53 protein-coding genes and 6 tRNA genes (1 of these 59 running past the window's edge) are annotated in these 57,671 nt (G+C 51.7%); 15 read left to right on the top strand and 44 right to left on the bottom strand.

Going from position 1 to position 57,671, the window contains the following annotated elements; all coding sequences use genetic code 11:
* The 3 genes from LG384_RS00295 to pldB form a co-directional block, all read right to left on the bottom strand.
* Nucleotides 1-260, bottom strand: the 5' portion of a protein-coding gene (locus tag LG384_RS00295) for a carboxylate/amino acid/amine transporter (RefSeq protein WP_225760307.1). 640 nt of this gene lie to the left of the window's left edge; the window shows 260 of its 900 coding nt (coding positions 1-260); the start codon lies at nt 258-260; the stop codon falls past the left edge of the window.
* 75 nt (nt 261-335) lie between these two features.
* Entirely contained in the window at nt 336-1,136 is an 801-nt protein-coding gene (yigL, locus tag LG384_RS00290) for a sugar/pyridoxal phosphate phosphatase YigL (RefSeq protein ID WP_045449133.1), read from the bottom strand.
* A 15-nt stretch (nt 1,137-1,151) separates the two neighbouring features.
* A complete protein-coding gene (gene pldB / locus LG384_RS00285) occupies nt 1,152-2,168 on the bottom strand; it encodes a lysophospholipase L2 (protein ID WP_045449131.1) in 1,017 nt (338 codons plus the stop codon).
* A 110-nt stretch (nt 2,169-2,278) separates the two neighbouring features.
* Here pldB and rhtB point away from each other — a divergent pair, with 110 nt between their 5' ends.
* Nucleotides 2,279-2,899 (top strand): homoserine/homoserine lactone efflux protein, encoded by a 621-nt coding sequence (gene rhtB, locus LG384_RS00280; protein ID WP_045449129.1) that lies wholly within the window; start codon nt 2,279-2,281, stop codon nt 2,897-2,899.
* 163 nt (nt 2,900-3,062) lie between these two features.
* Nucleotides 3,063-3,947 (top strand): Rpn family recombination-promoting nuclease/putative transposase, encoded by an 885-nt coding sequence (locus LG384_RS00275; RefSeq protein WP_045449128.1) that lies wholly within the window; start codon nt 3,063-3,065, stop codon nt 3,945-3,947.
* A gap of 39 nt (nt 3,948-3,986) precedes the next feature.
* Here LG384_RS00275 and rhtC read toward each other — a convergent pair whose 3' ends face one another.
* From rhtC to pldA, 3 genes are all read right to left on the bottom strand, one after another.
* Entirely contained in the window at nt 3,987-4,607 is a 621-nt protein-coding gene (gene rhtC / locus LG384_RS00270) for a threonine export protein RhtC (RefSeq protein ID WP_045449125.1), read from the bottom strand.
* Nucleotides 4,608-4,670: 63 nt separating this feature from the next.
* Entirely contained in the window at nt 4,671-6,500 is a 1,830-nt protein-coding gene (gene recQ / locus LG384_RS00265) for an ATP-dependent DNA helicase RecQ (RefSeq protein WP_048223290.1), read from the bottom strand.
* 90 nt (nt 6,501-6,590) lie between these two features.
* Nucleotides 6,591-7,460, bottom strand: coding sequence for a phospholipase A (gene pldA, locus LG384_RS00260; protein WP_045449120.1), 870 nt, complete (start codon nt 7,458-7,460; stop codon nt 6,591-6,593).
* Between the two features lie 163 nt (nt 7,461-7,623).
* Between pldA and yigI the strand changes: the two genes are divergently transcribed.
* Together yigI and rarD are read left to right on the top strand one after the other, a co-directional pair.
* A complete protein-coding gene (yigI, locus tag LG384_RS00255; RefSeq protein ID WP_005133301.1) occupies nt 7,624-8,091 on the top strand; it encodes an acyl-CoA thioesterase YigI in 468 nt (155 codons plus the stop codon).
* Between the two features lie 51 nt (nt 8,092-8,142).
* Complete coding sequence (gene rarD, locus LG384_RS00250; RefSeq protein WP_045449117.1) at nt 8,143-9,039, top strand: EamA family transporter RarD; 897 nt, start codon at nt 8,143-8,145, stop codon at nt 9,037-9,039.
* 83 nt (nt 9,040-9,122) lie between these two features.
* On the opposite strand, the gene corA is transcribed toward rarD, so the two are convergent.
* The 8 genes from corA to LG384_RS00210 form a co-directional block, all read right to left on the bottom strand.
* Nucleotides 9,123-10,073 carry a magnesium/cobalt transporter CorA gene (corA, locus tag LG384_RS00245; RefSeq protein WP_045449116.1) on the bottom strand — a complete coding sequence of 317 codons (951 nt, stop codon included), beginning with the start codon at nt 10,071-10,073 and terminating at the stop codon, nt 9,123-9,125.
* Nucleotides 10,074-10,227: 154 nt separating this feature from the next.
* Entirely contained in the window at nt 10,228-10,284 is a 57-nt protein-coding gene (ysgD, locus tag LG384_RS00240; protein WP_212723238.1) for a YsgD/CorL family protein, read from the bottom strand.
* Nucleotides 10,285-10,497: 213 nt separating this feature from the next.
* Nucleotides 10,498-12,660 (bottom strand): DNA helicase II, encoded by a 2,163-nt coding sequence (gene uvrD, locus LG384_RS00235; RefSeq protein WP_225760306.1) that lies wholly within the window; start codon nt 12,658-12,660, stop codon nt 10,498-10,500.
* A gap of 88 nt (nt 12,661-12,748) precedes the next feature.
* Nucleotides 12,749-13,465 carry a 5-amino-6-(5-phospho-D-ribitylamino)uracil phosphatase YigB gene (gene yigB / locus LG384_RS00230; protein ID WP_045449112.1) on the bottom strand — a complete coding sequence of 239 codons (717 nt, stop codon included), beginning with the start codon at nt 13,463-13,465 and terminating at the stop codon, nt 12,749-12,751.
* A complete protein-coding gene (gene xerC / locus LG384_RS00225) occupies nt 13,465-14,367 on the bottom strand; it encodes a tyrosine recombinase XerC (RefSeq protein WP_048223287.1) in 903 nt (300 codons plus the stop codon). Before xerC ends, yigB begins: the two co-directional genes overlap by 1 nt.
* Nucleotides 14,364-15,071: a DUF484 domain-containing protein gene (locus tag LG384_RS00220; RefSeq protein ID WP_045449108.1), complete on the bottom strand. Its 708-nt coding sequence runs from the start codon at nt 15,069-15,071 to the stop codon at nt 14,364-14,366. Before LG384_RS00220 ends, xerC begins: the two co-directional genes overlap by 4 nt.
* Nucleotides 15,068-15,892: a diaminopimelate epimerase gene (dapF, locus tag LG384_RS00215; RefSeq protein ID WP_225760305.1), complete on the bottom strand. Its 825-nt coding sequence runs from the start codon at nt 15,890-15,892 to the stop codon at nt 15,068-15,070. The genes LG384_RS00220 and dapF overlap by 4 nt, the downstream gene beginning before the upstream one ends.
* 36 nt (nt 15,893-15,928) lie before the next feature.
* Nucleotides 15,929-16,132, bottom strand: coding sequence for a lipoprotein (locus tag LG384_RS00210; protein WP_045449105.1), 204 nt, complete (start codon nt 16,130-16,132; stop codon nt 15,929-15,931).
* 137 nt (nt 16,133-16,269) lie between these two features.
* Here LG384_RS00210 and cyaY point away from each other — a divergent pair, with 137 nt between their 5' ends.
* Entirely contained in the window at nt 16,270-16,590 is a 321-nt protein-coding gene (cyaY, locus tag LG384_RS00205) for an iron donor protein CyaY (protein WP_045449855.1), read from the top strand.
* Between the two features lie 95 nt (nt 16,591-16,685).
* On the opposite strand, the gene cyaA is transcribed toward cyaY, so the two are convergent.
* Entirely contained in the window at nt 16,686-19,232 is a 2,547-nt protein-coding gene (gene cyaA, locus LG384_RS00200; protein ID WP_045449103.1) for a class I adenylate cyclase, read from the bottom strand.
* A gap of 395 nt (nt 19,233-19,627) precedes the next feature.
* On the opposite strand from cyaA, the gene hemC reads away from it, so the two are divergent.
* From hemC to hemY, 4 genes are read left to right on the top strand one after another with little or no spacing between them, the layout of a single operon-like run.
* Nucleotides 19,628-20,569 carry a hydroxymethylbilane synthase gene (gene hemC, locus LG384_RS00195; RefSeq protein ID WP_045449853.1) on the top strand — a complete coding sequence of 314 codons (942 nt, stop codon included), beginning with the start codon at nt 19,628-19,630 and terminating at the stop codon, nt 20,567-20,569.
* Nucleotides 20,566-21,306, top strand: coding sequence for a uroporphyrinogen-III synthase (hemD, locus tag LG384_RS00190; RefSeq protein ID WP_045449101.1), 741 nt, complete (start codon nt 20,566-20,568; stop codon nt 21,304-21,306). The genes hemC and hemD overlap by 4 nt, the downstream gene beginning before the upstream one ends.
* Nucleotides 21,307-21,327: 21 nt before the next feature.
* Nucleotides 21,328-22,509, top strand: coding sequence for a uroporphyrinogen-III C-methyltransferase (gene hemX / locus LG384_RS00185; protein WP_045449100.1), 1,182 nt, complete (start codon nt 21,328-21,330; stop codon nt 22,507-22,509).
* A gap of 2 nt (nt 22,510-22,511) precedes the next feature.
* Nucleotides 22,512-23,708 carry a protoheme IX biogenesis protein HemY gene (hemY, locus tag LG384_RS00180; protein ID WP_048223280.1) on the top strand — a complete coding sequence of 399 codons (1,197 nt, stop codon included), beginning with the start codon at nt 22,512-22,514 and terminating at the stop codon, nt 23,706-23,708.
* Nucleotides 23,709-24,249: 541 nt separating this feature from the next.
* Here the strand turns inward: hemY and LG384_RS00175 are convergent.
* The 18 genes from LG384_RS00175 to trxA all read right to left on the bottom strand — a co-directional run bounded on the left by LG384_RS00175 (nt 24,250) and on the right by trxA (nt 39,443).
* A tRNA-Pro gene (locus tag LG384_RS00175) sits at nt 24,250-24,326 on the bottom strand.
* A gap of 41 nt (nt 24,327-24,367) precedes the next feature.
* Nucleotides 24,368-24,454 (bottom strand) — tRNA-Leu (locus LG384_RS00170).
* A 20-nt stretch (nt 24,455-24,474) separates the two neighbouring features.
* A tRNA-His gene (locus LG384_RS00165) sits at nt 24,475-24,550 on the bottom strand.
* 56 nt (nt 24,551-24,606) lie between these two features.
* Nucleotides 24,607-24,683, bottom strand: a tRNA-Arg gene (locus LG384_RS00160).
* A 102-nt stretch (nt 24,684-24,785) separates the two neighbouring features.
* A complete protein-coding gene (locus LG384_RS00155; protein ID WP_045449093.1) occupies nt 24,786-26,171 on the bottom strand; it encodes an amino acid permease in 1,386 nt (461 codons plus the stop codon).
* 278 nt (nt 26,172-26,449) lie between these two features.
* On the bottom strand, nt 26,450-27,190 hold the full coding sequence (gene wecG, locus LG384_RS00150; RefSeq protein ID WP_045449092.1) for a lipopolysaccharide N-acetylmannosaminouronosyltransferase: 741 nt from the start codon (nt 27,188-27,190) through the stop codon (nt 26,450-26,452).
* The gene (gene wzyE, locus LG384_RS00145) at nt 27,190-28,545 is read right to left on the bottom strand and encodes an ECA oligosaccharide polymerase (RefSeq protein ID WP_045449090.1); all 1,356 of its coding nucleotides are present in this window, start codon (nt 28,543-28,545) and stop codon (nt 27,190-27,192) included. Before wzyE ends, wecG begins: the two co-directional genes overlap by 1 nt.
* A complete protein-coding gene (locus LG384_RS00140; protein WP_045449088.1) occupies nt 28,542-29,621 on the bottom strand; it encodes a TDP-N-acetylfucosamine:lipid II N-acetylfucosaminyltransferase in 1,080 nt (359 codons plus the stop codon). Before LG384_RS00140 ends, wzyE begins: the two co-directional genes overlap by 4 nt.
* Nucleotides 29,618-30,868, bottom strand: a complete 1,251-nt coding sequence (gene wzxE, locus LG384_RS00135; RefSeq protein WP_200013140.1) for a lipid III flippase WzxE — start codon at nt 30,866-30,868, stop codon at nt 29,618-29,620. The genes LG384_RS00140 and wzxE overlap by 4 nt, the downstream gene beginning before the upstream one ends.
* A gap of 1 nt (nt 30,869) precedes the next feature.
* The gene (gene rffA, locus LG384_RS00130; protein WP_045449084.1) at nt 30,870-32,000 is read right to left on the bottom strand and encodes a dTDP-4-amino-4,6-dideoxygalactose transaminase; all 1,131 of its coding nucleotides are present in this window, start codon (nt 31,998-32,000) and stop codon (nt 30,870-30,872) included.
* Nucleotides 32,001-32,004: 4 nt separating this feature from the next.
* Nucleotides 32,005-32,682 carry a dTDP-4-amino-4,6-dideoxy-D-galactose acyltransferase gene (rffC, locus tag LG384_RS00125; RefSeq protein ID WP_045449082.1) on the bottom strand — a complete coding sequence of 226 codons (678 nt, stop codon included), beginning with the start codon at nt 32,680-32,682 and terminating at the stop codon, nt 32,005-32,007.
* Complete coding sequence (gene wecC, locus LG384_RS00120) at nt 32,679-33,941, bottom strand: UDP-N-acetyl-D-mannosamine dehydrogenase (protein ID WP_045449072.1); 1,263 nt, start codon at nt 33,939-33,941, stop codon at nt 32,679-32,681. Before wecC ends, rffC begins: the two co-directional genes overlap by 4 nt.
* Nucleotides 33,938-35,068 (bottom strand): non-hydrolyzing UDP-N-acetylglucosamine 2-epimerase, encoded by a 1,131-nt coding sequence (gene wecB / locus LG384_RS00115; RefSeq protein WP_045449070.1) that lies wholly within the window; start codon nt 35,066-35,068, stop codon nt 33,938-33,940. Before wecB ends, wecC begins: the two co-directional genes overlap by 4 nt.
* Nucleotides 35,069-35,123: 55 nt before the next feature.
* Nucleotides 35,124-36,170, bottom strand: coding sequence for an ECA polysaccharide chain length modulation protein (gene wzzE / locus LG384_RS00110; RefSeq protein ID WP_045449067.1), 1,047 nt, complete (start codon nt 36,168-36,170; stop codon nt 35,124-35,126).
* A 12-nt stretch (nt 36,171-36,182) separates the two neighbouring features.
* The gene (wecA, locus tag LG384_RS00105) at nt 36,183-37,313 is read right to left on the bottom strand and encodes a UDP-N-acetylglucosamine--undecaprenyl-phosphate N-acetylglucosaminephosphotransferase (protein ID WP_233617306.1); all 1,131 of its coding nucleotides are present in this window, start codon (nt 37,311-37,313) and stop codon (nt 36,183-36,185) included.
* Nucleotides 37,314-37,516: 203 nt separating this feature from the next.
* A complete protein-coding gene (gene rho / locus LG384_RS00100) occupies nt 37,517-38,776 on the bottom strand; it encodes a transcription termination factor Rho (RefSeq protein WP_002437993.1) in 1,260 nt (419 codons plus the stop codon).
* 78 nt (nt 38,777-38,854) lie between these two features.
* Nucleotides 38,855-38,983 carry a rho operon leader peptide gene (locus LG384_RS00095; protein ID WP_071829085.1) on the bottom strand — a complete coding sequence of 43 codons (129 nt, stop codon included), beginning with the start codon at nt 38,981-38,983 and terminating at the stop codon, nt 38,855-38,857.
* Nucleotides 38,984-39,113: 130 nt separating this feature from the next.
* Entirely contained in the window at nt 39,114-39,443 is a 330-nt protein-coding gene (gene trxA, locus LG384_RS00090) for a thioredoxin TrxA (protein ID WP_001280776.1), read from the bottom strand.
* A 239-nt stretch (nt 39,444-39,682) separates the two neighbouring features.
* Here trxA and rhlB point away from each other — a divergent pair, with 239 nt between their 5' ends.
* Both rhlB and gppA read left to right on the top strand, forming a co-directional pair.
* Nucleotides 39,683-40,951, top strand: coding sequence for an ATP-dependent RNA helicase RhlB (gene rhlB, locus LG384_RS00085; RefSeq protein WP_045449063.1), 1,269 nt, complete (start codon nt 39,683-39,685; stop codon nt 40,949-40,951).
* Between the two features lie 7 nt (nt 40,952-40,958).
* Nucleotides 40,959-42,443, top strand: a complete 1,485-nt coding sequence (gppA, locus tag LG384_RS00080) for a guanosine-5'-triphosphate,3'-diphosphate diphosphatase (RefSeq protein WP_225760304.1) — start codon at nt 40,959-40,961, stop codon at nt 42,441-42,443.
* Nucleotides 42,444-42,518: 75 nt separating this feature from the next.
* Here the strand turns inward: gppA and rep are convergent, their stop codons facing one another.
* The gene (rep, locus tag LG384_RS00075; protein WP_225760303.1) at nt 42,519-44,540 is read right to left on the bottom strand and encodes a DNA helicase Rep; all 2,022 of its coding nucleotides are present in this window, start codon (nt 44,538-44,540) and stop codon (nt 42,519-42,521) included.
* Between the two features lie 84 nt (nt 44,541-44,624).
* On the opposite strand from rep, the gene ppiC reads away from it, so the two are divergent.
* Nucleotides 44,625-44,906 (top strand): peptidylprolyl isomerase PpiC, encoded by a 282-nt coding sequence (ppiC, locus tag LG384_RS00070; RefSeq protein ID WP_015960967.1) that lies wholly within the window; start codon nt 44,625-44,627, stop codon nt 44,904-44,906.
* Nucleotides 44,907-45,005: 99 nt separating this feature from the next.
* On the opposite strand, the gene ilvC is transcribed toward ppiC, so the two are convergent.
* The gene (gene ilvC / locus LG384_RS00065) at nt 45,006-46,481 is read right to left on the bottom strand and encodes a ketol-acid reductoisomerase (RefSeq protein ID WP_225760302.1); all 1,476 of its coding nucleotides are present in this window, start codon (nt 46,479-46,481) and stop codon (nt 45,006-45,008) included.
* A 151-nt stretch (nt 46,482-46,632) separates the two neighbouring features.
* On the opposite strand from ilvC, the gene ilvY reads away from it, so the two are divergent.
* Nucleotides 46,633-47,523 carry an HTH-type transcriptional activator IlvY gene (ilvY, locus tag LG384_RS00060; protein ID WP_225760301.1) on the top strand — a complete coding sequence of 297 codons (891 nt, stop codon included), beginning with the start codon at nt 46,633-46,635 and terminating at the stop codon, nt 47,521-47,523.
* Nucleotides 47,524-47,574: 51 nt separating this feature from the next.
* Here the strand turns inward: ilvY and ilvA are convergent, their stop codons facing one another.
* From ilvA to ilvL, 6 genes are all read right to left on the bottom strand, one after another.
* Nucleotides 47,575-49,119 (bottom strand): threonine ammonia-lyase, biosynthetic, encoded by a 1,545-nt coding sequence (gene ilvA, locus LG384_RS00055; RefSeq protein WP_045449849.1) that lies wholly within the window; start codon nt 49,117-49,119, stop codon nt 47,575-47,577.
* A 5-nt stretch (nt 49,120-49,124) separates the two neighbouring features.
* Nucleotides 49,125-50,975 carry a dihydroxy-acid dehydratase gene (gene ilvD, locus LG384_RS00050; protein ID WP_045449050.1) on the bottom strand — a complete coding sequence of 617 codons (1,851 nt, stop codon included), beginning with the start codon at nt 50,973-50,975 and terminating at the stop codon, nt 49,125-49,127.
* A 60-nt stretch (nt 50,976-51,035) separates the two neighbouring features.
* Entirely contained in the window at nt 51,036-51,965 is a 930-nt protein-coding gene (locus tag LG384_RS00045) for a branched-chain amino acid transaminase (protein ID WP_045449049.1), read from the bottom strand.
* 17 nt (nt 51,966-51,982) lie between these two features.
* Nucleotides 51,983-52,246, bottom strand: coding sequence for an acetolactate synthase 2 small subunit (gene ilvM / locus LG384_RS00040; protein ID WP_045449048.1), 264 nt, complete (start codon nt 52,244-52,246; stop codon nt 51,983-51,985).
* Entirely contained in the window at nt 52,243-53,889 is a 1,647-nt protein-coding gene (gene ilvG / locus LG384_RS00035) for an acetolactate synthase 2 catalytic subunit (protein WP_200013126.1), read from the bottom strand. Before ilvG ends, ilvM begins: the two co-directional genes overlap by 4 nt.
* A gap of 139 nt (nt 53,890-54,028) precedes the next feature.
* Nucleotides 54,029-54,127, bottom strand: coding sequence for an ilv operon leader peptide (ilvL, locus tag LG384_RS00030; protein ID WP_001311244.1), 99 nt, complete (start codon nt 54,125-54,127; stop codon nt 54,029-54,031).
* 353 nt (nt 54,128-54,480) lie between these two features.
* On the opposite strand from ilvL, the gene LG384_RS00025 reads away from it, so the two are divergent.
* Nucleotides 54,481-56,004: a YifB family Mg chelatase-like AAA ATPase gene (locus LG384_RS00025; protein WP_225760300.1), complete on the top strand. Its 1,524-nt coding sequence runs from the start codon at nt 54,481-54,483 to the stop codon at nt 56,002-56,004.
* A 25-nt stretch (nt 56,005-56,029) separates the two neighbouring features.
* Here LG384_RS00025 and maoP read toward each other — a convergent pair whose 3' ends face one another.
* Entirely contained in the window at nt 56,030-56,368 is a 339-nt protein-coding gene (maoP, locus tag LG384_RS00020; RefSeq protein WP_003018025.1) for a macrodomain Ori organization protein MaoP, read from the bottom strand.
* 88 nt (nt 56,369-56,456) lie between these two features.
* Between maoP and hdfR the strand changes: the two genes are divergently transcribed.
* Nucleotides 56,457-57,320 carry an HTH-type transcriptional regulator HdfR gene (gene hdfR, locus LG384_RS00015; protein WP_370637026.1) on the top strand — a complete coding sequence of 288 codons (864 nt, stop codon included), beginning with the start codon at nt 56,457-56,459 and terminating at the stop codon, nt 57,318-57,320.
* A 102-nt stretch (nt 57,321-57,422) separates the two neighbouring features.
* Here the strand turns inward: hdfR and LG384_RS00010 are convergent.
* Nucleotides 57,423-57,498: transfer RNA gene (locus tag LG384_RS00010), tRNA-Trp, on the bottom strand.
* 53 nt (nt 57,499-57,551) lie between these two features.
* Nucleotides 57,552-57,628: transfer RNA gene (locus LG384_RS00005), tRNA-Asp, on the bottom strand.
* Between the last annotated feature and the right edge of the window lie 43 nt (nt 57,629-57,671).

The raw sequence follows: 57,671 nt of genomic DNA, 5'->3' as shown, positions 1-57,671 counted from the left end.
AACTCTGAAACCGTCAGATAGAGATAGGCACGGAAACTCAGCATATACATGATGCCAAGCTGCATGGCTCCCACCAACATGTACAGACCGATTGTTTTTCCGCCGTGCCCACGGGTACGCAGAAACGGCAGGAATACCAGCGCCGCAAGCCCAACACGAACCAGTACCGCAAAATAGCTATCGACATGACCAGCAAGGTACTCGCCAAACAGGCTAAAAGAAAAGGCCCACAGAATCGTGGTAATGATGAGTAACGCCACAATGGATGTCTCTGAACAAAAGGTACACCCATTGTAGCGAAGAGTTTAGTTGACAACTGGTCAACTAAAGAACAATTACTTTAAAAAGAGATCGCGCAGATAGTGCGGCACGGCATCGTCGGCATTGAGACCAATCACATCCAGTTCCGGATGCAGATCTTTCAGGCGCTGATGCGCATTCCCCATAATGCAGCCTTTTCCTGCCATGGAGAGCATCTCTGCATCATTCATTCCGTCGCCGAAGGCAATGCAGTCCTGAAGGCTGTAACCCATCGCTTTCGCTACCGCTTCCAGTGCATGGCCTTTCGAGACGCCGCCAGCCATCACTTCCAGGCAAGTGAGAGTGGAGAAACTGACGTTCACGCGATCGCCCCAGCGGGCATTAATCGCCTGCTCCAGCGGTAGCAGCCTTTCGTGTGAGTCGGTGGTGAAAAACACTTTGCTGATGCCTTCCGGCTCCAGTAGCGCAGGTTCAAACAGCGAGTAGTTAAATACCGCTTCTTTGAAAAAACGCATTTCATCCGGGCGATGGCGGTTCATAAACCACTCATCATCGCGATAAACGTTAGTCACGATGTCCGGATTTGCATTCACCACACCAAACAGGTCACTGGCAATGTCACGATCCAGGTTATGCGAGAACACCAGCTTTCCATCAGGATCATGCACACGCGCGCCGTTGGAGGTGATCATGTAGGATTTAATCCCCAGGTTATCGCGAATTTGCCCCACATCAACATGATGCCGACCGGTTGCGAACACAAAGTTGACACCACGAGCAGTCAGCAATTTCAGTGTCTCTTTGGCATAAGGGGACAGGGTATGGTCGGGGGAAAGCAATGTACCATCTAAATCAGACGCAACAACCTGATACATAAGAAAATTAAACCTCTAAGCAAAGCGATTTCCGCTGGATGAGTTATGCCTGTTGAAAAATTCAACAATGGCGTTGAGCGCGACTGAGCGCATTGCGTCCTTTTCAAAAAGGATCTCATGGTACGCACCTTTTATGACAAGCGGCTGACCTCCTTCTACAGGATGGTCCGCTGCGGCGCGGAGTTCACAAAAACGATCGTGCATGCGGTTATCCACCACACGTTCTTCTTCAGCCTGAATTAGCAGCATTGGGGTAGCGTCATCTCCAGCTCCGGCCAGGACCTGCTCACCAGCCAGAATGCCTTCACGCACCCAGTGATAAGTGGGACCGCCGACACGCAGTTGCGGATCATCAGCATAGAAGCGCAAATTACGCCGATAGCGCTGTCGGCTATGGGTTAGCGAATTCATCCCAAACGGCAGTGCCCGCCAGCGACCGGTTCCCATAGCATAGCCTTCGCGAATGCGCGGGTGCCCCTCGGCCCAGTCAAGAATATGGCGCACCATCCAGTCAGGAAAACGCATCACAATACCAAACATTGGGGCGCAGAGCGCGATGGCATCACACTGATTAGGATGGCGCTGCAGGAACAGCGTTGCAATCGCACCGCCCATGGAATGCGCTAGTATGTAACGTTTTCTCCACGGACCTGGCTGTACTTCCTGCTGCCAGAAGGCGGCTAAATCGTCAACATAGTCATTAAAGTTATCCACATGACCACGATGCGGGTCCGATAACATCCGCCCGGAACGCCCTTGCCCGCGGTGATCGATAATGAGTATGTCAAAACCAGAATAAAACAGGTCATACGCCAGTTCAGCGTACTTCACGTAGCTTTCAATGCGCCCAGGACAGATAACGATCACACGATCGTTTTTTTCTGCACGAAAGCGGACGAAACGAACAGGGACATCATCTACGCCTGTAAACTCCGCTTCCTCCCGCTGATGCCAGAAATCTGTCAGTGGCCCCATGGAAAAAGCGGCAAACGCGTTTTCTCTTGTTTCCCAGTCTTTTTGCTGCTGAAACATCAGGTATCCAGCCTCGCTGACCAAGTAAAATCGTTTTTTTCGCCGTGTCTGACACAACGCAGCGACAGTAGCGTATTGTGGCATAAAAATAGACAATCCGGGAGTTTCTCATGACCTTTGAATGGTGGTTCGCCTACCTGCTGACCTCTATTATTTTGAGCTTGTCTCCGGGCTCAGGTGCAATCAATACCATGACTACCGCCATCAGCCACGGCTATCGGGGAGCAAGTGCATCGATTGCTGGTTTGCAAACCGGGCTGGGTATCCATATCGTGCTGGTTGGCGTTGGACTGGGAACGTTATTCTCACGTTCGGTTATCGCATTTGAGGTGTTGAAATGGGCGGGAGCGGCTTATCTGATTTGGCTGGGAATTCAACAATGGCGCGCTGCGGGCGCTATCGACCTGAACACCATGGCGAATTCACAATCACGCAGTCGCCTGTTCAAACGGGCCGTTTTTGTCAATCTGACTAACCCGAAGAGTATTGTGTTTCTCGCCGCACTGTTCCCCCAGTTCATTATGCCGCAGGAGCCTCAGTTAATGCAGTATGTCGTGCTTGGCATCACGACCATTGTGGTCGATGTGATAGTGATGATCGGTTACGCGACACTGGCCACGCGCATTGCAGGCTGGATTAAAGGGCCAAAGCAAATGAAGGCGCTAAACAAAGTGTTTGGGTCACTGTTTATGCTGATAGGCGCCCTGTTGGCATCAGCTCGGCATGCGTAGCAAATGGAACAGTGCTCGCACTGAAATACTGACAGTCAGAACATCTGTACATGGCTTTTCGGGCCTCGCCGCAAAGGGATAAAAGTCTTTTATTCTGCGCTATCAGGGGGTTAATTGCTCATGCCAGAATTCAGCCACATTCACCTTTCACGGATGATGGACGATGGCGGAAGCAACGACACCACACGATGCTGTATTTAAGACCTTCCTCTCCCGCGTGGAAACCGCGCGGGACTTCATCGAACTTCATCTTCCTCCCTCATTACTCAAAATTTGCAAACTGGAAACGCTGCAACTTGAATCAGGTAGCTTTGTGGAGGACGATCTGCGTCCCTATTTCAGTGACATCCTCTATTCACTGGAAACCACCAGCGGCCATGGCTACGTACATGTGCTTATTGAGCATCAAAGCTCACCGGATAAATATATGTCGTTTCGACTGATGCGCTATGCAATCGCAGCCATGCAACGTCATCTGGAGGCAGGAAACGATACTCTACCGCTGGTTATTCCTGTTCTCTTTTACCATGGGAAGCAAACGCCCTGGCAAGGTTCAATGAACTGGCTGGATCACTTTGAGGATCCGGGTACCGCCCGTCAGCTTTACAGCACGCCATTTCCACTGGTGGATGTGACGATAATCCCCGATGATGAAATCATGCAGCATCGCAGTATGGCAGCACTGACATTAGTGCAAAAACATATTCGCCAGCGTGACATGGCGCAGTTGCTGGATAAACTTACCCGCCTGTTTATGCTGGAGAAGATGAGCGGACAACAAATAATCGTGCTGATAAACTACATGGTGCAAGCAGGGAATACACAAGATGTTCAGACATTACTGTATAAGCTGGCACAGCGCGTGCCGCAGCATGGAGACAAACTGATGACAATGGCGGATCAGCTAAAGCAAATTGGTCGCGAAGAGGGCAAACGTATTGCCATACTGGACATTGCAAAAGCAATGCTTAAGCGAGGTCTGGATATTGATGCAATTATGGAAATGACCGGCCTTTCGAAGGATGAATTACAGAAACTTGCGCAATAAACAGCTCTCCGCCTGGGTCTACCCAGGCGGGTAACCGAATTAACGCGAAATAATCAAATGGATACCAAAACCAGCGAACAACGCGCCAGCAAATCCATCAATCCACTTCGCCAGACGCTGATAGCCACGACGCATTTTCGGTAGCGCAAACAGGCTGGCGACCACGGTAAACCAGGCCAGCGTTTCTACGATTATCAGGGCAAAAATGCCCCAGCGCGCGCCGGTACCTACGCTATCACCTACAAACAGCGAGAATACAGAGCCAAAATAGATAATGGCTTTAGGATTCGCCAGGTTGGTCAGCAGGCCTTTGATAAAGCTGCGTCCACTCTGTGCCAGCTCAACCTGCGGTGCGGGAGCAGCGACATCCTGTTTTTTAAACGCGCCACGCAGCATCTGGTAGCCCATCCAGCACAGATACAGACCGCCACCCACCATAATAATAGTGTGCAGCCAGGCCATTTTTTCGATGATCAGATGCAGACCGAGCAGCGCCACACCTGCCCAGACCATGACACCACAGGTGATGCCCAGCACGCCCATCATCGCTTCTTTACGCGAACGGCTGACGGCCGTTTGAGAAACAAAGAAAAAATCGGGGCCAGGGCTCATCAGCGCAACGATGTGTACCAACGCAACGGTAAAAAATAGCGTTAACATAAAATTGACTCGCGGGGGAATAGTTCAGTGAGTCACCATCCTGGCACTTTTTTGCCTGGCTGACTACTCTTCGTCGTCACCATCAACGTGCGCACGAATAAGCGCCATAAACTCTTTGCCGAATCGCTCAAGTTTACGCATCCCTACGCCATTGACGCTCAGCATTTCGCTCGGTGAAACTGGCATCTGTTCCGCCATTTCAATCAGCGTGGCATCGTTGAAGACCACATACGGTGGAATATTCTCTTCATCTGCAATGGCTTTGCGCAGCTTACGCAATTTGGCAAACAGCTTGCGATCGTAGTTGCCGCCAAAGGATTTCTGCATCGCACGCGGTTTTAGCGCCACAATACGCGGCACGGCAAGCTGTAGCGGGACATCGCCGCGCAGTACCGGACGCGCCGCTTCGGTTAACTGTAACGCGGAGTGATGGGCAATATTCTGCGTGACCAGGCCAAGATGGATCAACTGGCGGATCACGCTCACCCAGTGCTCGTGGCTCTGCTCACGTCCAATACCGTAGACTGGCAGTTTGTCATGAGCCAGCTCACGAATACGCTGGTTATTTGCTCCGCGCAGCACTTCGACGACATAGCCCATCCCAAAACGTTGGTTAACGCGATATATCGTCGACAGCGCTTTACGCGCATCCATTAAACCATCGTACTGTTTCGGCGGATCGAGACAAATATCGCAGTTGCCGCACGGCTCCTGACGCCCTTCACCAAAATAATTCAGCAGGACCAGACGACGGCAGGTTTGCGCCTCGGCAAACGCCCCCATCGCATTCAGCTTATGTCGCTCAATATCAAGCAATTGCCCGGCGGGTTTCTCTTCAAGGCAGCGGCGTAACCACGCCATATCGGCTGGATCATAAAACAGCATCGCTTCTGCAGGCAGGCCGTCACGCCCGGCGCGCCCCGTTTCCTGGTAATACGACTCGATGTTACGTGGGATATCAAAGTGCACCACAAAGCGTACGTTAGGTTTATTAATTCCCATACCAAACGCCACGGTTGCCACGACGATTTGCAGGTCATCGCGCTGGAATTTCTCCTGCACCTCAGCACGAATGCTGTTTTCCAGCCCGGCATGATAGGCCCCTGCGCTGATCCCACGACTTTGCAGACGTGCGGCGGTATCTTCTACTTTCGCACGGCTATTACAGTAAATAATACCGGACTTGCCGCGCTGTTCTTGCACGTAACGCATCAGTTGATCGAGAGGCTTAAACTTCTCCATCAGCATGTAGCGAATGTTCGGTCGGTCAAAGCTGCTGATCTGAATTAACGGATCGTTCAGCCCCAGCAGACGAACAATATCCAGTCGGGTTGTTTCATCAGCGGTTGCCGTCAGTGCGACAAACGGCAGAGCAGGAAAACGTTGACGCAGCTGGCCCAGTGCGGCGTATTCCGGACGAAAATCATGCCCCCACTGAGAAATACAGTGCGCTTCATCAACAGCCAACAGCACCGGATTCCAGTGCGCCAGATGTTCAAGAAAGTTATCCAGCATCAGACGTTCGGGCGCAATGTACAGCAAGCGGATTTGCCCGCTGCGGCAACCGGCCATCACCTCAAGCTGCTGCTCGCGACTCTGGGTGGAGTTCAGACACGCAGCCGCTACGCCATTTGCCAGCAGTTGATCGACCTGATCTTTCATCAGGGAAATCAGCGGTGAAACGACAACGGTTAGCCCGTTCAGCAATAATGCGGGAATTTGATAGCAGAGGGATTTACCGCCACCGGTCGGCATGACGACCAGGCAGTCGCGGCCAGAGAGCACGGTGTCGATGATTTCTTCCTGACCAGGGCGAAACTGTTGGTAGCCAAAGGTTTCCTGTAAAACCTGTTTAGCGCCCATTTCCAGATTCAACACTTCCGCCTGCGCCACATTAACCCCATTAGCTATAAATAAAAACAGGCGCTATTTTCAGCGCCTGAGAGAGAAACTGCAATGTTTAAAACACAATCATTGCGCAGATCAGAAAATGTCATTGAGCATCACGCCCACACCCACGCGCGTCTGATTAAAGTTGTAGTCGATCAACGATTCGCCATAGCCACTGTAGACCTGGGTATAAAGACGAACATGCTTCGTGATGGGGTAACTTAAACCCAGCTCCGCGCCGCCATAGCCCGTATTCCAGTTGTACTGACCTTTGGCGCTTAACACGGCATCCCCCAGGTGATAACCAATTTTGAGCTGATAGTAACCCATGTATTTGGTGATATCGGGGTTGTCATCTGTGCTACCGATGACGTACCACGGTTTCACTTCCACCAGCCAGTTACCCTGTTCTGCCATCAGGCGGGTATACAGGCGGTTCCAGCTACGCGAGGTCGGATCGGAACGACCGTTAGAGTCATGGTTGTAACCCATTTCGACATCACGCAGCGTCCATCCAGCAAAGCGATAGTCGGTGGCAAAACCGAGGAAAAGTTGCGGCTCGTAGTTGGTTTCGCGAAACGGTGAGGACTCTTCACTATTGGAAAGCTGCCACCATGATTTCTGGGTATAGGAGCCACCGAGCACAGAGTTCGGGCCTAAAATCCCGCGCCAGAGCGGAAACGCCAGGCTCAGCTGGAACTTAACCTCATCTTTACGCGCATTATCAGACCAGCTATAGCTACTGATAGCCTCTTTATTCATGTCGCTGGTATTGGTGTAGATGAGATAGTTGGTGTCATAAGGGTAAAGCGTGAAGGGGTTATCATGCTCCTGCAGCATATTGGCGATAACACTGCCGCGCACCGCTGGTGCATCATGAATCTCTTTCACTGTCGCTTCCTGCGCATACGCGGTCAACGGCAGCATGACTGCTGGTAATAACCAACCCAGAATCGCCCGCATTTTTAGTGTTCTCCAGACCAAATATTGATGAATTGTATAATTATCTGGCAAGTATTCTACATACTTAGCTGGCTTCTCGTTAGTTATCCCGTCTTAAAGTAGAAAACAACAAATAATAAGCATAATATCAACATTTCATTAACCAATGGGGTATCAGGATCGTATGTCTGCCGTACTTACTGCTGAGCAAGCGCTGAAATTAGTGGGTGAAATGTTTGTCTACCATATGCCGTTTAACCGGGCTCTGGGGCTGGAACTGGAACGCTATGAAAAAGAGTTTGCGCAATTAGCGTTTAATAACCAACCCATGATGGTCGGCAACTGGGCGCAAAGTATCCTGCATGGAGGCGTAATCGCCTCAGCATTGGACGTTGCCGCCGGACTGGTATGCGTTGGCAGTACGCTGACCCGCCACGAAACCATCAGCGAGGACGAACTGCGCCAACGGATGTCTCGTATGGGGACTATCGATCTACGTGTTGATTACCTGCGCCCGGGCAGGGGCAATCGCTTCACGGCGACCAGTAGTCTGCTGAGAGCGGGCAACAAAGTTGCTGTTGCTCGTGTGGAACTGCATAACGAGGAACAACTTTATATCGCCAGCGCAACCGCCACTTATATGGTGGGGTAAGCGCGTAAAAACAGGTAAACTGCTGTTACATTTCTGAACCGAGTTTTCCCGATGGATGCTAAACAAACGCGGCAGGGCGTGTTACTCGCTCTTGCTGCCTATTTTATTTGGGGCATCGCACCCGCGTACTTCAAGCTGATTTACTATGTCCCCGCCGACGAAATCCTGACGCACCGCGTCATCTGGTCGTTTTTCTTTATGGTGGTGTTGATGAGCGTCAGCCGCCAATGGTCGGGCATCAAAACGCTGCTGCAAACGCCAAAGAAGATTTTCCTGCTGGCGCTATCAGCGGTGCTCATCGGCGGAAACTGGCTGCTTTTTATCTGGGCGGTCAATAACCACCATATGCTGGAAGCGAGCCTGGGCTATTTTATTAACCCGCTGGTAAATATTGTGCTGGGGATGATTTTCCTCGGCGAGCGCTTTCGCCGCATGCAGTGGCTGGCCGTACTGTTAGCCGCCTGCGGTGTACTGGTACAACTGTGGACATTCGGTTCACTGCCCATCATTGCGCTGGGGCTGGCTTTCAGCTTTGCTTTTTATGGTCTGGTACGTAAGAAGATTGCCGTCGAGGCGCAAACTGGCATGCTGATTGAAACCCTGTGGTTATTACCCGTTGCGGCAATTTATCTGTTTGGTATTGCAGATAGTCCAACCAGCCACATGGCTCAGAACCCTATGTCGCTGAATCTGCTGCTGATTGCTGCGGGGATCGTAACCACTATTCCCCTGCTCTGTTTTACCGGCGCAGCCACGCGTCTGCGTCTGTCCACGCTGGGCTTTTTCCAGTACATCGGCCCAACGCTGATGTTCCTGCTGGCAGTGACATTCTACGGCGAGGTTCCGGGTGCGGATAAAATGGTAACGTTCGCCTTTATCTGGGTAGCATTGGCGATTTTTGTTGCGGATGCGATTTACACCCAGCACAGGACGCGCAAAGGGCTTTAATATCGTTTACCTGATGGCGCGGGCTTATCTGGTCTACAGATTACGTAGGCCGGGAAAAGCTAAGTCGCCATCAGGCATAAAAATTACAACCAGTTCTTGCGCTTAAAGTACAGATATGGCGCCAGCCCTGCGAGCATCATAAAGACAATCGCCCCTGGGTAACCAAAACTCCAGTGCAGCTCAGGCATAAACTCAAAGTTCATCCCGTAGCTTGAAGCCACCAGTGTTGGCGGTAGGAATACCACAGATACCACCGAGAAGATCTTGATGATACGGTTCTGCTCGATATTGATAAAGCCCATCGCCGCCTGCATCAGGAAGTTAACTTTCTGAAACAGTGATTCGTTGTGCGGCAGCAGGGATTCGATATCTCGCAGGATCTCACGCGCCTGCTCCAACTGACCGCCTGGCAGACGCGCCTTGCGCACAAGGAAGTTCAATGCGCGCTGGGTATCCATCAGACACAGGCGAACTTTCCAGCCGATATCTTCCAGTTCCGCCAGCGTAGAGAGCGCCTCGTCATATTCATCGCCCTGACGCCCTTCCATAATCACGCGACTGAGCTTTTCCAGATCGCTGTAGATGTTTTCTATTTCATCTGCCAGTTGTTCGATTTTGGTTTCGAACAGGTCGAGCAACAGCTCGTAAGCGTTGCCATCTACCATCGCCTGGCTTCGCGCACGCATACGGTACAAACGGAATGCCGGCAGTTCGCGCTCACGCAGGGTAAACAGGCGCCCTTCGCGAATGGTAAATGCGACAGTTGAGTTGCCCGCGTGATCGTCGGCATCTTCATAGAAGAAGAAGGAGTGAATATGCAGACCGTCTTCGTCTTCGAAAAAACGTGCGGATGCTTCGATGTCTTCCAGTTCAGGGCGCGTAGCCAGATTCTGGCCCAAGTCCTTTTGCACACGGTTTCGTTCTTCGTCATCCGGCTCGACTAAATCGACCCAAACCGAACTGGCCAGGTGCTCGATCTCGTCTGCCTCAAGGCGAGTTAAACGATTGTTTTCCAGTTGAAATGCGCTCAGCATGACCGGGACTCCCAATGCAAAAAATTATCGGACAGTTCGGTGGGCACACAGAAACAAATTGGGTTTCAGACCATTAAACAGCCTGACTCAGCGCGACGGGAAAAAACAGAAGGTCGCTGACAACCGCGAAGGCTATCAGCAAAAAGGGATAGCCTTAGGAGTTGATCCTGGATGACAGGATAATGAGCCAGTATCTACTGGGTGTGTCCAAGGCGAATGTCCTCTTAGCGTAATCGTGCGCGCATGTTACGCCAGCAAAATTTTGACGTCAACACGCAACAGATGGCGAAAAAGTAATAATTTCCCCTCATGCACCAAGGTTAGCAGAATAAGGGTATTTATCTATGATTTCAGAAGATTAAGCGACAGATTGCCGGATAGCGGCTGCATCCTATCCGGCCTACAAATCAGAGCGTTAGCACCTTCACACCGTTTCCAGCCTTGCGTAGGCGGCTACCAGCCATTTTATCCCCTGGCCCTGGAATGCAACCTGCAAACGGCTATGTTCGCCACTCCCTTCCAGATTGACAATAGTACCTTCGCCGAACTTCGCATGCCGAACACGCTGTCCCAGCTTGTAGCCGGTGTCATTTTCCACCATCGGAGTGCCCATCCGTTGATGGCTCACAGGGCGGCTGACCGTTGCACGTAAACGAACTTCTTCCACGCACGCTTCGGGTAATTCACCAATAAAGCGCGATGGTCGGTGGTAAACCTCTTTACCGTACAGACGGCGCGTTTCCGCATAGGTCAGCGTCAGTTTCTGCATAGCGCGGGTGACGCCAACGTAGGCCAGACGACGTTCCTCTTCAAGTCGTCCACCTTCGTCGAGTGACATCTGGCTGGGGAACATACCCTCTTCCATACCGACGATAAACACCTGCGGGAACTCGAGGCCTTTTGCCGAGTGCAAAGTCATCAGTTGTACCGCGTCCTGCCAGGTATCCGCCTGCCCTTCACCAGCTTCCAGCGCCGCATGGGAGAGGAATGCCTGCAATGGCATTAAATCTTCATCTTCTTCGTTGTAGCTGAACTGGCGCGTTGCCGTCACCAGTTCGTCTAAGTTTTCGATACGCGTCTGGCCCTTCTCGCCTTTTTCCTGCTCGTACATCATGCGCAGACCGGAGTCTTTTACCACCCTGTCGGTCTGCACGTGCAGCGGCATATCGGCCGTTTCCTGGGCCAGCGCGTCAATCAGCTCCATAAAGCGCTGCAATGCGCTGGCGGCTCTACCGGCCAGGGCTTTCTCCTGCAACAGTTCACGACACGCTTGCCACAGCGTCAGTTGGCGGTCACGCGACGTCTGGCGCACCACATCTAAGGTACGATCACCAATACCACGCGTGGGCGTATTCACCACACGTTCAAAGGCCGCATCGTCGTTACGGTTAGCGATCAGGCGCAGGTAAGAGAGTGCATCTTTGATTTCCTGGCGCTCGAAGAAGCGCATACCACCGTAAATACGGTACGGCATACTGGCCTGTAATAAAGCCTCTTCAAGCACACGCGACTGGGCGTTACTACGGTACAGAATGGCGCACTGTTCCAGCGCACCGCCGTTGTCCTGCCAGGTCTTGATACGGTTAACCACAAAGCGCGCTTCATCGAGTTCGTTGAACGCACAGTAAAGCGAAATCGGTTCACCATCGACACCGTCAGTCCACAGTTTCTTGCCCAGACGCCCGTTGTTATTCTCAATCAGGGCGTTGGCAGCGCTGAGGATATTATTGGTCGAACGGTAGTTCTGCTCCAGGCGAATAGTCTCTGCACCAGGGAAGTCGGTGAGGAAGCGCTGGATATTTTCCACCTGTGCTCCGCGCCAGCCGTAAATCGACTGGTCGTCATCACCGACGATCATCACCTTACCGGTATCACCTGCCAGCAAGCGGATCCACGCGTACTGGATATTGTTGGTATCCTGGAATTCATCCACCAGGATGTTGGTAAAGCGTTCACGATAGTGCTGCAGGATGTGTGGTTTGTTGAGCCACAGTTCGTGGGCGCGCAGCAGCAGCTCAGCGAAATCCACCAACCCCGCACGGTCACACGCTTCCTGGTAAGCCTGATAGACTTTCTGCCAGGTTTGTTCAACCGGATTGCCGTAGCTCTGTAAATGGTGCGGACGCAGGCCTTCATCTTTCTGGCTGTTGATAAACCACATTGCCTGACGCGGTGGCCACTGCTTCTCATCAAGGTTCATCGCTTTAATAAGACGCTTAAGCAGACGCAGCTGGTCTTCGCTGTCGAGGATCTGAAAATCCTGCGGCAGATTAGCGTCCATATGGTGTGCGCGCAGCAAACGATGCGCCAGACCATGGAAAGTCCCCACCCACATACCGCCCTGACTGGTCCCCATAATCTGACCAATACGATGGCGCATTTCCGCCGCGGCCTTATTGGTAAAGGTCACAGCCATAATGGAGTACGGTGAGTTATTCTCTACGGTCAACAGCCAGGCGATGCGGTGCACCAGCACGCGGGTCTTACCACTCCCCGCCCCCGCCAATACCAGCATATTGCTGCGTGGCGCGGCCACCGCTTCGCGCTGTTTATCATTGAGGCTGTCGAGCAGGTAAGAAACGTCCATTGGCACCGCCGCGTAAAAGTATGTAGGGCGGATAAGCGCAACGCCATCCGCCAAAAAGCTGGGTATATATACAGAGTTCTGTTGGTGATTATATCAGCGAGGTCAGAGATGCCAACCGTGAAATTTCGATATGCGGCAGTAAACGACTGTCAGATGTTTGCATCAGGTCGGCATTTTCCGGTTTGATCCAACAAGCCTGCATACCACAGCGAATCGCGCCAGCGACGTCTGTTGTCAGGTCGTCGCCCACATGCAGGATTTCACCAATTGGCATATTCAGTTTTTCCGCCGCCAGTGAGTACATGTCGCTGAACGGTTTGGATCGTCCATCCGGTCCGGCACGCAGCACAAACTCAAAGTAATCGCCCAGACCAAACAGTTCCGGCTGCGCATTACCGTTGGTAATAGCAACCAGTGGCCACTTGCGGGCCAGAGCCTTCAATGTGTCATGTGTAGACTGCGGGACGTCGATGCGGCTGCGCCATTTCGCGAAATTCATCATCGCGGCGTTCGCCCCCATTTTTGCCTCTGCCGCCGACAGGCCAGCCTCCAGCATGGCACGCTCTACAGCACGATGACGCCACTGGGTAACATCATGGTAGATCTCCGGTTCGGCGTCGCGTACAGCCTGACGCAGACGCTGTAGATCGCTATTTTTTAGCGTACTCAGCGCCGGGTGATAATTTTGTACAAAGGCAAGCGCTTCCTGCTCGGTGCGCAGGATCACGGGACGGTTATCGTAAAGGGTATCATCAAGGTCAAAGGTGAGCGCAGAAATGCGCCCCAACGGCCGGTAAAAACGCATTATTTCCCCCGTTTGGCGCGCGGATGCGCCGCATCGTACACTGAAGCCAGGTGTTGAAAATCAAGATGGGTGTAGATTTGGGTGGTAGAAAGGTTGGCATGTCCCAACAGCTCTTGTACACCGCGCAGGTCGCCACTCGACTCCAGCATATGTGTCGCAAATGAGTGGCGTAATTTATGTGGATGCACGTGGCTGTTTAGCCCCTGCTTAATACCCCATTCAGCAAAACGCTTCTGCACGTTACGCGCCGAGATGCGTTTACCCAGTTTTGACAGGAAAAGAGCATCGTCATCACCACCAAACAATCCACGCAGATCCAGCCAGTGTTCAATCCACGCCACCGCGTTGCGACCAATGGGCAGACGGCGTTCTTTGCTACCTTTTCCCATCACCCAGACTTCGCCTGTGTCGAGATCGAGATGTTTAATATCCAGCCCAACCAGTTCTGATAGACGCAATCCTGCGCCGTACATAACCTCCAGCATCGCCCGGTCACGAACGGCGAGGGGATCGTTGAGATCGATATCCAGCAGACGGTTAACGTCATCCACATCAATATTTTTTGGCAGATGACGCGGTGCTTTCGGTGCGGATACACCTTTTGCCGGGTTGGCTTTCAGCTCTCCCTGATTGACCAGCCAGTCAAAGAAACTGCGCAACGCAGAGAGGCGCAATGCCAGGCTCGCAGGTCCCAAACCTTTGCGCCGGCTACGCACGGCAAAACTACGAACCATCGCAGCATCACATTGTTGCCAGCTTTGCAGGCCGGTTTCTCCGGCTAACGCGATGATGGCATCAAGCTGACGCTGATAATTGAGTAGCGTTATCGGGCTAAGTTGACGCTCAACGCCCAGATAGCGTAAGAAGCGTGCAACGTCCTGAGAAAGCGGTGAGTCGGTCATACGCGTTCAATCCAGCGCTCAAGCAGCTCCGGCAACATCAGCGAAATTTCCTGTAATAGCTGCGTTCCCTGCCCTTGCTGGTAATGATTGGCATCACGACTGCTAAACAGCATGACACCAAGAGAGCCATCCTGCCCCAGCAGCGACATGGCCACAGAACCGATAGCTTTCGCTTCCGGCATCATGACCAGCAGTTCCGGGCCGTGAAGTGGGCCAAGGTAATGCTGCGACTGACCCAGACGCTGAATACGCAACGGTTCGAACGCCTGACGACTTAATGCCAGATGAGTGAATTTCGACGGTGCGCCGAGTCGCCAGCGATCCGGAAACAAGCGAACCGTAGCGCCTGCCAGCCCCAGGTCTCGCGCCCAGCGATGCAATCGCATCAGCATATCGTCGAGACTGTTGGCTGCCACCAGGCGCCCTTGCAGATTTAACAGACGATAGAACAGACTTTCGTTGGCGTTTGCTTGTTCCATCAATAACGCCATGTTCTCTTCAAGCACGTTGATGTGATTACGCGCCCTTGCCATATGCCATTCAACTAAAGAGATCGTGCCTCGCACCGGGTGCGGGACACGCATCGCTTCAACTGCCTGGGCATTACGGATAAAAAACTCAGGATTACGTTGCAGATAATCGACGACCGCCCGATCGTCCAGATCCATGAGCGTTTCCTGTAGTTCTTCCCCTGGTTGCTTCATAAGTGAATAAATCCGTCGTAGACATGTGCCGCCGGGCCAGTCATATACAACGGATGACCCGGACCTTTCCAGGCGATATCAAGTCGACCACCCGGTAATTCCACGCGCACTTCTTCTGCCAGCAGGCCCTGCTGAATACCAACAGCAACAGCTGCGCACGCGCCGCTGCCGCAGGCTTGTGTTTCACCCGCCCCGCGTTCATAGACGCGCAGTCGGATATGCTCGCGTTTCACTACTTGCATAAACCCGATATTTGCGCGTTCAGGAAAGCGTTCATGGCTTTCCAGAACTGGCCCCAGCGTTTCCACCTTGGCAGTTTCAACATCATCAACCTGAATCACGCAATGCGGATTCCCCATTGAGACTACGCCGCACAATACTGTCTGCTCAGCCACTCGCATAATATAGGTCTTCTCTGCTTTATTGGCGCGAAAAGGGACCTGCGAAGGTTCAAAGTTGGGTTCTCCCATATTCACCCGCACCAGCTCGTCGTCCGTTACGCTCAATACCATGCGACCATTGGCGGTGCTGACTCGAATATCACGTTTGTTCGTTAGCCCTTTCAGGCGAACAAACCGGGCAAAGCAACGAGCGCCATTACCACACTGTGACACTTCACTGCCGTCGGCATTGAAGATGCGGTAATGGAAATCCAGCTCCGGATCATACGGAGGCTCAACCACCAGCAGTTGATCAAACCCAACGCCAAGATGCCTGTCTGCCAGGCGGCGGATCAGCTCCGGTGAGAAAAAGACATTCTGCGTTACCGCGTCGACGACCATAAAATCGTTGCCAAGGCCATGCATTTTAGAGAATTGCATTGTTCACTCCGTTTACGCGGGTACAGAGACTTACCGTCAGTAATTCACCTGAGAAGGGCCATCTCCCGTTGCCCGATCGTTTTTCTCGGGCACCGTGGATTGCGTTTGTGGCTCAATGCTCTTTGTCGGAGGCGGCGCGGTTTTATCTGCTGGCGGAAAATAGAGTGGACCTTTCAGACCACAGCCCGTCAGGCTGAACAGAGTAAAAAGTACAGCGAGTGCCTGAAACACGTTTTTCATTATGGATTGCCTGTAAGTTCATACTTTCTGTTTTCTATCATCGCAGGAGAAGGCGTAAAAGCAAGAGTTTGCCTGCAAACTGCAACGTGATTTATTTCGCGTTATACTGCGACCATCACGAAAAACAGGATAAAAAAATGAACGACAGTGAATTTCATCGCCTTGCCGACACCCTGTGGATGACTATTGAAGAGCGTCTGGATGACTGGGATGGCGACAGCGATATTGATTGTGAGATCAACGGCGGCGTATTGACCATCAGTTTTGAAAACGGCAGCAAAATTATCATTAACCGTCAGGAGCCGCTGCATCAGGTATGGCTGGCAACTAAACAAGGCGGCTACCATTTTGATCTGAAGGGTGATGAATGGATTTGCGATCGTAGCGGCGAAACGTTCTGGGATCTGCTGGAACAGGCAGCAACGCTGCAGGCAGGTGAAGACGTTCGGTTCCGTTAATGTCTTTTTGCCGGATAGGAGCCTCGCCTTATCCGGCTTACAAGCAGCGCTATGCATCCAGGCCCGGCAAGCATAGCGCCTCCGGGTAAGCGCAATTACGAGAAATACTGCTGCAACATCGGTGTGTCGTTATCCTGATTAGCCGGAGGAATAGGGTTAATCGGCTGAGTACGAAACGGGATTACCTGCGCGCGCCCGTCGGTATTCACGATCTGATAAAACTGCGGCAGGTTAAAGTTGATAAAGCTGGAGCCGTAGGTAAAGCGATCGTGCGACGATGAATAGAAGCGACTGACATCACGTACCAGCTCCTCTTTGCTGCCTTCGCAGTGGTGATACACTTCAACACGGTTACTTTCATCCAGAATATAAATATTAAAGCCCTGTTCATCGCCCGTTTCTTCAAAAAAGAACTGAATGATCCCTTCACTGGCAAAACCATCCACCACAGACGGCAATTTCACATGGTTAGTCTCAACCTGTACGGAAAGACCGTGCAGTTTGTTGTGCGAAATCGCGCCATAAAACTCAATGGCGTTTTCCAGTTTCTGTACTGATACGTTCAGGCGTTCGAAGAACAGTCCCCACGTCTGACCGGAAACGCGCAGCGCTTTGAAGCGTCCGGTTTCATGGCGCGTACTGGAAAGGCGCAGTTCAATGCATTCAGACACCAGTTGCTGGACGCGGGTACGGATCAGGCCACGCAGATGCTGACTGTAGCAGAAGACTTCAACACTATCTGGCGGCGCCGCGTCCTGGTGCATTTTGCCCAAAATCGTTTTTAACGCTTCAATCATCGCCTGCTCGCCGTTGAAGTGCAGCGTACGCACTTCGTTCCACGAGTTGCGGTACAGCAGATCTACACTACCCACCAGACAATTTTGTTCTTCGCCAAAGCTGAAGACATCCAGCTTACGAAAATCAAAATGCACGACCTGATTACGGAACGCTGCTGTCGGGTCGTATTCAAGGTTAACGATAATCGCCAGATGGCGAATTTCGCACGGGCTATAGAGCGCTTTTGGTGTGGGCGCAGGTAAACGCAGCGGGAAGTGGTGCGACACATCAGCCACCATCTCCTGCAGCTTCGGCAAATCGACAATGCCGTTACCCTTAATAAACAGATGCGTACGCGACGTCAGAAGACCGTTAAACCACGCCCACGCCACCAGCTTGTTCAGGTAGCGGTTATATTCAAGCGGCTGATGGCTGACGATGGAATCCATATTGGGCGCACGGTTGTAGAGATACCAACCTGAACGGTTGGCACGCCCAGGCGGCACATGGATAAAGGTCAGATTCGGTTCCGAGAGATCCGGTGAGATCTGTGGGTTCACCAGCGTCACTTTACCCGGCAGGGCTTCGAACGCAGCATACAACTTACGGGTCAGTACGCCGATATCCTGCGGGCTGGCGCTGACGCTAAGGTTATTGCGGCGCGCAAAGCGGATCAGATTACGATAGCTCTGCATCATCGCGTCGAGTAGTTCGTTATGTGCCTCGCGCACCTGGTCAATCTTCCAGTTGGCGCGGTTATCAAGCATCGTCAGACGGGCGTCATCCCACCCCCACTCTTGCACCAACTGACTTAACACTTCACGACGCCAGCCAACGCACGCGCGCTCGCGGCTCAGTTTCTCGCAGACTTTTAAGTAGAAACATCGACGCACTAAATCCAGACGAGTCGGATCTTCAATCGCCGTGAGGTATTCGGTGACGCGCTCCAGCATCATGCAATACGGATCAAGACCAAAAGAAACGATTTCGCCGTCGTGCAGGCGCTGTTTAATGTCTTTCGCCAACAGGCGTGGGTTCGGGTATTCCCAGGAATAAGCTTCCAGCAGCAGCGTTTTCAACACCGCTTTGTACGGGGAGTCGATACTCTTGTACAACTGCCAGAGGCTGGCACCAAAGTACTCTTCAGCAGAGAGCGAGCTGAGTCCGCCCAGATCCAGCCATTCGTTTGGTGTTAACACCCCCTGCGCGTAGAGCGTCATGACGTAATCGTCGTAATGCTCTTCTTCATCGCCCGGCACCATATTCCACAGAATACGTTTGCCCGCGAGGCGCACGGCGGTGCGATAGAATTCATCAAGCAACAGAATATGCTGCGTCGAGCCACAGTCTTCACCACCCAGACTGCCACTTTCATTATGACGGAAACGGTTTTCATCAATCAGGAAGAAACTGACTTCCACGCCCAGCGAGGCAGCCCAGCTTTCTAACAGGCTACATTTACGCTGCAGCAGCTGACGCTCTTCGCTATCCAGCCAGGATTGATGGCAGACCCAAATATCCAGGTCAGAGGAACAACTTTGCCCTACTGAAGAGGTACTGCCCATCGAGTAAACGCCGGTAATAGGCAGTTCGCCCTTGGGAGGGTCCTGCGGTGACATACCACGGTACAGTTCCAGTTCATTCAGGTAGTGGCGTTGGGTTTCATCAGGCGTGTAAAAGCATATGCCTTTGGGAACGTTACCATCGAGGTAACCCGGCATCAGCGGATGGTGGTAGTGCAATAATGTCGGCAGCAGACTGTATACCTGCTGGAAGGCAGGTCCCATGGCAGCAAGCGCGCGATCCACACGCAGTTGATTTATGGCATCCAGTCTCTGTTTCAGAGTCTCAATATAGAGGTACAAGACGTATCGCCTGATGTTGCTATCCGTCATGTTGTCGATCGTTGCGGCATATACGCCCGCAAATAATCTTCATCCATTCGGATAAACCGTATGTCAAAAATAACCGTTACCCTTTTTTCGCCCTCTTTTTTTATGGAGTACAGCCGAAAAAATGGTCTAAAACGTGATCAATTTAACACCTTGCTCATTGACCGTAAAGAAAGATGCGCTACATACAAGTGTAGCACCGTTCGTTACGTGTAAATTCCTTCATACGGTCGGGAGGTTTCTCGTCATTAATCACTGCCAGTGATGATGCAGCGCCTTTTTCCTCTCACTAACGTTTGAGCGTAACGCTGACATCCCTTTGATAAGGATGTTAGGATGGTCAATGATTGATAATGACGGTAACAAGCATGTTAGACAATGTTTTGAGAATTGCCACACGCCAAAGCCCCCTTGCGCTCTGGCAGGCACATTATGTCAAAGACGCCTTAATGGCAAACCACCCCGGTCTGATCGTAGAACTGGTACCTATGGTGACCCGTGGCGATGTGATTCTGGATACTCCACTGGCAAAAGTGGGGGGTAAAGGTTTGTTTGTTAAAGAGTTGGAAGTCGCGCTGCTGGAAAAACGTGCCGATATCGCCGTGCATTCCATGAAGGATGTGCCGGTCGAATTCCCTGAGGGACTCGGACTGGTCACTATTTGCGAACGCGAAGATCCACGCGATGCTTTTGTCTCGAATAAGTACAACACGCTGGATGAACTTCCTGCAGGCAGCATCGTTGGAACATCCAGCTTACGTCGCCAGTGCCAGTTGGCTAAACGTCGCCCGGATCTCGTTATCCGTTCGCTACGCGGCAACGTGGGAACACGCCTGAGCAAACTGGATAACGGCGACTATGATGCGATTATTCTGGCCGTAGCCGGGTTAAAACGCTTAGGGCTGGAGTCGCGGATCCGCACAGCGCTGTCGCCGGAAGTCTCTCTTCCAGCTGTCGGACAGGGCGCAGTAGGCATAGAATGTCGACTCGATGATCTGCGTACTCAAGCACTGTTAGCACCGCTCAACCATGAAGAAACCGCTCTGCGTGTAAAAGCCGAACGCGCAATGAACACCCGCCTGGAAGGGGGTTGTCAGGTGCCCATCGGCAGCTATGCTGAGCTCATTAACGGTGAGATTTGGCTACGTGCGCTGGTCGGTGCTCCTGACGGCTCACAGATGGTTTGCGGGGAACGTCGCGGCACACCAAATAATGCCGAACAAATGGGCATTTCTCTGGCGGAAGAACTGTTGGAAAACGGTGCACGCGCCATTCTGGCTGATGTTTATAACGGAGAAGCACCCGCATGAGTATTCTGGTCACCCGCCCATCTCCCGCAGGGGAAGAGTTAGTGAGCCGTCTGCGCACACTGGGGCAGGTGGCCTGGAGCTTTCCGCTCATTGAGTTTTCGCCAGGCAGGGAACTGGCAACACTAGCCTCCCGCCTGTCGACACTGACGGAAAACGATCTGGTTTTAGCTCTCTCGCAGCACGCGGTCACTTTTGCTGATGCTCAGCTTCAGCAGCAAGGAGAGCGCTGGCCCTCCCTCCCGCGCTATTTTGCCATTGGCCGCACCACGGCATTGGCGCTCCATACCGTTAATGGATGCAATATTCACTATCCTCTGGATCGGGAAATTAGCGAAGTCTTGCTACAATTACCTGAATTACAAAATATTGCGGGAAAAAAAGCGCTTATTTTACGCGGCAACGGCGGTCGGGAGTTGATAGGCGAAACTCTGAAAGCACGTGGGGCCAATGTAGATTTTTGTGAATGTTATCAACGCAGTGCAAAGTATTACGATGGTGCGGAAGAAGCGATGCGATGGCAATCTCGCGGCGTGACGACGGTGGTTGTCACTAGCGGAGAGATGCTACAACAGCTCTGGTCGCTCATTCCGCAGTGGTATCGTGAGCACTGGTTACTACGCTGTCGGCTGCTGGTCGTCAGTGAGCGTCTGGCGCACCTCGCCCGGGAACTGGGCTGGCAAGATATTAAGGTCGCTGATAACGCCGACAACGATGCGCTGCTACGCGCATTACAATAACTCTCATAATGGGATGCCATAATGACGGAACAAGAAAAATCCTCCGCCGTGGTTGAAGAGACCAGGGAGGCCGTGGAAACCACGTCACAGTCAGTCAATGCTGAAAAAAAGAGCAAGGGCAGCACCGCACTGATACTAAGTGCAGTAGCGATCGCTATTGCACTGGCGGCAGGCGTCGGACTGTATGGCTGGGGGAAACAACAGGCAACAACACAGACTGCAACCAGCGATGCGTTGGCTAATCAGCTCACGGCGCTGCAAAAAGCGCAGGAAAACCAGAAAACTGAGCTGGAAGGTATTATTAAACAGCAGGCAACACTGCTGGATGAAGCAAACCGTCAGCAAGCAGCACTGGCTAAACAGCTTGATGAAGTGCAGCAAAAGGTTGCCACAATCTCTGGCAGCGATGCTAAAACGTGGCTGCTGGCGCAGGCTGATTTTCTGGTGAAACTGGCCGGTCGTAAATTATGGAGCGATCAGGACGTTACCACCGCAGCGGCGCTATTGAAAAGCGCCGATGCCAGCCTGGCCGATATGAACGATCCAAGTTTAATCACCGCCCGTCGAGCGATTACTGATGATATCGCCAGCCTCTCTTCTGTCTCTCAGGTGGATTATGACGGCATCATTCTCAAGATAAATCAGTTGTCTAATCAGATTGATAACCTACGTCTGGCCGACAATGATACTGATGATTCGCCGATGGACTCCGACAGCAGCGAGCTTTCCAGCTCCATTAGCGAATGGCGCGTCAATCTGCAAAAAAGCTGGCAAAATTTTATGGACAGCTTTATTACCATTCGACGTCGCGATGAAACCGCCGTACCGCTGTTAGCACCAAATCAGGACGTGTACTTACGTGAGAACATCCGCTCCCGTCTGTTAGTGGCCGCGCAGGCCGTACCACGCCATCAAGAAGAGACATACCGGCAGGCGCTGGAAAATGTCTCCACCTGGGTGCGCGCGTACTACGATACCGACGATGCAGCGACGAAAGCCTTCCTTGAAGAAGTGGACCAACTGAGCCAACAAAGCATCAGTATGGATGTACCAGAAACGCTTCAAAGCCAGACCATTCTTGAGAAATTAATGCAGACCCGTGTGCGTAATTTACTGGCCCAGCCAGCAACATCTCCGGTTGAAGCAGCTCCTGCGCCAGCGCCTCAGGCAGAAACCCCGGCAACCGCGCCGCAAGGAGAGTAACGATGCTAAAAGTATTATTGCTCTTTGTGCTGTTGATCGCCGGGATCGTCATCGGTCCGATGATTGCCGGTCATCAAGGCTACGTACTGATCCAGACGGATAACTACAACATCGAGACCAGCGTAACTGGCCTGGTGATCATTCTGATCGTCACCATGGTGGTCCTGTTTGCGATTGAGTGGTTGCTGCGTCGTATTTTCCGTACCGGCGCACACACGCGTGGCTGGTTCGTCGGTCGCAAGCGCCGCCGCGCCCGCAAACAGACCGAACAGGCGCTGCTCAAGCTGGCAGAAGGCGATTATCAGCAAGTCGAAAAACTAATGTCGAAAAATGCCGATCACGCAGAACAGCCGGTGGTGAATTACCTTCTGGCGGCAGAAGCGGCTCAACAACGTGGTGACGAGGCTCGGGCCAATCAACACCTTGAGCGCGCAGCCGAGCTCGCCGGAAATGACACGATTCCGGTAGAGATCGCTCGCGTTCGCCTGCAACTGGCCCGGAATGAAAATCACGCCGCGCGCCATAGTGTAGATAAACTGCTGGAGGTGACTCCACGTCACCCGGAAGTATTGCGTCTGGCTGAGCAGGCTTACATTCGCACTGGCGCATGGAGTTCCCTGCTGGATATCATTCCATCCATGGCAAAAGCGCACGTTGGTGATGAAGAGCACCGCGCCATGCTGGAACAGCAGGCATGGGTTGGCCTGATGGATCAGGTTCGTGCCGATCAGGGCAGTGAGGGGCTACGTGCCTGGTGGAAAAATCAAAACCGTAAGACCCGTCATCAGATCGCTCTGCAGGTGGCAATGGCGGAACATCTGATTGAGTGCGACGATCACGATACAGCACAACAGATCATCATCGACGGCCTGAAACGTCAGTATGATGACCGTCTGGTGCTGCCAATCCCGCGTCTGAAAACAAACAACCCAGAGCAGATTGAAAAAGTTCTGCGCCAGCAGATTAAAGCCGTGGGCGATCGTCCGCTGTTGTGGAGTACGCTTGGTCAGTCGTTGATGAAGCACGGCGAATGGCAGGAAGCCACTCTCGCCTTCCGTGCGGCGCTCAAACAACGCCCGGATGCATACGACTACGCGTGGCTTGCTGATGCGCTGGACAGACTGCATCAGCCGGAAGAGGCCGCTACCATGCGCCGTGATGGCTTAATGCTGACACTACAGAACAATCCCCCGCAGTAATCCTTTAAGCCCGGTAGCGAAATGCTTACCGGGCTTACACCAATACACAGAATCATTCGAAACACATTGAGACAAACTCAGAGCACTTACATAAGTAAGTAGCAGGGTGAGAGGACGCCGCCAATAAAGAGGCGTCTGAAGAGTGAAGTGTATGCATAAAAAAACGCCCGCTCGGTTAAGAGCAGGCGTTAAACAGGTCTGTATGACAACATAAATGGGTGCTTCACTCAACGTTATGTCCATGGTGTTCGATGAGGCTAAGCGACATCTGTCAGTGGACGATAAGCACCGTAAACGGCTCTGCGTCATTCCTGAGTTTATGAGGCCTGATGGCGAACATAAGAGATGGAATGAGCATCTACCCAAATATTATCGCACAACACATGGCATGATTGCACTGCAAAAACCAGGTCTTCGGGATTTTTAGGACATCAGGTAATTCAGGTCAGATTGGTGGCGTAACGCCGGTATTGACTGGCACAAGAGCAGAGAGAAAGGGAAATCAGAAAACAAAAAACCCCGCCGAAGCGGGGTTCAAAATTGGTCGGCGAGAGAGGATTCGAACCTCCGACCCACTGGTCCCAAACCAGTTGCGCTACCAAGCTGCGCTACTCGCCGTTTTACTGCTTTTTGAATTTTTAGTTCAATTCTTTAAGTCGTGGTGCGAGGGGGGGGACTTGAACCCCCACGTCCGTAAGAACACTAACACCTGAAGCTAGCGCGTCTACCAATTCCGCCACCTTCGCATTTCACAACTTTAAATTAATGGGGTGGCTAATGGGATTCGAACCCACGACAACTGGAATCACAATCCAGGGCTCTACCAACTGAGCTATAGCCACCACTGCAAATCTTTTACGCGGTATTAAAACCACCGCAGCTCCGGCACCTTACTAAATGGTGCGCCCGACAGGATTCGAACCTGAGACCTCTGCCTCCGGAGGGCAGCGCTCTATCCAGCTGAGCTACGGGCGCTTAGCGCCGTTGCGGGGCTGGATATTACGGAGGTCTCGGTCTGCTGTCTAGTGCTTTTTTAAAATAAATTATCGTTTGGTCATGCTTTGTGCGTTTTGTCGCTTATTCCTCCAGTTTTTGGGCCACACCATGACGATTCAGGCCAAAAACCTTATAAATGAGCGTCACACCCAGCAGGAAGGCGATACCGACAAAAAGCGACATACGGGTATCTTCATTAAAGTACATACCGATTAATACGCAAACCAGGAACGCCATCGTCAAATAATTCGCCCACGGGAACAAAATGGAACGGAAGGGATGGCTGGCAATCGCGTCTTTGTGCGCTTTGCGAAAACGCAGCTGGCTTATCAGGATCACAAACCACGGCACCATGCCCGGCAACACGCTGGCGCTATAGACATAGACAAATACGCGCTGCGGATTCGGAATGATGTAGTTCAGGCATGAGCCAATCAGCAAGATGGCGATAGAAATCGCAACGCCGGCAACTGGCACGCCATGACGAGAGACTTTTCCGACAACCGCAGGCAACTGACGATTCTTCGCCAGGGCGTAGAGCATGCGGCCGCAGCTATACATCCCACTGTTGCAACCAGAAAGCGCTGCCGTCAGGACCACAAAGTTGATAATCCCGGCCGCAGCGGTAATACCAATTTTGGCAAACGTGAGAACAAACGGGCTACCGTTGCTACCGATCTCATTCCACGGGAAGATGGTGACGATAACGAAGATCGCGCCTACATAGAAAATCAGGATACGCCACAGCACCTTACCTACCGCGCTACGCAACGTGACCTGTGGGTTTTTGGCTTCGCCCGCCGTGATACCGATTAGCTCCACGCCCTGGTAGGAGGCTACCACAATACACAATGCAGTCAGAAAGCCTTTCCAGCCGCCGGCAAAGAAGCCGCCGTGTTCAGTCAGGTTGCTGAAGCCAATCGCCTGACCACCATTACCAAAGCCGAAGAAAATGACACCCACTCCTATAACAATCATCACAATGATGGTTGTCACTTTGATCATGGCAAACCAGAATTCAATTTCACCATACAGGCGAACCGCAGCCAGATTTGCCAGCGCCACCAGGCCTACGGCAATCAGCGCGGGTATCCACTGCGCCATTTCCGGGAACCAGAACTGCACGTAGACCCCAATGGCGGTAATCTCCGAGATCCCCACAGCCATCCACATAAACCAGTATGACCAGGCGGTGAGATAACCAAAGAAAGGGCTCATATAGCGGTGAGCGTAAACGGCGAACGAACCGGCAACCGGCTCCAGGAACAACATCTCGCCCATGGAACGCATGATAAAGAAGACAAATAGTCCGGCAACGATATACGCCAACAGGACCGATGGCCCCGCCCATTTCAGGGTACTGGCGGCGCCCATAAACAATCCGACGCCAATGGTGCCCCCAAGGGCAATCAATTCGATATGACGAGCCTCCAACCCACGCTGTAGCTCTGGTTTGTTCTCTGCCATAAATCCTCTTGTTGTGTTTGTATTGTTTCCGGTATTACCGGTTATCGTTATGGGTACATCTTCTTATGCCATAACAGGCCATCCAGCGCCGACCGCTTTACGGTTGGCGCCAAAAACACCACGACACTGAAATGATTGTTGCGAATGGTTTCTTAAAATCGTCTAAATGGCAATTAAAGCATTCAAAAAATAAATAGATTGTGCGAGAAAGCAGCGATTATGTTGTGAATAAGTAGCGCATTTAGCAGAACACACTACTTATCAGAGGAGAGAAAATGTTAGAGATTGCCGGTATAGTGCCAGCGGAGATAGCGCAATAAACGAAGTTGACGGGTAATACGGCTCGGCTGTGACAGTAAGCGGTACAGCCACTCCAGCCCCAAATTCTGCCAGAATTTAGGCGCTCGCTTTACGTGTCCGGTAAACACATCATAGGTGCCACCCACCCCCATATACAGCGCATTCGGATGTACCAGGCGGCAATCGCGCATAAAAATCTCTTGTTTAGGCGAACCCATTGCCACCGTAACAATCTGCGCACCGCTGGCATGAATACGTTCAAACAATGCCTGCCGCTGCTCTGGCGTGAAATATCCGTCCTGGCTACCAACAATATTGACGCGCCACTGTGCTCGCAGTTTTGCTTCTGTTTGCGCCAGTACCTCTGGCTTACCACCAACCAGGAATACGGGTGTGCTCTCCCGTCCAGCGCGCGCCATCAAGGCTTCCCAGAGATCGGCTCCGGCCACGCGTGAAACCTGTGCTTGTGGGTATTTTTTACGCACGGAACGCACCACGCTAATTCCATCCGCATACTTGAACTCAGCGGCATCAATCAAAGCCCGAACCTCGGGGTTATCTTCCGCCGTTAGCATTTTCTCGGCGTTAATAGCCACCAGCGTCCCCTGTCTGAGATGCCCCTCAGCAAACAGGTAATTCAGCGCATGCTGCATATCACGCCAGCCAATAAGTTTTAATCCGCGCAGCGAATATAGCGGCGCAGTTGTATTATCTGTCATTACGATCCTTCAACCTGTGTCCGGGGCAGCGTCTTTATTCGTCTATGGACAAGTCCTGCACTATCAAACAGCCAGAACAATAATTTTGCTACCAGCAAACAGACACCAAAAATCACGAGGAAAAAGACCACTCGCGAGACAAACGAATCCAACCCTTCTCGTGCCAAAACGATCATATTGAAAATGGCACCAAAACAGAAGCTGTGCAAAATCGCCGCCTTATAGCGGTTTTTTTCCTGATTGCCTAACTCATACAGCCAGTCGAACCATTTGATTATCAACCCGACCACGATCGCGCCTAACGGGATAAACAACGCTCCCCCCATAACCACCAGCGAACCAATCAACGTTGGAGAGATAGCCAGGCCCGAGTGGTTGTTCAGCACTTCCCAGGTAAAATAGTTCGCAGAGTTGAGTACGATACTCGGCCGTCCAGGCCACAGCCAGGAGGGAATAAAAACGTAGAAATCACGGACAATCGGTGCCAGTCCCTGGAACTCAATATTGTGGTAATTCTGCAGTAACAGCGCCAGATTCTCCCACGGTGAGAAGGTATCCCTCGTGAGATACAGGAACGTATAGAATGCCTCATCGCCGCTCACGTTCATCCCGTAGCGCTTCAATGCCAGCCAGAACATGCCGACAATTCCCAGCACACCGGCCGCAGCCAGCATCCACAGTGAAATCCAGCCGCGAATAATGCCGATAAACAAGAAGATGGCAAACGCGATAATGATATTGGCGCGCGTGCCGCCAACAATCATATAAGTCAGAAGACCAAACGCGACGGTGCTCACCAGGAAGAACAGCCACGCTTTACTATCCTGGCGCAGGAAATACACCACCAGCATTGCCGGAATGAAGAAGTAGAAGAAGCGTTTCAGGGCCACACCAGAAACTTCACTGGAGAAGATCTGGCTATAGGACTGCAATCTGAATAACAGGAAACCGTTGTGCATAAAGAAAATGCCTACACTCACCAGCGCAATCGCCATCAGGATAATCCATGTCAGATGGGCCTCAACGCGGTTGATGGTAAACAGCGGTTTGCGTGACTTTTCCGGTATTCGCTTACGTAAACGCGTTTTATAGGTCACGTAGTAGACGGCATAGAAACAGGCGGCGGAAAGCAGTGCCTGTAACAGAATTTCCGGTGGGGCGACCGCGACGTCGAAACGGAACACCAGTACGCTGGTCAGGGGAAATCCGAAGAAAAACGTCAGCAAAAACAGCAATGAGAAGAACACATTGAAGTTAAAGCGCACACGTCGAAACTCAAACCAGGTCAGCGTAGCGATAAATAAGGTAGAGAGTAGCCATACTACCAGCAGACCGCTGAATTGCATCAGACTCATAGGGTTTCTCCGGAGGCAATGCTCAGCGCGTTATGCCACGGTTGCAGGTAATTCGGGCTAAAAAAGGTAATCGTGCTTTTATCAACCGAGGCCAACTGACGCTGCGCTTCACGCACAACATCGGCATTGAGTTCATCGGTGGTAAACAGTACCGGGAGGTGCTGCTCTGCCATATCCTGCCAGAAAGGGTTTTCGCGGTTTAGCACGCACGGAATACCGGCCTGGATCAGCAAACACAATGTACCAATCCCTTGCTGGCGTGCAAAAATAAAGTAACCGAGATCGCACTGACGCAGTAATGCCAGATAGGCATCAAATTCCAGTTTTTCACTTAGAATTTGCAGATTTCCTGCACTAAATAATTCCTGGCCAGCCTGGCGTACTTCATCAATATACGCCCCGTTATTAGCCGGATAGCCCATTGGCACAATAACGTTCACCGTATCACCGAACTGCTGATGTACGGCGCGTAACGCTGCGATATGTTCATTGCTGCGATCGCCAGAATTACCTACAAGAATCGTCATTTTCCCGCTGCGTTCGCACTCACTGCCCATATTATTCAGCGACGGATCCATACGCGTAGGGAAATAGAGCAGTTCACCGCGCACACGGGGATGCTGCTGTGCGAAATAGCTCAAATCACCTCGAGTGGCAAACACGCAGCCCACACGGTTTTGCGCCATGCGGCGAATCGGATAAAACAGGCGGAATTTCAGCCCACTGGAGACTTCATACAAATCTGCGCCCCAGATATGCCAGTAAAACTGCTCTGGTTTAATTCCTCCGCTCAACAGCGCCAGCCACAGGCTGGTGTTGAACTGACCATGGAAGAAGAAACGCTGCTGGCGATCTGCTTTCGCTTTCGCGATTACCGCTTCCGCCAGTGCCTTTTTTCCGCCATAGAAGCTCAGCGATAACGCCGGGCAGCTTGCACTGAATCCCGCATCCTGACCTGCAACCATAAATACGCGCGCGTGCTCGCTCGTCGCGGCCAGCGAATCATTAAAAAACCGCAGTACGGTTTGATTATGGTGAGGGATATCCGATCCCAGAACGTGAACCAGTACTGTCATGCCCGCCTACACCAGAGTAAAAATACGCCACAGCAAAGAGAAAAATAGACCACATAGGTTGCCATATAAGCCTGCGCTGCCCCCAGAGCGCCATGCGCGGGGATCAGCCAGTGGGCAAATGCCGTCAACAAAATGAACTGGCTAATTTCAGCCAAAATATAAAACCGCAGCGACGCCTTCGCGATCACCAGATACCCGAAAACGTAAGCACCGACCTTCAGTACATCGCCCACCAGTTGCCAGGCAAACAGGTCTCGCATGGCAGTAAATTTAGCGGAAAAGAGCAGCCAGATAGCAAAATCACGCAGTAACCAAACGGTAAAACTCGCGGCGGCAACCGCCGGTAACACAAACTTCAGCGACTTCACCACTTCACGCGTAATGTCACGCTTTTCGCTCAGGCGCGACAACGTCGGCAGCAAATAAACGCTGAATGAGGCGGTGATAAATTGCAGATAGGCATCGGAGATACTGCTTACCCCTTGCCAGATCCCAACATCATCCCAGCTGTAATGCGCAGCCAGAAGGTTTCGCATCATTACATATGCCACTGGCAGCGTCACAGAGGTGATCAGCGCCATCAGCGTAAACTTGCTTAACTGCCCTGCCAGACTGTTATCCCATGAGGGTTTCAGGTAGTGCAGTGGAATGGTTCCACGCTTGATCAGCATAAAACTGGCTGGCACAACCACCAGCGCAGGCACCAGCGCCAGGCCCAGCAAAGCACCTTCATAGCCCCCCAGTCGATAGCAGCCATAATAAGCCACAACACCGACCAGACTGCCAACAATCAGCGACAGTGCATTGCCTGCGGCATCACGGAAGCCTTTCATTAACGCCAGTAAGAGATTCGCCCAGGCAATACCCATCTGTACCAGCGCAACCAGACGCACCAGCCCCTGGTAATGCGTATGACCAAACAAACCCTGGCTTATGGGCGCAGCCGCCAACAAAAAGATCACGGCCATCAGTGTGGAGAATCCCAACACCATGGCGGAAGATGTGCCAACCACGTTGCGTAGCCGCGCCGGATCATCATGATGCTGTGCCACATACTTTGTGACACCGTTGAAAATTCCGGCTCCTGCCAGCACGCCCAGCACAGTGACCATCTGACGAAAGTTACCCGCCTGCCCGACTCCCGCAGGGCCAAACGACACCGCCAGCAGTTTTACCACCAACAAGCCTGCACCGATTTTTACCAGCGTACTGGCTGCCGTCCAAAGGGACGCTTTAGCAAGCGACATCTCAGGCGAAGTAGTTCAACAGGGTCGTAATTACTGTGCGCTGGTTCACCGGCGACAGATTGTAAAACAGCGGCAGGCGTAGCAGACGCTCGCTTTCTTTGGTGGTGTAACGATCGACACCCGCGAACTCACCAAATTTATCGCCAGCCGGGCAATCATGCAGCGGGATATAATGGAATACCGCCATAATTTCGGCTTCTTTGAGGAAGTTAATCAACGCCGTGCGATCATCAATATCACGCAGCTTGATGTAAAACATATGGGCGTTTTGCACGCAACCATCCGGTATGGAAGGCAGGTCAATCCGCCCGGCTTTCGCCAGCGGCTCAAGTGCATCGTAGTAGTTTTGCCACAATGCCAGACGCTGCTGATTGATACGATCGGCCACTTCCAGTTGCGCCCACAGATAGGCAGCCTGCAGATCGGACATCAGATAGCTGGAGCCGATATCACGCCAGGTATATTTATCCACCTGGCCGCGGAAAAACTGACTGCGGTTGGTGCCTTTTTCACGGATGATCTCTGCACGTTCGATTAATTTACGGTCGTTAATCAGCGTTGCGCCACCTTCACCACCCGCGGTGTAGTTTTTGGTTTCGTGGAAGCTGAAACACCCAATGTGACCAATCGTTCCCAGCGCACGTCCCTTGTAGGTAGACATTACGCCCTGTGCAGCATCCTCCACTACAAACAGATTGTACCGTGTCGCCAGCGCCATAATGGTATCCATTTCGCAGGCGACGCCCGCGTAATGCACCGGTACGATAGCGCGGGTTTTGTCGGTGATCGCCGCTTCAATCAGAGTTTCGTCAATGTTCATGGTATCTGGTCGGACATCAACAAAGACGATTTTTGCCCCGCGCAACACGAAGGCATTAGCGGTGGAGACGAAGGTGTAGCTTGGCATGATAACTTCATCACCAGGCTGGATATCCAGCAACAATGCTGCCATCTCAAGTGATGCAGTACAGGACGGCGTCAGCAGCACTTTCTCACTGCCAAAATGCTGTTCCAGCCACTGCTGGCAACGACGGGTAAAACCGCCATCGCCACACAATTTGCCGCTGCTCATCGCAGACTGCATATACTCAAGCTCAGTTCCCACCACCGGCGGTGCGTTAAATGGAATCATTTTGTCACCTGTATAACCAGTACGCGGTGCTTTCCACATTCGCACCACTCTGTATATAACGTTTAAGCGCGGCGGTGTTGCCCATCTGGGTCGCCACCCGCAATGTTGTTTTACCGCGAGCCTGCGCCCAGAAAAGCGCCGCCTGCATTAATTCTGCACCCACACCGCGACCTGCCAACAGGCCAATTCGCACGTCAGTGTTATTCAGCTCACGCAGCGAGACATACCCGCGGATCTCGTCTGTCGCTGTGCGAAAAACGAGGCATTGATGATCGAATGTGCCCAACACCGCATTTTCAATCCACTGCGCGTAGAAACGGGCGCTGGCATCCGGCGCATACCATGGAGCACGAAAGCGGCTTTGTGCGAACGCCTGGCTCGCGAGCTGGCGTAGTGCCGGGATATCTGCGGGTTGCGCCACCTGCACGCCGGAATTATCGCAGACGCGCGTTACCGGCAACACAAAATCCACTTCGCCTTCTACCAGCGAGAAACCCAGTTGCTGCAAAACGTCTAATTCGTGAGTGTTCGCGGCGGGAATTTTTGCCTGTACCCGTCCCCAGGACTGCAATGCTTCCGCAGTCAGGACCGCCCCGTGCGGGTCAAAACGTACAATGGCGCTATTAACGCCAAAGAACGTATTTTCCCAGATAAGGGGCTCAATACTGGCACGGATTGTCACCGCCAGACTCCCTTGGTATCAACCACATACTGCTGTTGAACCGCATCGCCCTTAATGGCTTTAAATTCATTATGGTCAACCAGCATTACCAGCACATCTGCGCTTGTCAGCGCATCATCCAGTTTCGCCAGCGTGCAAAGACCATCCAGTTTTTTCGGCAATTGATGAATATTCGGTTCCACCACCAACGTTTCGCCGCTATGCCAATGCGCAATACTTTGCGCAATTCCCATCGCCGGGCTTTCACGTAAATCGTCGATATTCGGTTTAAATGCCAGACCAAAACAGGCAATTTTCACTTCGCTGGCACGTTTGTTACTCTCCGTGAGGCAGTCCGCCACGGCGGCTTTTACCCGATCAACGACCCAGTGAGGTTTGCCATCATTCACTTCACGCGCGATGCGGATTAATTTCGCCTGCTCTGGGTTCTGTGCCACGATAAACCACGGATCGACCGCAATACAGTGCCCACCAACCCCCGGTCCAGGCTGCAGAATATTCACGCGTGGATGGCGGTTCGCCAGACGGATCAGTTCCCAGACGTTAATCCCCTGATCGGCACAAATCAGTGACAGTTCATTGGCAAAAGCAATATTGACATCGCGGAAGCTATTCTCAGTCAGCTTGCACATTTCCGCCGTACGGGAATTGGTCACCACACACTCACCTTCAAGGAAGATGTTGTACAGCTCGCTGGCACGCGCGGAACAGACGGGGGTCATCCCGCCAATCACGCGATCGTTTTTAATTAGCTCAACCATCACCTGGCCTGGCAGAACACGTTCTGGACAGTACGCAATATTTACGTCTGCCTGTTCCCCTACCTGCTGTGGAAAAGTCAGGTCGGGCCGCATTTCTGCAAGCCACGCAGCCATCTGTTCCGTTGATCCTACAGGTGAAGTCGATTCGAGGATCACCAATGCCCCTTTTTTTAGCACTGGTGCAAGAGACTTCGCGGCAGCCTCGACGTACACCATATCGGGTTCATGTTCCCCTTTAAACGGTGTTGGTACGGCAATTAAATACGCATCAGCTTCTACGGGTGTTGTGGTAGCGCGAAGATATCCATCTTCGACTGCTGTTTTCACCGCGATACCCAGATCCGGTTCAACAATATGGATTTCACCACGGTTAATGGTATCTACCGCATGTTGATTTACATCTACGCCAATGACATGTTTTTGACGGGAAGCAAAGGCGGCTGCCGTTGGCAGCCCGATATAACCCAGCCCGATGACAGAAATGGTCGTAAAACTCATAGCGATATCCGATTATTTTTTAACGCGTGTAAAATGCGGCCACACGCCTGCCCGTCACCATACGGATTATGGGCGCGGCTCATGGTCTGATATTCATTTTCGTCATGCAGCAAACGGGTGACTTCTTCCACAATTCGCTGCGAGTCTGTTCCCACCAGACGAACAGTACCTGCAGTGATGGCCTCCGGGCGTTCAGTCGTTTCACGCATCACCAGCACAGGTTTGCCCAGAGAGGGGGCTTCTTCCTGAATCCCGCCGGAATCGGTAAGGATCAGCCAGGCATGGTTCATCAACCAGACGAACGGCAAGTAGTCCTGAGGTTCAATCAGAATCACGTTTTCAACGTGGCCCAGGATGCGATTAACCGGCTCGCTGACATTAGGGTTCAGGTGTACCGGATAGACAATTTGCACATTCTGATTTGCTGCAGCAATTTCCGCCAGCGCATGGCAAATTTGCTCAAAACCGCGACCGAAGCTTTCCCGACGATGACCGGTCACCAGGATCATCTTTTTATCAGAACGAAGGAAAGGATAGTGTTCAGCCAGTTCAGCGCGCAGCGTTTCATTCTCGAGTACGCGATCCCGAACCCAGATCAATGCATCAATAACCGTATTGCCCGTGACAAAAATACGGTCATCGGGAATTGTTTCGCGTAATAAATTTTGGCGTGAATTTTCGGTTGGAGCAAAATGATACATTGCCAGACGCCCTGTCAGCGTGCGGTTTGCCTCTTCCGGCCAGGGTGAGTAGAGATCGCCAGTTCGCAATCCAGCCTCAACATGCCCCACCGGAATACGCTGGTAAAAGGCGGCCAGACTGGTGGCTATTGTCGTTGTGGTATCACCGTGCACCAATACGACATCGGGTTTGAACTCAGCCAGAATGGGTTTTAATCCTTCCAGAATTCGGCAGGTAATTTCTGTGAGTCCCTGGCCTGGCTGCATAATATTGAGATCGTAGTCAGGTACAATAGAAAAGAGGTTTAACACCTGATCGAGCATCTCCCGATGCTGCGCAGTGACGCAAACTTTCGCTTCAAAATCAGGATCTTTTGCCAGCGCATGAACCAGAGGTGCCATTTTAATAGCCTCTGGTCGCGTGCCAAATACAGTCAGTACTTTCACATCGATTCTCTTAGGATTGGCAGTGAGGGCCCAGCCCCTCACTGCAACGGAGTTGCTAAATCGAGCGACGACGGGTTAACGCGACACCGGCACCGATCAGAGCCCCAACGATGCCCCACATAATCATCAGGAAGGCACGACGTGGGCTATCACGTTTTACCGGTTCTTCCGGCGTTCGCAAATAACGATAGGTCTGAAAACGCGAATCCAGAGTTGGCCCCACGTTCAGCGTGTTCAGCATGGCCCGATTTTGAAAATAGTCCAGATCGAAGTCCGGGCCAACTGCCTGCAGGTTTTCGAGTCGCGCCTGCAGCATCGGGCGTCCGAGTAAAAACAGTTCAGAATCAGGTAATTCATCAGCAGGGACATCGGTTGATGTGCGAGAAATGTTATTTTGTTCTGCAATTTTAAGCGCCTGCTCAATATTATGAACACCGCGAGAGAAAATAGCTTTTGCCACTTCTTCCTGACGTTTAACCTGCGCCTTCATTTGTACAGTGCGCGCAGCCCACGCCCCTTTTAACTCATCGTTCAGATGACCCGCCGCACGCTGGCTGGCAAACGCCACATACTGGCGTAGCAGGTTATTGGCGTCAGGAGCCGTTTCCGCAATCAGCTTCACGCTGTCATTGGTATTACGCGCTGCATCGCCAGCCATAAACTGAATGTTATTAATCAGTTCATCCAGCATTGCCGCGTCGGCTTTACTGTTACCGACCATACGTTGCTTGTAATAATCGGTCTGCAGCCAGAAATCGCGGCGCGTATCCCAGGAAGCAAGTTGCATGACAAATTCTTTATAGGCCTCATCCATTACCGACGGTTGATCCGTTGACGCGAGGCTGGCCTTAATATCCAGATTACGCAAAAACTGTTGTTGGGAATAATATCCGCCCAACATATTAACCGTAGGCTTATCCGAAATGGCCGTTGCACTCCACTCCTGGCGGGCAAAAAAAGTATAGGCGAGCGCAATGAGCGCAAAGGCGAGAGCTATACCGACAATCCACACCTTTCCTGCCCACAAGGTACGAAACAAGCCACGAATATCCAGTTCATTTTCAGCGCTCACGGCGTCTTCCCCCGGTAATGGTTGTGTCATCGCATCCTCAGTTCACTTGGTTAAGTTTGGTTTGCTTTCACGGATTCTTCGCAATCTGCGCTTCACTCGTTTGATAAATCTCGCCACCTTCCAGGCTCGCTTAATGCAATAACCATAAAGGCCAAATGCCAGTAAAAAGAGCACCAGCATGCCCCATTCAGGGACCAAACGAAAATATTCAGCCAGCACACCGATGGAGGCCAGAATCGCGGCGGCCAGCGTAATCAGAACAAATGCCTGTCGTGAAGTAAACCCCGCACGCATCACCAAATGATGAATGTGCTGGCGATCAGCAGAGAAAGGACTCATGCCTTTACGCAAACGACGGTACATGATTGCCACCATATCCATCAACGGAATGGCGATAATCCACAGTGCGGTAACCGGGCTGATAGGATGCGTTTTACCCTGCGTAGTTTCCAGCAGGATCCAAATAACGGTAAAACCAATCAGCGTGCTACCAGCATCGCCCATAAAGACTTTATAACGGCGTCCAAGAACCCCCAGGTTCAGCAGGATATAAGGTAGAATTGCGGCGATCATGGCAAAGCACCAGATAGCCAGGCTAGTCTGACCATCAAACCACAGAATAAATCCCATCGCTGCGAATGAGACGCTCGACAATCCGCCTAATAATCCATCTATGCCATCTACCATATTAAAGGCGTTAATTGCTGCCCAAACGGCAAAAAGGGTGAGGAAATAACCAAAGGGACCGAGTATCAACTCCCAGGAACCAAAGATATATCCCAGGCTACTCAAATAAAGATTTCCTTTTACCATCATAACAATAGCAATCGCAGCCTGAACAACGGCTCGTATCTTTACGCTTATGTCAAAACGGTCGTCAAGTGCACCAATCAACACCAGCACACCAGCACAAAAGAGGTATAACGAGGCATGCGGGATGTAATAATCCGAGAGGCCAAACATAAAATTAATTCCTGCAAACACAGAAATCCCACCAACTAAAGGAATGATCCCCTGGTGTCGTTTGCGGAAATTAGGCTTATCCACTAAACCTATTTTTATGGCTACTTTTCGCGCAAAAAAAATAAAAATGGTAGTGAATAAGAAAATACTGATTAGCTCAGATAAAGCAGCGAGTAAATTCACAGTGTATGTGCTCTCAGCATATATCATTTCCTTAAAGTATAATGCGTTACGAGGTCTCCTTGAAGAGACCAACTAAAACATTACACTTCTGACCTCTTGTCGTTCATGCCGCACATTGTGACATCTCTTCGACGCCGACAATAATGACTAGTTTATCCGACCAGACATTAGGATGAATCGCAAAAGCAAAACGCCACGTAAAAACGTGGCGTTTTCGGATGATGCCAGAGTTACGAACGTTTCATCATATCGAAGAAGTCGTCATTGGTCTTGGTCATCGCCAGCTTATTAATGAGGAATTCCATCGCATCAATTTCACCCATCGGATGGATAATTTTGCGCAGGATCCACATTTTCTGCAGCTCTTCCTGAGTCGTGAGCAGTTCTTCTTTACGGGTACCAGAACGGTTGTAGTCGATAGCCGGGAAGACGCGTTTTTCAGCAATTTTACGCGAGAGATGCAGTTCCATGTTACCGGTGCCTTTAAACTCTTCGTAGATAACTTCATCCATTTTAGAGCCGGTATCGATAAGCGCGGTTGCAATGATGGTCAGGCTACCGCCTTCTTCCACATTACGCGCGGCACCGAAGAAACGCTTCGGACGGTGCAGAGCGTTAGCATCCACACCACCCGTCAGCACTTTACCGGAAGCAGGAACCACGGTGTTGTATGCACGCGCCAGACGAGTGATGGAGTCGAGCAGGATGATAACGTCTTTCTTGTGTTCAACCAGACGTTTCGCTTTCTCGATAACCATTTCAGCAACCTGAACGTGACGGGATGCCGGTTCGTCAAAGGTAGAAGCAACTACTTCACCTTTCACCAGACGCTGCATCTCGGTCACTTCTTCCGGGCGTTCATCAATCAACAGAACCATCAGCACGCAGTCTGGGTGATTGTAGGCAATGCTCTGTGCGATGTTCTGCAACAGCATGGTTTTACCCGCTTTCGGCGGTGCCACAATCAGACCACGTTGGCCACGGCCAATCGGAGAAGCCAGATCCAGTACGCGAGCCGTTAAGTCCTCAGTAGAACCGTTACCACGCTCCATACGCAGACGAGAGTTTGCGTGCAGCGGCGTTAAGTTCTCAAAGAGAATTTTATTACGGGCGTTTTCCGGTTTGTCGTAGTTAACTTCGTTAACTTTCAACAGCGCAAAATAGCGTTCACCTTCTTTCGGCGGGCGAATCTTACCGGAGATGGTATCACCAGTGCGGAGGTTGAAACGGCGGATTTGGCTGGGAGAAACGTAGATGTCATCAGGACCGGCGAGGTAGGAGCTGTCTGCAGAGCGGAGGAAACCAAATCCATCCTGCAATATCTCCAGCACACCGTCACCAAAGATATCTTCGCCACTCTTTGCGTGCTGCTTCAGGATGGCAAAAATAATGTCCTGCTTGCGCATACGAGCCAGGTTTTCCAGACCCATATTTTCGCCGAGAGTGATCAGCTCAGAAACCGGCGTATTCTTTAATTCGGTAAGATTCATAATGGTGTGAGTTCTTAAACTTGGGGTAAATCTCGAACTTAATGTTGTGAATGGTATGGCAGGGTCATCCATGCCTGTTTACGGCCTTCGACTCATGTCTGTTCGCTGTCTGGTCACAGGAAAGTACGCAGAACTGAAACGACAAGACGGATTGAGTGACAAGCCAGGAATCTGTCCACTTCTCGCACGAGAAACAACGGGAAGCAGTGGATAAAACAAGATTCAAACTTAATAAGGTATGTTTAATACGAAGTCAACACTAACTTAGCACGACTCAAGTCGGGCGTCCAGTCATCCGAATCATTTTGGAGTATGGGCGCCCGATCATGATACTTCCTTACGCCAGGTTGGCGTCGAGGAACTCTTTCAACTGACCTTTGGACAGCGCGCCGACTTTCGTCGCCGCAACTTCGCCGTTTTTAAACAGCAGCAGGGTCGGGATGCCACGGATACCATACTTCGGCGCGGTGCCTGGGTTTTGGTCAATATTCAGTTTAGCAACCGTCAATTTGCCCTGATATTCGTCAGCGATTTCATCCAGAATCGGAGCGATCATTTTGCACGGACCGCACCACTCTGCCCAGAAATCAACGAGGATAGCTCCGTCCGCTTTGAGTACATCCGTGTCAAAACTGTCGTCAGTCAGGTGAATAATTTTATCGCTCATAATAACTCCACAGGAATAAGCCTGGTGTGTTGGTGTATACACATCATCCTTCAAGCTGCCTCATTGTTGGCTGCGCTCTGTGTCCCAGTCACGTACTATTGTACGCTCCAGTGACTCATTCACTTGCCGCCTCGACGCATCATGAATGCTTTATGTACTGCATTAACCAACTAAAGGTTGACTTTATTTCACCGGATACGCTTTCGTAAAGCAATAGTAAGCTGATATTCTACCACACTATGAGCAAAACACATTTAACAGAACAGAAGTTTTCCGACTTCGCCCTGCACCCAAAGGTGATAGAAGCCCTTGAAAACAAAGGGTTTCATAATTGTACGCCCATTCAGGCACTGGCCCTCCCGCTTACGCTGGCTGGTCGTGATGTAGCAGGGCAGGCGCAAACCGGTACCGGAAAAACGATGGCGTTTCTTACGTCAACGTTTCATTACCTTCTCTCTCATCCCGCGATTGCCGATCGCAAGGTGAACCAACCGCGTGCGTTAATTATGGCGCCAACGCGTGAGTTAGCCGTGCAGATCCACGCAGACGCCGAGCCACTCGCGCAGACAACAGGACTGAAATTAGGCCTGGCATATGGCGGCGACGGTTACGACAAGCAGTTAAAAGTGCTGGAGAGCGGGGTCGATATTCTTATCGGCACCACTGGCCGTCTAATTGACTACGCAAAGCAGAACCACATTAACCTGGGCGCGATTCAGGTCGTCGTACTGGATGAAGCCGATCGCATGTACGATCTGGGCTTTATTAAAGATATCCGTTGGTTGTTCCGTCGTATGCCGCCAACCAACCAGCGTCTGAACATGCTGTTTTCCGCAACCCTCTCTTACCGCGTTCGCGAACTGGCGTTCGAACAGATGAACAATGCCGAATACGTTGAAGTCGAACCGGAACAGAAGACAGGTCACCGTATTAAAGAAGAGCTCTTCTATCCTTCAAATGAAGAGAAAATGCGTTTGCTGCAAACGCTGATTGAAGAAGAGTGGCCGGATCGCGCCATTGTTTTTGCCAATACCAAGCACCGCTGTGAAGATATCTGGGGCAGTCTTGCTGCCGACGGTCATCGCGTAGGTCTGCTAACTGGCGACGTGGCACAGAAAAAACGCCTGCGTATTCTGGAAGAGTTCACCCGTGGCGATCTCGACATTCTTGTTGCGACTGATGTTGCCGCGCGTGGTCTGCATATTCCGGCCGTAACACACGTGTTCAACTATGACCTGCCAGATGACTGTGAAGATTACGTTCACCGTATTGGTCGTACGGGTCGCGCTGGAGCGAGCGGTCACTCTATTAGCCTCGCCTGTGAAGAGTACGCGTTGAATTTACCTGCAATCGAGACCTATATCGGCCACTCGATTCCGGTTAGCAAGTACAACCCAGACGCGCTGATGACCGATCTGCCAAAACCGCTGCGCCTGACGCGCTCGCGCCCTGGCAATGGCCCACGTCGTACTGGTGGTGCTCCACGTAATCGTCGTCGTTCAGGTTAACTAAGTCATGCTCAACTCTACTTCGCTCTATGCAGCAATAGATCTCGGATCCAATAGTTTTCATATGCTGGTAGTGCGCGAAGTAGCAGGGAGTATTCAGACACTCACGCGAATTAAGCGCAAAGTGCGTCTGGCTGCTGGGCTGAACAGCGAAAATATTCTCTCCGCAGAAGCAATGGAGCGCGGCTGGCAATGCCTGCGCCTGTTTGCTGAGCGTCTGCAGGATATCCCTCAGCCGCAAATCCGGGTGGTCGCCACAGCGACATTGCGTATCGCCGTCAATGCCGATGTTTTTATTGCGAAAGCGCAAGAGATCCTCGGCTGTGCTGTTCAGGTTATTAGCGGCGAAGAAGAAGCGCGTCTTATCTATCAGGGCGTTGCCCACACCACCGGCGGCGCTGATCAGCGTCTGGTCGTTGATATTGGTGGAGCCAGTACAGAGCTGGTAACTGGCTCTGGTGCGCAAACAACCTCACTGTTTAGTCTGTCAATGGGCTGTGTTACGTGGCTCGAACGGTATTTCACCGATCGAAATCTGGCACAAGAAAACTTTGACGAAGCCGAGAAAGCAGCACGTGACGTTCTGCGCCCGGTCGCTGACAAGCTGCGCTTTCATGGCTGGAAAGTCTGCGTAGGTGCTTCTGGCACCGTACAGGCTTTGCAGGAAATTATGATGGCGCAGGGCATGGATGAACGCATTACTCTGGCAAAACTCCAGCAGTTAAAACAACGCGCCATTCATTGCGGACGTCTGGAAGAGCTGGAAATCGAAGGGCTAACACTGGAGCGCGCACTGGTGTTCCCCAGCGGGCTGGCGATTCTGATCGCCATTTTTACCGAACTGAACATTCAGTGTATGACTCTCGCGGGCGGTGCATTACGTGAAGGCCTGGTGTACGGCATGCTGCACTTGCCGGTGGATCAGGACATTCGCAGTCGTACGTTACGCAATATTCAGCGTCGGTTTATGGTCGATACCGATCAGGCAAACCGCGTTGCAAAGTTGGCAGTACATTTATTCGATCAAGTGAAAAATGAGTGGCATCTTGAAGCTATCAGTAGCGAACTGCTGCAAAGTGCCTGTCAGTTGCATGAAATAGGCTTGAGTGTGGAATATAAGCAGGCACCACTACATGCCGCCTGGCTGGTGCGAAACCTTGATCTTCCAGGATTTACCCCGGCACAGAAAAAACTGTTAGCGACGCTATTATTAAACCAGACCAATCCGGTCGATCTCTCCTCACTCCACCAGCAAAATGCCGTGCCGCCTCGCATCGCAGAACATCTTTGCCGCTTGCTACGCCTGGCGATTATTTTCGCCAGTCGTCGCCGTGACGACTTAGTGCCAGAAATTCATCTGGTCGCAAAGAATGAGCACCTTACGGTAAGATTGCCAGAAGGCTGGCTGGCGCATCATCCGCTGGGTAAAGAGCTTATCGATCAGGAAAGCCAGTGGCAAAGTTACGTCCACTGGCCACTGGAAGTACAGTAACGTTTCACATGCCGGATGGTGATGCCAGCGCATCTTATCGGGTCTGTCAGCACATTTCAGACCCGCCCCGATCGACTATTTCGCTTTCTTTGCAGCCATCATTGCTTTCAGATTCGCCAGGTGACTCTGTCCTTTTTGCATCCGTTCTTCAGCACTCACCACTTTACGTTCCTGTTCCCAGATAACGTCATCCTGCGGTAATTCCAGCAGAAAACGGCTCGGTTCCGGGCGCACCAGTTCGCCGTACTGGCGACGCTCTTTACACAGCGTGAAGATAAGCTCTTTCTGTGCACGGGTGATCCCTACATAGGCCAGGCGACGCTCTTCATCTATGTTGTCTTCGTCAATGCTGCTCTGGTGCGGCAGGAATCCCTCTTCCATGCCCACCATAAACACATACGGAAACTCCAGCCCTTTTGAGGCGTGTAGCGTCATTAACTGCACCTGATCCAACTCTTCTTCGCTCTCCCCGCGCTCCATCATGTCGCGTAACGTAAAGCGCGTCACCACCTGGGTCAACGTCATCGGCTCTTCCAGCTCGCTGCCTTCCAGCATCTCCGTCATCCAACTGAACAGCGTATTGACGTTTTTCATGCGCATTTCTGCAGCTTTCGGACTGGGCGAGGTTTCATACAGCCAGGATTCGTAATCAATGCCGTGGATCAGGTCACGTACTGCTGCAATCGGTTCGCGCTCTGCCAGGCGCTGAATTTCACCCAGCCAGTGAGTAAAACGAGTCAGAGAGTCATAACCACGCCCGGTAAGCGTCTGGCTAAGCCCCATATCAAAGCTGGCAGTAAACAAACTTTTATTACGCGTCATTGCCCACTCGCCCAATTTTTGCAGCGTGGCAGGGCCGATTTCACGTTTCGGGGTATTCACTATGCGCAGAAATGCGCTGTCATCATCCGGATTGCTCAATACCCGCAGATAGGCCAGCAAATCTTTGATCTCCGGGCGCGAGAAAAACGACGTTCCGCCGGAAATTTTGTACGGAATGCGGTTCTGCATCAGGAATTTTTCGAACACCCGCGACTGATGATTACCGCGATAGAGGATCGCGTAATCTTTATACTGTGTTTTGTTAACAAAGTGATGGGCAATCAGTTCTCCGGTCACGCGCTCTGCTTCGTGCTCTTCGTTATTGGCACTCAGTACTTTTAGTTCAGCGCCATAACCCAGTTCGGAAAAGAGCCTTTTTTCAAAGACATGTGGGTTGTTGGCAATGAGAATATTTGCCGCTTTCAGAATACGTCCGGAAGAACGGTAGTTTTGTTCCAGCTTGACCACCTGCAACGCCGGAAAATCTTTGCTCAGCAGCACCAGATTCTGCGGACGTGCACCACGCCAGGAATAGATAGACTGGTCATCGTCCCCCACCACAGTAAAGCGCGCACGGCGTCCCACCAGCAGCTTAACCAACTCGTACTGACTGGTGTTGGTATCCTGGTATTCATCCACCAGCAGATAGCGGATTCTGTTCTGCCAGCGTTCTCTCACCTCTTCATTGCGCTGTAGTAGCAAAGTCGGAAGCAAAATCAGATCGTCAAAATCGAGAACGTTACACGCCTTCATATGGGCATCGTACAAACCGTAGCAATGGGCAAAAATACGGTCACGCTCCCCTTTAGCGCTAGCCGCCGCCTGCGCCGGAGTCATTAGATCGTTTTTCCAGTTGGAGATCGTCGAGATCAGCTGTTGCAGCACCACTTTATCATCGTCGATCAACCCGTCGGTCAGATCTTTAAGCAGCGCCACCTGATCGGTATCATCAAACAGAGAGAAGTTGGATTTCATCCCCAACGCCGCGTACTCACGCTTGATAATATCCAACCCCAGAGTGTGGAAGGTGGAGATCATCAAACCACGCGCTTCTTTACGGCCCAGCGTCTGCGCCACACGCTCTTTCATCTCGCGCGCGGCCTTGTTAGTAAAGGTCACCGCTGCAATATGCCGTGCCTGATAGCCACATTCGCGAATCAGATGGGCAATTTTATTCGTGATCACGCGCGTCTTACCAGAACCGGCCCCCGCCAGCACCAGGCAAGGTCCGGTGACGAATTCGACGGCTTGTTGTTGTCCGGGGTTTAAACGCATAAAGGTCACTCAATGAAAGTCGGGAGGGGAGATTTAGAGCATGGTAGTATAGCCAGCCTCAACCATCCCACTCAAGGCACGATCATGGCAAAAACAGCAGCAGCACTGCATATCCTTGTTAAAGAAGAGAAACTGGCTCTGGATCTTCTGGAACAAATTAAAAACGGCGCAGACTTCGAGAAACTGGCGAAGAAACACTCTACCTGCCCGTCAGGTAAAAAAGGCGGTCACCTGGGTGAGTTCCGTCAAGGCCAGATGGTTCCGGCGTTTGATAAAGTGGTTTTCTCCTGCCCGGTACTGGAACCCACCGGCCCACTGCATACGCAGTTCGGTTACCACATCATTAAGGTGCTGTACCGCAACTAATAAAAAACCCGGTGAGTATAAGCGCCGGGTTTATCTGCCGGATGGCAGCTACGTACTACGATGAAAGTCGGGTAAGCGTTAACGCCACCCGACACATTTTTAGCCCGCGACAGCAATACGCTTCATGTCAGTCATGTAGCCACGCAGCTTCTGACCCACTTTCTCAATTGCATGGCTGCGAATCGCTTCGTTCACATCACGCAGCTGTGCGTTATCTACCGCACCTTCGGCAATCGCTTTACCCAGGTCGCCTGTCTGCAACGTAGTCATGAACTCTTTCAGCAGCGGTACGCAAGCGTAAGAGAACAGATAGTTGCCGTATTCTGCAGTATCGGAAATAACCACGTTCATTTCGTACAGACGCTTACGGGCAATGGTGTTGGCAATCAGCGGCAGCTCATGGAGTGACTCATAGTAAGCAGACTCTTCGATAATGCCGGACGCCACCATGGTTTCGAATGCCAGCTCAACGCCCGCTTTCACCATCGCAATCATCAGTACACCTTTATCGAAGTACTCCTGCTCGCCAATTTTGCCTTCAAACTGCGGCGCAGTTTCAAACGCAGTTTTACCGGTCTCTTCACGCCAGGTCAGCAGTTTCTTATCATCGTTGGCCCAGTCCGCCATCATACCGGAGGAGAATTCGCCGGAGATGATGTCATCCATATGTTTCTGGAACAGCGGCGCCATGATCTCTTTCAGTTGCTCGGACAACGCGTAAGCACGCAGTTTCGCCGGGTTAGACAGGCGGTCCATCATCAGCGTAATACCACCCTGTTTCAGCGCTTCGGTGATGGTTTCCCAGCCGAACTGAATCAGTTTTTCTGCGTAAGCCGGGTCAGTACCTTCTTGCACCAGTTTATCGAAGCACAGCAGAGAACCGGCCTGCAGCATACCGCACAGGATAGTCTGCTCACCCATCAGGTCAGATTTCACTTCCGCGACGAAAGAGGATTCCAGTACGCCAGCACGGTGACCACCGGTTGCCGCAGCCCAGGCTTTAGCAATCGCCATGCCTTCACCTTTAGGGTCATTTTCCGGATGGACGGCGATCAGGGTCGGTACACCGAAACCACGTTTGTACTCTTCACGCACTTCGGTTCCCGGGCATTTCGGCGCTACCATCACCACGGTGATATCTTTACGGATCTGCTCACCCACTTCCACGATGTTGAAGCCATGGGAATAGCCCAGCGCCGCGCCGTCTTTCATCAGCGGCTGAACGGAACGCACAACGTCAGAGTGCTGTTTGTCTGGCGTCAGGTTAACCACCAGATCAGCCTGCGGGATCAGCTCTTCGTAAGTACCTACTTTGAAGCCGTTTTCTGTTGCTTTGCGCCAGGATGCGCGCTTCTCAGCAATCGCTTCTTTACGCAGGGCATAGGAGATATCCAGACCAGAGTCACGCATGTTCAGCCCCTGGTTCAGACCTTGAGCACCACAGCCGACGATAACCACTTTTTTACCCTGAAGGTAGCTCGCGCCGTCGGCGAATTCTTCGCGGCCCATAAAGCGACATTTACCCAGCTGTGCCAGCTGCTGGCGCAGATTCAGTGTATTAAAGTAGTTAGCCATGGTGATTCCTCGTGATGTTGTGCTTCTTATTGTTCGGTTCGCGTTTAAGCGAGAATGTACTCACATTACAACAGGAAATTTATTGCGGAAATTGATATATTCACAACGTCACATTGCAATTTCTGCAACGTCAACATCGAGGGCTAAGCCTGTGGATTTACGCGATCTGAAAACCTTCCTGCACCTGGCGGAAAGCCGCCATTTTGGCCGCAGTGCACGGGCGATGCACGTCAGTCCTTCCACGCTCTCCCGACAGATTCAGCGCCTTGAGGAAGATCTCGGGCAACCACTGTTTGTGCGCGATAATCGCACGGTCACGCTGACCGAGGCGGGAGAAGAGTTGCGCGTGTTTGCCCAACAGACGTTGCTCCAATATCAGCAATTGCGTCATACCCTTGATCAGCAAGGGCCATCGCTGTCCGGTGAGTTGCATATCTTCTGTTCAGTGACCGCCGCCTACAGCCATCTGCCGCCAATTCTGGATCGCTTTCGCGCCGAACATCCGTCAGTAGAAATTAAGCTCACAACCGGCGACGCCGCTGATGCGATGGAAAAAGTGGTCACCGGAGAAGCCGATCTGGCCATTGCCGGGAAACCAGAAACATTGCCTGGCGCAGTGGCTTTTTCGATGCTGGAAAATCTGACGGTGGTGCTCATCGCCCCGGCGCTGCCTTGCCCGGTTCGCAGCCAAATCTCCGCCGATGAACCTGACTGGTCATCGATACCGTTTATCATGGCCGATCAGGGGCCGGTGCGCCGCCGTATTGAGCTGTGGTTCCGGCGTAATAAAATCAGCAACCCTATGATTTACGCCACAGTCGGTGGGCATGAAGCCATGGTATCGATGGTGGCGCTCGGGTGTGGCGTGGCATTGCTGCCAGAAGTGGTGCTGGAAAACAGCCCTGAACCGGTGCGTAACCGCGTGATGATATTAGAACGTAGCGATGAAAGAACACCGTTTGAGCTGGGCGTTTGTGCACAAAAAAAGCGGCTGCATGAGCCGCTGATTGATGCATTCTGGAAAATTTTACCCAACCATTAAAACCTGGGCGGATAGTACGCTTGCGCCCTATCCGCCCAACGAACGTTAATACTAACCTGCAAGGAAGAAGCGAAACGCCGGGTTGTGAGTCTCATCATGACAGTCATAACCCAACTCGTTCAGTCTGGTTTCAAAGTCCGGTTCATGATCGGCCAGTTCAAATGCAGCCAGCACCCGACCATAGTCGGTACCGTGGCTGCGGTAGTGGAAAAGGGAAATATTCCAGTGGGTACCCAGGGTATGCAGGAATTTCAACAGCGCCCCCGGAGACTCGGGAAACTCGAAGCTGTACAAACGCTCTTGTAGCGGTTTTGACGGACGCCCACCAACCATATAGCGCACATGCAGCTTGGCCATTTCGTCGTCGGAAAGATCCACCACGCTGTAACCACCGTCATTGAGCAACTGGAGGATTTCCTTACGTTCTTCCAGCCCACGGCTCAGGCGCACACCGACAAAAATACAGGCGTCTTTGGCATCGGCAAAACGGTAGTTAAACTCGGTGACCGAGCGCCCACCCAGCAGCTGACAGAATTTCAGGAAGCTGCCCTTCTCTTCCGGGATCGTCACCGCCAGCAACGCTTCACGCTGTTCCCCCAGCTCGCAGCGTTCAGAAACGTAGCGCAGACCGTGGAAATTGACGTTAGCGCCAGAGAGCACATGCGCCAGACGTTCGCCGCGAATATTGTGCTGGGCAATGTATTTTTTCATCCCCGCCAGCGCCAGTGCACCAGACGGTTCCGCCACAGCACGCACGTCCTCGAACAGATCCTTCATCGCCGCACAGATAGCATCGCTGTCAACGGTGATGATGTCATCAAGGTATTCCTGACACAGGCGGAAAGTTTCGTCACCGATACGCTTGACCGCCACCCCCTCTGCAAACAATCCGACGCGCGGAAGATCTACCGGATGACCGGCTTCCAGCGCCGCCTTCAGGCAAGCAGAATCTTCAGCTTCAACCGCAATGACTTTGATCTGCGGCATCAGCTGTTTAATCAGCACCGCAACACCTGCCGCCAGTCCGCCGCCACCCACCGGAACAAAAACGCGATCCAGGTGCGCATCCTGCTGAAGTAATTCCAGCGCCAGCGTCCCTTGTCCGGCAATAACCATAGGATGGTCGAACGGTGGAACCCAGGTAAAGCCCTGCTGTTGCGAAAGCTCAATGGCTTTAGCTTTAGCTTCATCAAAATTTGCGCCGTGCAGCAACACCTCGCCGCCAAAACCGCGTACCGCATCCACTTTGATATCCGCAGTCGCGGTCGGCATGACAATCAACGCCTTCACGCCAAGACGAGCAGAAGAAAAGGCAACTCCCTGGGCATGATTACCTGCAGATGCGGTGATTACACCATGCGCTTTTTGCGCTTCTGTAAGGCCCGCCATCATGGCATAGGCACCACGCAGCTTGAAGCTGTGAACCGGTTGTCGGTCTTCGCGCTTCACCAGAATGACGTTGTCGAGGCGCGATGAGAGCTTTTCCATTTTTTGCAGCGGCGTCACCTGTACCGCTTCATAGACCGGCGCACGCAGCACCGCCCTGAGATACTCGGCACCCTCAGGGGTGCCAGACAGGGGTTGTGAATCAGCCATAGTCATTACCCCCCCAATTTCGATTTATCACGTACCGCACCTTTGTCGGCACTGGTTGCCAGACTGGCATAAGCGCGAAGAGCAAAGGAAACCTGACGCTGACGATCTTTTGGTGTCCAGGCTTTATCGCCGCGGGCTTCCTGCGCTTCACGGCGGGCAGCAATTTCCGCATCGCTGAGTTGCAATTGAATACCGCGATTCGGGATATCGATGGCAATCATGTCGCCATCTTCAATGATAGCAATATTGCCGCCGCTGGCCGCTTCCGGAGAGACGTGACCGATAGAGAGACCCGATGTTCCACCGGAGAAACGACCGTCGGTTATCAGCGCGCACGCTTTACCCAGCCCCATCGATTTCAGGAAGGTCGTTGGGTAGAGCATTTCCTGCATCCCCGGTCCACCTTTAGGCCCTTCGTAGCGAATAACGACCACATCGCCCGCAACAACTTTACCGCCAAGAATCGCATCTACCGCCTCATCCTGACTCTCATAAACTTTGGCAGGACCAGTGAATTTCAGAATACTGTCGTCCACACCAGCGGTTTTGACGATACACCCATTTTCAGCGAAATTACCGTACAGTACCGCCAGGCCACCATCTTTGCTGTAGGCATGTTCCAGCGAGCGGATACAACCCTCGGCACGATCATCATCCAGCGTATCCCAGCGGCAGTCCTGCGAGAATGCCTGGGTGGTACGAATACCCGCCGGGCCTGCGCGGAACATCTTTTTCACCGCCTCATCCTGAGTCAGCATCACATCGTACTGCTCCAGAGACTGCGACAAAGTCAGCCCCAGTACGTTTTTCACATCACGATTCAACAGACCTGCACGATCCAGCTCGCCTAAAATGCCCAGTACGCCGCCCGCACGGTGAACATCTTCCATATGGTATTTCTGCGTACTTGGCGCCACTTTACACAACTGTGGAACCTTGCGAGACAGCTTATCGATATCACTCATCGTGAAGTCAATTTCCGCTTCCTGCGCGGCGGCCAGCAAGTGCAGAACGGTGTTAGTGGAACCGCCCATGGCGATATCCAGCGTCATGGCGTTTTCAAATGCCGCCTTGCTGGCAATATTGCGCGGCAGGGCGGAATCATCATTCTGCTCGTAATAGCGTTTGGTCAGCTCAACGATTCGTGAACCGGCATTGAGAAACAGCTGCTTACGGTCAGTGTGGGTTGCCAGCAGCGATCCATTGCCCGGCTGCGACAAGCCCAATGCTTCTGTCAGACAGTTCATCGAGTTAGCGGTGAACATCCCGGAACAGGAACCACAGGTTGGGCAGGCGGAACGTTCAATCTGATCGCTTTGGGAGTCAGAGACTTTCGGATCTGCACCCTGAATCATCGCATCAACCAGATCGAGCTTGATGATTTGGTCGGAGAGCTTGGTTTTACCGGCTTCCATCGGCCCGCCGGAAACAAAAATCACCGGAATGTTCAGCCGCAGAGAGGCCATTAACATCCCCGGGGTGATTTTGTCGCAGTTGGAAATGCAAACCATCGCATCAGCGCAATGAGCATTCACCATATACTCCACCGAATCGGCAATCAGCTCGCGCGACGGCAGTGAATAAAGCATACCCCCGTGCCCCATGGCGATACCGTCATCCACAGCGATAGTGTTGAACTCTTTCGCCACGCCGCCTGAGGCTTCAATCTGTTCGGCAACCAGCTTACCGAGATCGCGCAGGTGCACGTGGCCCGGTACGAACTGGGTAAAGGAGTTCACCACGGCAATAATCGGTTTACCGAAATCATCATCGGTCATCCCGGTGGCGCGCCACAGTGCGCGTGCACCCGCCATGTTTCGGCCGTGGGTGGTGGTGGCAGAACGATACTTAGGCATGCTGTATTTACTCCCGTCTATCTAATAATTGGGACGGTGCGTGCCGTCCCAAATTTATGTTTATTGGTTAACCTGATCCAACCAACCGTATTTATCTTCCGTTTCACCGGTAAAGAGGCCAAAGAAGGCTTGCTGGATACGTTTGGTCACCGGGCCACAACGGCCTTCACCCACCTGGATACCGTCAACGCTGCGCACCGGAGTGATTTCTGCCGCAGTACCGGACATGAACACTTCGTCGGCCAGGTACAGGGATTCGCGGGACAACACCTGCTCACGCACTTCGATATCAAGATCTTTCGCCAGCTTGATGATCGCGTCACGCGTGATGCCTGGCAGCGCGGAGGAGGTAAATGGCGGGGTAAACAGAATGCCATCTTTAACTTCAAACAGGTTTTCACCTGCACCTTCGGAGATGTAGCCATTTACGTCCAGCGCAATCCCTTCCTGGTAGCCATGACGACGTGCTTCGCTACCCACCAGCAGCGAAGACAGGTAGTTACCACCCGCTTTAGCAGCGGTAGGAATAGTGTTTGGTGCAACACGGTTCCACGAGGAAACCATCGCATCGATCCCCTGATCCAGCGCTTCAGCGCCCAGATACGCCCCCCACGGGAACGCAGCGATGATCACATCCGTGGTGTATCCTGCCGGCGGGTTAACGCCCATACCCACATCGCCAACAAATACCAGCGGACGGATATAGGCGCTGGTCAGATTGTTTTTGCGGATCACCGCGCGACAGGCTTCCATCAGTTCATCAACGCTCTGAGATACCGGAAAACGATAGATCTTGGCTGAATCACGCAGACGCTGCATATGTTCACGATGACGGAACACCACCGGGCCTTTGTGAGAATCGTAGCAACGGATACCTTCAAATACTGAAGTACCATAGTGCAGTGCGTGGGACATCACGTGAACCTTCGCATCTTCCCAACGAATCATCTCGCCATTGGACCAAATGTAATCAGCTTTTTTCGTCGTCATTTTTCTTCCTTTTGCGCTCAGGCGCGGATTTGTTGTGATGTGGTAGAACTCTGGCAGATAGCAACATGTGCAACATCGACCAGTTTAGTTAACTGACTAAACAGTAAGTCGACCGACCGGGGGCTGGCAACGGTCAATTCGATATTTATATTTTGAGCATCGGAAGCTGCTTCCATGTTCATGGAACACACCTGAAAACCACGATGGCGTACCACGCGTAAAACACGTTCTAACGTTTCCGGATTGAAACGAGCCTCAACGGCGACCTGATGTTGCATCATGATAATTTCTCCAGCATTTCTGAGTTACTGGCACCTGGCGGTACCAGAGGCCAGACGTTCTCAAGTTCGTCGATTGAGACATGAAGCAGGTATGGACCCTCACTATTCAGCATAGTGTCGAGTGCCGCTTCAACCTGGTCTTTACGGGTAATGTGTTGGCCAGGGATGCCGAAGGCGCTGGCTAACATAAGAAAATCGGGGTTATCGGTAAGAGTGGTTTCGCTATAACGTTCCTGGAAAAACAGCTGCTGCCATTGTCGCACCATGCCTAACCGCTGGTTATCGAGTAAGACAATCTTCAGCGGCAACTGCTTGCGTTTTACGGTGCCCAACTCCTGTACGTTCATCATAAAAGAGCCGTCACCGGAGATACAGATTACCGTATCGTCCGGGCGAGCCACCTGCGCGCCCACCGCCGCAGGTAAGCCAAAACCCATTGTTCCGAGGCCACTGGAGGTGATGAAGTTCTCCGGGCGAGCGTAGGTCATGTGCTGTGCGGACCACATCTGATGCTGACCGACATCGGTGGTGACTACGCTATCGGCAGGTTTACGGTCGGACAATTGTTTTAATAACAATGGCGCGTAGATAGCTTCGCCAGGATGATCGTAGCGCCAGGCATGTTCAGCCCGCATGTCTGCGGCATATTGGCACCATTCGTTGATGGTCAACGGTTGTTGTAATGCGGGTAACAGCGTATTCAAATCACCTTGCAGCGCAACGTGCGTCTGACGCAGCTTGTTCATCTCGGCCGGATCGATATCCATATGGATCACGTTGGCATTCGGTGCGAAAGTATTTAACTTACCGGTCACCCGGTCATCAAAACGAGCACCGACAGCAATCAGCAAGTCGCACTCCTGCACGGCAAAGTTTGCAGCTTTGGTACCGTGCATTCCCAACATACCCAGGTAGTACGGGTAAGCTGCATCGACAGAACCCAGACCTTTCAGTGTACAAACCGCTGGGATCTGCGTTACTGCAATGAACTCACGCAGAGCCGGAACCGCCTGCGCCATGCCCACACCGCCGCCAACGTACAGAACCGGCTTTTGTGCCTGCGCCAGCATCTTACGGGCTTGTTCAACCTCAGGATATGGGAAAGCCGCTGCGTTTTCGACGGTAGAAAAATAGGGTTCCAGCGACCCACTGGCCAGTTGGATATCCTTTGGGATATCCACCAATACCGGGCCTGGGCGACCAGAATTCGCAACCTCGAAAGCTTCAGCCAGGATGCGTGGTAACTCTTCAAATGATTGCACCAAAAAACTGTGTTTAGTACATGCCAACGACAATCCCAGAACGTCCACTTCCTGGAACGCATCGGTTCCGATAAACGGGGAGGACACCTGGCCGGTGATGGCAACAACGGGAACGGAATCTAACAAGGCATCAGCCAGACCGGTGATCAGGTTAGTAGCACCTGGACCAGAGGTGGCAATACAAACGCCGGTTTTACCCGTTGAACGGGCATAGCCAATCGCCGCCATCGCCGCACCTTGCTCGTGTCGGCACAACAAGTGTTCTACGCCACCGTCATACAATGCATCGTAAACCGGCATAATTGCGCCCCCGGGATAACCAAAGACGGTTTTAACCCCTTGTGCACGCAACGCATGTACCACCCACTGTGCCCCATTCATAGTTACATCCCCGCCGTAAATCTTGAGAAACAGAATTTTATGCTACCGTTCACTTTCTGCTCCTCGTTTATGTTTTTAAGGTCAAAAAAAACCCCCGGACCTTTCGGTGCGGGGGTCTTAGTTCGTTAAGGCTTGTTTTCTAAGCCTTTCCTCGTCCAAGTGCAGCCCCGCACGGTGGGATAATAATCACCACCACGCTAATCACGACCAGGCTAATCACTCGTAGAAGGGCTGTCATTTTTGTATTTTCTTGCATCTTGTTCGAAGGAATACCTAAAGAGTTACCATAGAATTTAAAGATGACACAAGATATTTTTACATTCATTTTTCTGACGTAGTTAACGGTTTATATAAACACCGTTGTTTTTTATACAAAAAATAGAAAATGAAAATATTTCACGTTATTGAGCAATTTCGACGGCGCTATCTATCGACTTTGAGCTGATTAACTTACCTTTGCTAGCACGATTCCAGAGGTTACATAGGCAGTTTGCAATTACACAAAAATACGTGAATAAGCATCTAAAAATATCAAAAAGACAAGATATTGCCGCTATTTTTTACGACATAATACCTATCTCAGGAGGGGATATGTCACTGTCAATTGTCTACACACGCGCCGCGCTTGGTGTGAATGCGCCACCCATTACCATTGAGGTACATATCAGCAATGGTCTGCCAGGTTTAACCATGGTGGGGTTACCCGAAACGACGGTGAAAGAAGCCCGCGATCGGGTTCGCAGTGCGATTATTAATAGCGGGTATGAATTTCCGGCAAAAAAGATAACGATTAACCTCGCCCCGGCAGATCTTCCCAAAGAAGGGGGGAGATACGATTTACCTATCGCCATCGCGCTTCTGGCCGCTTCTGAGCAGCTTACAACTCATAATCTCAACACATATGAGCTGGTAGGCGAATTAGCGCTTACAGGCGCACTACGCGGCGTTCCAGGAGCTATATCCAGCGCGACCGAAGCAATTCGTGCAGGCAGGCAAATTATTGTCGCAAAAGAGAATGCAGCAGAAGTTGGACTGATACACGGTGAAGGGTGTTTGATTGCCGATCACTTGCAGGCCGTATGCGCATTTCTGGAAGGTAAGCATGATTTGGAAAGGCCGATATCCGCAGATTCCACACCCAGAGTTTTTTTTCCTGATGACCTTAGTGACGTCATCGGTCAGGAACAGGGCAAACGAGGGTTAGAGATCACCGCTGCAGGCGGTCACAATCTCCTGCTAATAGGTCCTCCCGGGACGGGGAAAACGATGCTGGCAAGTCGTCTGAGAGGGTTGTTACCACCTCTTAGCAATGACGAGGCTCTGGAAAGCGCAGCAATCCTCAGTCTGGTCAATTCCGACACGATACAAAAGCAGTGGAAGCAACGTCCATTTCGCTCACCTCATCACAGCGCCTCATTAACCGCAATGGTGGGTGGTGGATCCATTCCCGCGCCAGGAGAAATTTCTCTGGCACATAACGGCGTATTGTTTCTGGATGAATTACCCGAGTTTGAACGGCGTACGCTGGATGCACTACGCGAACCTATTGAATCCGGGCAGATCCATTTATCACGCACTCGGGCAAAAATAACTTACCCTGCACGATTTCAACTGGTTGCTGCAATGAACCCAAGCCCAACGGGCCACTATCAGGGAAACCACAACCGTTGTACCCCAGAGCAAACGCTACGTTATCTCAGTCGATTATCAGGTCCTTTTCTCGACCGCTTCGATCTCTCACTCGAAGTACCCCTGCCGCCTCCAGGCATACTTTGCCAGAGCGTAATGAAAGGAGAAGACAGCGCTACAGTGAAGAAACGCGTCATGGTGGCAAGAGAGCGTCAGTATCAGCGACAAAAGAAATTAAACGCGCATCTGAATAGCCAGGATATACATAAATTTTGCGAGCTGCGCAGCGATGACGCACGCTGGCTGGAAGAAACGTTAGCGCACCTTGGATTATCCATCCGCGCCTGGCTACGGCTGATAAAGGTCGCTCGAACTATTGCAGATATTGAACAATGCGACCATATAACCCGCCAGCACTTACAGGAAGCTGTTGGTTATCGGGCAATAGACAGATTATTAATTCATTTGCAGAAACTACTGGCATAAAAAAAGGGCTTTCGCCCTTTTTTTATTAATCATCTGACTCGGTGTAATCTTCAGCACCTTCTACCTGAGGTTTCCCGCCAGACAGAGTGTGGAAACGCTTCGGACGCTTAATACGCGTCATGTATTTAGACCACACACGTTCAGCTTCGGTAACCGGCTCACGTTCACCACGGCATACCGCAACAAACAGTTTTTCTTCTTCAGTTACCGGTTCACGCTTGCCCAGATCCAACTCATTGAAGGCATAACCGTGACGCTCAAGCAGCTGTGCCTCTTTAATGGTGAAATCACCATGACGGGAGAATCCGCGGGGATAATATTTATTGTCGAAATATCGATTAGTCGTCGTAAAGCTTTCCGCCATCCTGCACGCTCCTAATTCTTTGGCCGAGCTATTTATGGCGCGGAGTATTAGTTACGCTTGACAGAGCGTCAAACAAAAGATTTAAATCATAACGACAAATAATTTTACGGAGCGAGTTGTGGATACGGAATTGTTAAAAACTTTCCTGGAAGTTAGCCGGACACGCCACTTTGGTCGGGCTGCTGAAGCGCTCTACCTGACCCAATCGGCAGTAAGTTTTCGGATCAGACAGCTGGAAAATCAACTTGGTGTGAACCTCTTCACCCGACACAGAAACAATATCCGTTTGACCGCTGCGGGTGAAAAATTATTGCCCTATGCAGAAACGCTGATGAATACGTGGCAAGCAGCACGTAAGGAAGTTGCAAATACCTCGCGACATAATGAGTTTTCTATCGGAGCCAGCGCATCCCTTTGGGAGTGCATGCTTAATAACTGGTTGGGTCGTTTGTATCAGTTGCAAGAGCCACAATCCAGCCTGCAATTTGAAGCCAGGATCGCTCAGCGTCAGTCATTAGTTAAACAGCTTCATGAGCGACAACTTGATCTGCTGATCACAACTGAAGCCCCAAAAATGGACGAATTTAGTAGCCAATTGCTGGGATATTTCACGCTGGCACTTTATTGCAGTACACCATCACTAACAAAAGATGAATTGAATTATTTGCGCCTGGAATGGGGGCCGGACTTTCAACAACATGAAACTGGATTGATCGCAGCCGATGAAGTTCCGGTACTTACCACCAGTTCAGCTGAACTGGCAAGGCAACAACTTTCTGTACTTAAGGGGTTTAGCTGGCTTCCCGTCAATTGGGCAAAAGCAAAAAGTGATCTCCACACAGTTGCCGATAGCGCTACGCTTTCACGTCCATTGTATGCAGTTTGGCTACAAAATAGCGATAAGTACCCGCTTATTCGAGATCTTCTAAAAACGAATATTTTGGAAGGTTAGAGAAAATACTGGCAAGGATGCCGGGAAACTGAAATCAGGAGGGTCTATTGGCACAATTTTCAGGTAAAAAAAATCCTTAGCAAAAATGCTAAGGATTGTTTCTGGCAGGGGCGGAGAGACTCGAACTCGCGACACCCGGTTTTGGAGACCGGTGCTCTACCAACTGAGCTACGCCCCTAAATTTTATTATCATTAAGCCTGCATTAATAGCAGGCTTAATTTTCTAATAAGTGGCGGAACGGACGGGACTCGAACCCGCGACCCCCTGCGTGACAGGCAGGTATTCTAACCAACTGAACTACCGCTCCACCGAATTTCTTTGTCACTACCCGGATTAGTCATCCCGGTTTA

Source organism: Citrobacter sp. Marseille-Q3906 (assembly GCF_916618775.1).
Lineage (GTDB): Bacteria > Pseudomonadota > Gammaproteobacteria > Enterobacterales > Enterobacteriaceae > Citrobacter > Citrobacter murliniae.
Note: the sequence above shows the minus strand (reverse complement) of the source record. Positions and strands in the feature narration are given on the sequence as shown.

Excerpts from the sequence above, each read along its gene's own strand:
- yigL (WP_045449133.1), bottom strand. The coding sequence starts at position 1,136 with ATGTATCAGGTTGTTGCGTCTGATTTAGATGGTACATTGCTTTCCCCC.
- pldB (WP_045449131.1), bottom strand. The coding sequence starts at position 2,168 with ATGTTTCAGCAGCAAAAAGACTGGGAAACAAGAGAAAACGCGTTTGCC.
- rhtB (WP_045449129.1), top strand. The coding sequence starts at position 2,279 with ATGACCTTTGAATGGTGGTTCGCCTACCTGCTGACCTCTATTATTTTG.
- LG384_RS00275 (WP_045449128.1), top strand. The coding sequence starts at position 3,063 with ATGGCGGAAGCAACGACACCACACGATGCTGTATTTAAGACCTTCCTC.
- rhtC (WP_045449125.1), bottom strand. The coding sequence starts at position 4,607 with ATGTTAACGCTATTTTTTACCGTTGCGTTGGTACACATCGTTGCGCTG.
- pldA (WP_045449120.1), bottom strand. The coding sequence starts at position 7,460 with ATGCGGGCGATTCTGGGTTGGTTATTACCAGCAGTCATGCTGCCGTTG.
- yigI (WP_005133301.1), top strand. The coding sequence starts at position 7,624 with ATGTCTGCCGTACTTACTGCTGAGCAAGCGCTGAAATTAGTGGGTGAA.
- rarD (WP_045449117.1), top strand. The coding sequence starts at position 8,143 with ATGGATGCTAAACAAACGCGGCAGGGCGTGTTACTCGCTCTTGCTGCC.
- corA (WP_045449116.1), bottom strand. The coding sequence starts at position 10,073 with ATGCTGAGCGCATTTCAACTGGAAAACAATCGTTTAACTCGCCTTGAG.
- uvrD (WP_225760306.1), bottom strand. The coding sequence starts at position 12,660 with ATGGACGTTTCTTACCTGCTCGACAGCCTCAATGATAAACAGCGCGAA.
- yigB (WP_045449112.1), bottom strand. The coding sequence starts at position 13,465 with ATGCGTTTTTACCGGCCGTTGGGGCGCATTTCTGCGCTCACCTTTGAC.
- xerC (WP_048223287.1), bottom strand. The coding sequence starts at position 14,367 with ATGACCGACTCACCGCTTTCTCAGGACGTTGCACGCTTCTTACGCTAT.
- LG384_RS00220 (WP_045449108.1), bottom strand. The coding sequence starts at position 15,071 with ATGAAGCAACCAGGGGAAGAACTACAGGAAACGCTCATGGATCTGGAC.
- dapF (WP_225760305.1), bottom strand. The coding sequence starts at position 15,892 with ATGCAATTCTCTAAAATGCATGGCCTTGGCAACGATTTTATGGTCGTC.
- LG384_RS00210 (WP_045449105.1), bottom strand. The coding sequence starts at position 16,132 with ATGAAAAACGTGTTTCAGGCACTCGCTGTACTTTTTACTCTGTTCAGC.
- cyaY (WP_045449855.1), top strand. The coding sequence starts at position 16,270 with ATGAACGACAGTGAATTTCATCGCCTTGCCGACACCCTGTGGATGACT.
- hemC (WP_045449853.1), top strand. The coding sequence starts at position 19,628 with ATGTTAGACAATGTTTTGAGAATTGCCACACGCCAAAGCCCCCTTGCG.
- hemD (WP_045449101.1), top strand. The coding sequence starts at position 20,566 with ATGAGTATTCTGGTCACCCGCCCATCTCCCGCAGGGGAAGAGTTAGTG.
- hemX (WP_045449100.1), top strand. The coding sequence starts at position 21,328 with ATGACGGAACAAGAAAAATCCTCCGCCGTGGTTGAAGAGACCAGGGAG.
- hemY (WP_048223280.1), top strand. The coding sequence starts at position 22,512 with ATGCTAAAAGTATTATTGCTCTTTGTGCTGTTGATCGCCGGGATCGTC.
- LG384_RS00155 (WP_045449093.1), bottom strand. The coding sequence starts at position 26,171 with ATGGCAGAGAACAAACCAGAGCTACAGCGTGGGTTGGAGGCTCGTCAT.
- wecG (WP_045449092.1), bottom strand. The coding sequence starts at position 27,190 with ATGACAGATAATACAACTGCGCCGCTATATTCGCTGCGCGGATTAAAA.
- wzyE (WP_045449090.1), bottom strand. The coding sequence starts at position 28,545 with ATGAGTCTGATGCAATTCAGCGGTCTGCTGGTAGTATGGCTACTCTCT.
- LG384_RS00140 (WP_045449088.1), bottom strand. The coding sequence starts at position 29,621 with ATGACAGTACTGGTTCACGTTCTGGGATCGGATATCCCTCACCATAAT.
- wzxE (WP_200013140.1), bottom strand. The coding sequence starts at position 30,868 with ATGTCGCTTGCTAAAGCGTCCCTTTGGACGGCAGCCAGTACGCTGGTA.
- rffA (WP_045449084.1), bottom strand. The coding sequence starts at position 32,000 with ATGATTCCATTTAACGCACCGCCGGTGGTGGGAACTGAGCTTGAGTAT.
- wecC (WP_045449072.1), bottom strand. The coding sequence starts at position 33,941 with ATGAGTTTTACGACCATTTCTGTCATCGGGCTGGGTTATATCGGGCTG.
- wzzE (WP_045449067.1), bottom strand. The coding sequence starts at position 36,170 with ATGACACAACCATTACCGGGGGAAGACGCCGTGAGCGCTGAAAATGAA.
- wecA (WP_233617306.1), bottom strand. The coding sequence starts at position 37,313 with ATGATATATGCTGAGAGCACATACACTGTGAATTTACTCGCTGCTTTA.
- rho (WP_002437993.1), bottom strand. The coding sequence starts at position 38,776 with ATGAATCTTACCGAATTAAAGAATACGCCGGTTTCTGAGCTGATCACT.
- trxA (WP_001280776.1), bottom strand. The coding sequence starts at position 39,443 with ATGAGCGATAAAATTATTCACCTGACTGACGACAGTTTTGACACGGAT.
- rhlB (WP_045449063.1), top strand. The coding sequence starts at position 39,683 with ATGAGCAAAACACATTTAACAGAACAGAAGTTTTCCGACTTCGCCCTG.
- gppA (WP_225760304.1), top strand. The coding sequence starts at position 40,959 with ATGCTCAACTCTACTTCGCTCTATGCAGCAATAGATCTCGGATCCAAT.
- rep (WP_225760303.1), bottom strand. The coding sequence starts at position 44,540 with ATGCGTTTAAACCCCGGACAACAACAAGCCGTCGAATTCGTCACCGGA.
- ppiC (WP_015960967.1), top strand. The coding sequence starts at position 44,625 with ATGGCAAAAACAGCAGCAGCACTGCATATCCTTGTTAAAGAAGAGAAA.
- ilvC (WP_225760302.1), bottom strand. The coding sequence starts at position 46,481 with ATGGCTAACTACTTTAATACACTGAATCTGCGCCAGCAGCTGGCACAG.
- ilvA (WP_045449849.1), bottom strand. The coding sequence starts at position 49,119 with ATGGCTGATTCACAACCCCTGTCTGGCACCCCTGAGGGTGCCGAGTAT.
- ilvD (WP_045449050.1), bottom strand. The coding sequence starts at position 50,975 with ATGCCTAAGTATCGTTCTGCCACCACCACCCACGGCCGAAACATGGCG.
- LG384_RS00045 (WP_045449049.1), bottom strand. The coding sequence starts at position 51,965 with ATGACGACGAAAAAAGCTGATTACATTTGGTCCAATGGCGAGATGATT.
- ilvM (WP_045449048.1), bottom strand. The coding sequence starts at position 52,246 with ATGATGCAACATCAGGTCGCCGTTGAGGCTCGTTTCAATCCGGAAACG.
- ilvG (WP_200013126.1), bottom strand. The coding sequence starts at position 53,889 with ATGAATGGGGCACAGTGGGTGGTACATGCGTTGCGTGCACAAGGGGTT.
- ilvL (WP_001311244.1), bottom strand. The coding sequence starts at position 54,127 with ATGACAGCCCTTCTACGAGTGATTAGCCTGGTCGTGATTAGCGTGGTG.
- LG384_RS00025 (WP_225760300.1), top strand. The coding sequence starts at position 54,481 with ATGTCACTGTCAATTGTCTACACACGCGCCGCGCTTGGTGTGAATGCG.
- maoP (WP_003018025.1), bottom strand. The coding sequence starts at position 56,368 with ATGGCGGAAAGCTTTACGACGACTAATCGATATTTCGACAATAAATAT.